Here is a 55408-nt window from a genome sequence, read left to right on the forward strand (position 1 = left end):
ACTTATCGGTAGTTAACCCTTCCTCCTACACTCTCCACAATCATGTCCGAGCGTTGCACTTATTATCTGAATTCGCGAACAAGCATCTCACTCCATCACTACGTTCAGAGGCTTATGCAAAAATCAATTTTAATTACCGGTTGTTCAAGCGGTATTGGTCTGGTTGCCGCCACTGATTTGCAGCGGCGTGGCTATCAGGTGTTCGCCGCCTGCCGTAAAGCTGACGATGTGGCGCGGATGAATCAGCTGGGCTTTACGGGTATTACTCTTGATCTCGACGATTCTCACAGTGTGGAACAGGCGGCACAGCAGGTGCTGGCACTGAGTGGAAATCAATTGTATGCCCTGTTTAATAATGCCGGTTATGGCGTTTATGGCGCATTACATACCTTGTCTCGCCAGCAGCTGGAACAACAATTCGCCAGTAATTTTTTCGGTACTCACCAGCTGACCATGCTGCTGCTTCCTGCTCTGCAGGCGGGAGGTGCAGGGCGTATAATTAATACCAGCTCAGTGATGGGACTGATTTCCACCCCACGTCGCGGCGCTTATGCCGCCAGCAAATATGCGCTGGAAGCCTGGTCAGATGCGCTGCGTATGGAACTGCATGGTTCAGGCGTGCAGGTCAGTCTGATTGAACCCGGCCCAATTGCGACCCACTTCACGGCTAACGTGAACCAAACCCAGCAGGATAAACCCGTAAAGAACCCGGGCATCGCCGCACGTTTTACCCTGCCCACAGAAGCCATACTGCCAAAGCTGCACCATGCGCTGGAAAGTCGCCATCCAAAATTACGTTATCCTGTGACACTGGTGGCGCATGCCATGAGCCTGCTGCGTCGTCTGTTGCCGGGGCGGATACTGGATCGCATTTTGCGCAGCAACTAAGCGCGTGAGCATAATTTTGCTTGAAGCCGGACGTTACGTCCCAATATTGTTACAAAGTCACCCGTAAAAGAGACGAATTCATGTCACCACAAGCTTCGATTATTGATATCAACGCATCTAACCTGCATCAGACGCTGGAACACTCCATGCAGCTGCCGGTGCTGTTCTATTTCTGGTCGGAACGCAGCCAGCACTGCCTGCAGCTGACACCGGTTCTGGAGCGTCTGGCGCAGGAGTATGCTGGTCAGTTTATTCTGGCGAAACTGGATTGTGATGCAGAACCCGCCGTAGCGGCACAGTTTGGCCTGCGTTCTATCCCAACGGTGTATCTGTTCCAGAATGGCCAGCCCGTCGATGGTTTCCAGGGGCCGCAACCAGAAGAGGCTATCCGCGCCCTGCTGGAAAAAGTCCTTCCGCGCGAAGAAGAGCTGAAAGCACAGCAAGCGCTGGCGCTGATGGATGAAGGGAAGCCGCTCGATGCACTACCACTGCTGAAAGATGCCTGGCAGTTAAGCAACCAAGCCAGCGAAATCGGTTTTCTGCTGGCGGAAGTGTTAATCACCCTGAATCGCAGTGAAGAAGCGGAAACCGTGCTGGCTGCAGTACCATTGCAGGATCAGGATACCCGCTATCAGGGGCTGAAAGCGCAAATTGATCTGCTGAAACAGGCCGCAGACACGCCGGAGATTCAGCAGTTGCAACAGCAAATCGCAGCCGATCCCGACAACGCTGAGCTGGCAACACAACTGGCGTTACAGCTGCACCAGGTTGGCCGCAACGAAGAAGCGCTGGAATTGCTGTTCAGTCATCTGAAACAGGATTTGGCCGCAGCAGATGGTCAGGCACGCAAAATGCTGCAGGAGATCCTTGCCGCACTTGGCACTGGCGACGCGCTGGCGGCAAAATACCGTCGCCAACTCTATTCTCTGCTCTACTAAGGGATCATCAAACGGGCCGAAACGACTCGGCTCGTCAGCTTAACAGTCAGGAGGTTGGTTATGTTAGCCGTTATTCCAGTGCTGATCATTTTGGCGCTTATCGTGGTCTGGTCCGGGGTAAAAATCGTGCCGCAAGGGTATCAGTGGACGGTTGAACGCTTTGGCCGCTATACCAAAACCCTTACGCCAGGTCTTAGCCTGATCGTCCCCTTTATGGATCGTATTGGTCGCAAGATCAATATGATGGAACAGGTGGTCGATGTCCCTTCACAAGAGATCATTTCCAAAGATAACGCCAATGTCACCATCGATGCCGTCTGTTTTATTCAGGTGGTGGATGCTTCTCGCGCAGCTTATGAAGTCAGCAATCTTGAGTTATCGATCCTCAATCTGACGATGACCAATATCCGTACTGTGCTGGGCTCTATGGAACTGGATGAGATGCTGTCGCAGCGCGATAACATTAACACCCGCCTGCTGCATATTGTTGATGAGGCCACTAACCCGTGGGGCGTTAAAGTCACCCGTATCGAAATCCGCGATGTCCGTCCACCTGCCGAGCTGATCGCTTCGATGAACGCGCAGATGAAAGCAGAACGAACCAAACGCGCCGACATCCTCGAAGCGGAAGGGATTCGCCAGGCGGCGATTCTGCGTGCTGAGGGGGACAAGCAGTCGCAAATATTAAAAGCTGAAGGTGAGCGCCAGTCCGCCTTCTTACAGGCGGAAGCGCGTGAACGTGCTGCCGAGGCGGAAGCGCGGGCAACTCAGATGGTGTCAGAGGCCATTGCCGCAGGTAATCTGCAGGCCGTGAACTATTTTGTGGCGCAAAAATACACTGATGCGCTGCAAAAAATTGGCACGGCAAACAACAGCAAAGTGGTCCTGATGCCACTGGAAGCCAGCAGCCTGATGGGTTCCATCGCCGGGATCAGCGAACTGTTTAAAGAAACCCAACAGGATCGGAGTAAAAACTGATGCTGGCGGCAATCCTGGTTCATCCGCACTGGTTCTGGCTAACACTGGGCGGCCTGCTGCTGGCAGCGGAAATGCTGGGAACCAGCGGCTATCTGCTGTGGAGTGGCATCTCAGCCGTCCTAGTGGGTTTGCTGGTCTGGCTGCTGCCACTCTCATGGGAATGGCAGGGCGTGATTTTTGCGCTGCTAACCATGGCATCAGCGTTTTGCTGGTTCCGCTGGCTGCAACGGCGCGAACGGCAACAGACACCGAATACCCTGAATCAGCGCGGCAACCAGCTGATTGGCCGCCATTTCACGCTACAGAGTGGTCTGGTAGATGGCGTAGGCCATGTGAAAATCGGTGACAGTAGCTGGCGCGTTCAGGCTGACAGCGATCTGCCTGCCGGCAGTGAAGTCACTGTCGTCGCTATCGAAGGCATAACCTTACGGATTACGCCTCGTCTTTAGCCGCTGCCGTGGAATGACAGCAGCCTGCCAGATGATTAATAATCGGACAGTCGGCGCTGTCATCACCCGGACAGGCATTCGCCAGCGCCAGAAGGCGTTCGCGCATCTGGTTTAATTCAGCGATATGGGCTTCAATTTCCGCCACCTTACCAAGCGTGCGCGCTTTTACATCCGCACTGTGCCGCTCCGGATTGTTGAACAGCGCCACCATTTCCCGGCACTCGTCCAGGTTAAACCCAACCTGACGCGCCTGGCGCAGTAACACCAGCTCTTCAATATGCTTTCTGCTGTAGCTGCGGTAACCATTTTCACTACGCAATGGTGGCGTGACCAGCCCCTTCTCTTCATAAAAACGGATCGCCTTGCTGGTCAGGCCGGTTTTTTTAGCCACATCGCTAATATTCATATTTTCTCCCTGCGCTAATGCTGAAAGCGCGCTGCCGCCACTAAACAGTACGCTCCGTCAACGCCAAATCAAAGCGGCGACCCAGGATAAACAGGGTGTTTCAGAGCGGGCAATTGATTTCAATAATCATTATTAGTGATTGAAGCACAAAGCTTGCGGCGTTTAAAATACACGTTTCCCCAAAAACATCATTATTAAAAGAGTCCCGAATGGAAGACTGGCAGCATATAAAACTGACTTACATTACCCATTTTTACTGCAATCAGGATAATATCAATTCCGTCCTTGAGCTTTTAGAGAAGTATGCTGCTTATCCGCAGGAAATTCTCGACCAGGTGCAATTTAGTATTGTTGACGATGGTAGCCCGGTCAGCTACGAAATCCCTGAGTTCAACCTGAATCTGCACTGGCTGAGAATTGACGATGATATTGCGTGGAATCAGGGGGGCTCCCGCAACCTCGGCGTAACCTATGCGAAGTCGGATAAGATCCTGATAACCGATCTCGATCACTCACTGCCGCCAGAAACCTTCGCTTACCTGATTAACCATAAAAATCCAGGCCGGGATTTCTACAAGATTTACCGCACCAATGTTGAAACGGGTGAAGTCTATAAAGGACACAGTAATCTGTTCTTTATGTCACGCGCGCGTTTCCTTCGCCACTTTGGCTATGACGAAGAGTTCTCAGGCGGCTATGGCGCAGAAGATTACCGCTTTGTGAAATACCACAAATACCATGGCTCACGGCAGCGCTACCTGCCGAAAAAATATACCTGCCACCAGCGTGAAGTTAACCGGGAAAAGGCCTATCACAGCCTGGACAGAGACTATTCGCGCAATACGCCAATCGACCTGAAGAAAAAACAACAGGTGAGTGAATTTGGCGCTGAGCATGGTCACAGCCGGATGTTTTTAAATTTCCGCTGGCACACCGCAGCCCGCTTCACCCGCCCGGCACCTGCACAGCAGCGACATACATTGTGGCGTCACCTGTGGTGGTTCAGATGGCTATTCTCTTCACTGGCGAAATGACCGTTTGATCCTTATCTTCCCTCAAATCATGAGGGAAGATAATCTGCCTCACAGCGCCGTAACCGCAGCAGCCAGTCCTGCAACCATTATCACACTAATGATGACAGCAGTTGTGACCGCACCTCCGCCCACCACTGCAGCCGTTTTCCCCTTAGCAAAATTTTTCCTTTCCAGCGAGGCGATATCTGACAACGCGATCGTCTGCCCTTTTTCACCCTGCAAAGAATCAGGCCCCACTTTAGCAACGGTCATTTCTCCTTCGCCGCCACTCTTCAGGCGGTACTTAATTTTATCGCCCGTATACAAAGGAGGGGCCAGCTGATAGGCGATATAACCACTGTTGATGTTCTGTTTTCTGAGCTGTACTGAATTCCAGGTTGAGCATCCGCTTACGCTCATCACTACCAGTAATATCACTAATGAAAGGCCTCGTATCCGTTTCATTCGCCCTCCTGTTCTCTGTTACAGACGCCACGTCGCATAGTCTGCGCAGAGCACAGCATCCCACGGCGCGGGATATCCGGCTGGCCTGAATTCAGGCAATAGAAGAGCAGAGAAAATCCAGGATGGAGATACGGGTCAGAGATAACCTCTGCCGCAGTGAACAACGCTGACTGACCGGTTCAGCCGGGGCTTGACCTTCCCCTTAATGGAAGGTTTAACCTTATAGTTGACCCGGAGCGGTATCCGGTCAAAAAAGAAAATCAGGAGCGATAACCATGTCACAGATTACGTTACTGGCGCTGGATGGCTTGTCCTGCGGCCATTGTGTCAAAAGGGTCAAAGAGGCGCTGGAGCAACGCGACGACGTTGAGCAGGCGGAAGTCTCCACCACAGAAGCTCGTGTGACGGGAGCCGCGTCCGGCGACGCGCTGATCGCCACCGTGGAACAGGCGGGTTACCACGCGAAAGTACAACAGGGCGACAGCCACCCAAAGCCTGACCCGCTGACAGATGCAGAACCTCAGCCGGAAGCGCTGACAGCGGTCACTCAACAGCTTCCGGCGCCCTCTTCTTCTGCGGACAGTCATCATCTGCTGATTGATGGCATGAGCTGCGCCAGCTGCGTCAGTCGGGTGCAGGATGCGCTGCAACAGGTGGCGGGCGTCGAACAGGCGCGCGTGAACCTGGCCGACCGTAGCGCGCTGGTGATGGGTTCCGCTGCGCCGCAGGCACTGGTGGCCGCCGTAAAAAATGCGGGCTATGCCGCAGAAGTGATTGAAGATGACCAGCTGCGGCGCGAAAAACAGCAGCATAATGCCCGTCAGGCGATGCGGCGCTTTAGCTGGCAGTCGGCACTGGCGCTGGCGCTGGGCATTCCGCTGATGGTGTGGGGCATGTTCGGCGACAATATGATGCTGACAGAGACCAACCGCAGCGGCTGGCTGGTAGCTGGCGTACTGACGTTACTGGTGATGATCGTCGCAGGTGGTCACTTCTACCGCAGCGCCTGGCGCAGCCTGCTGAAAGGCACGGCGACCATGGACACGCTGGTGGCGCTCGGCACCGCGGCGGCCTGGCTTTACTCCTTCAGCGTTAATCTCTGGCCTGACTTTTTCCCAATGGCGGCACGTCATCTTTATTATGAAGCCAGCGCGATGATCATTGGCCTGATCAACCTCGGCCATGCTCTGGAACAACGCGCTCGTCAGCGCTCGTCACAGGCACTGGAGCGATTGCTGGATCTGACACCGCCTGCCGCCAGGGTCGTGACCCCTTCTGGAGAAAAGATGTTGCCGCTCAGTGAAGTTACGGCGGGTATGACGCTGCGGCTGACCACAGGGGATCGTGTCCCTGTCGATGGTCAAATCAGTGAAGGCGAAGCCTGGCTGGACGAAGCAATGCTCACCGGCGAACCGCTGCCACAGCAGAAATCCGCTGGCGATAAACTGCATGCCGGCACCCTGCTGCAGGACGGCAGCGTGCTGTTCACCGCCCAGGCGATCGGTAAAAACACCACGCTGGCGCGCATTATTCAGATGGTGCGCCAGGCACAAAGCAGTAAGCCGGAAATCGGCAAGCTGGCCGATCGTATCTCAGCGATATTTGTGCCAGCAGTCGTGCTGATTGCGTTGTTCAGTGCCGCAGTCTGGTATTTCGCGGGCCCACAACCACAAATTGTCTATACTCTGGTAATCGCCACCACGGTGCTGATTATCGCCTGCCCGTGCGCCCTTGGCCTGGCGACGCCGATGTCGATTATTTCCGGCGTCGGCCGCGCCGCAGAATTTGGCGTGCTGGTGCGTGATGCTGATGCACTGCAACGCGCCAGCACTCTTGATACGCTGGTGTTTGATAAAACCGGCACCCTTACCGAAGGTGCGCCGCGCGTTACTGATATCGTCACGTTCCATCACCGCGATGATGCGCAGGTATTGCGCTGGGCCGCTGCGCTGGAGCAGGGTTCCAGCCATCCGCTGGCGCGGGCGATCCTCGATCGTGCGTCCGGGCAGCCCCTGCCGTCAGCAGAGCAATTTCGTACAATACGCGGCCAGGGCGTTAGCGGCATGATTGATGGCGTCGCGTTACTGCTGGGGAATCACACGCTGATGCAGCAACAGCAGATCGACACCACGGTGGCAGACAGCACTGTCAGCACGCTGGCGGAAAGCGGCGCAACGCCGGTTATGCTGGCGGCCGATGGCCGGATTGTCGCGGTGTTCGGTATTCGCGATCCACTGCGGGCAAGCAGTGCGGCGGCGCTGCAGCGGCTCCACCGGCAGGGTTATCGGCTGGTGATGCTGACCGGCGATAACCCCATCACCGCCCACGCGATTGCCCGCGAAGCCGGTCTGGATCAGGTGATTGCCGGCGTACTGCCCGAGGGCAAAGCGCAGGCGATTATCGATCTGCAACAGCAAGGGCACCAGGTGGCGATGATTGGCGATGGCATTAACGATGCGCCAGCACTGGCGCAGTCTGATGTCGGTATTGCCATGGGCAGTGGCAGTGATGTGGCGATTGAAACGGCTGCGATGACGCTGATGCGCCACGATCTCAACAGCGTCGTCGATGCACTGGCGATCGCAAAAGCAACGCTGCGCAATATGAAGCAAAATCTGCTGGGCGCATTTATCTACAACACGCTGGGCATCCCGATTGCCGCCGGTGTGTTGTGGCCGCTGACCGGCACTCTGCTCAATCCGGTAGTGGCTGGCGCGGCGATGGCACTGTCCTCGATTACCGTGGTCAGTAATGCCAACCGCCTGCTGCGTTACCAGCCGCCAAAGGGGTGATGTGCAGCGTCCCGCTTTCCGCTGTTCATTAGCCAGTGAAACCGCTAGCATAAATCATTTCACTGGATAGGGCGGAAAAATGGCGAAATGGCTGTGCAAAGTGACCTCACTGATCCGATCGTTTTCAGCAGTGAGCTACACCTATCCGGCACTGGATGTGGCGCTGCCCGCCGGGCGCCAGTTACATCTGGTCGGCAGCATTCATATGGGTACACGCGATATGATGCCGCTACCAGGGCAGTTACTGCGCTCGCTGGATAAAGCCGATGCCCTGATTGTCGAAGCCGATATCACGCGCGGCGCGTCGCCGTTTAGCGATGTCGGCAGCTGGCCTGCTCTGGCGCAACGTCTGTCACCAGACAATCTGGCGATTCTGCAGCGGTTGTGTGATGAATTGTCGATCAGCACTGCAAGGGTCGATACCCTGCCTGGCTGGCAGGTAGCATTGATGCTACAGGCGCAGCAGGCGCAACGGCTGGGACTGCGACCGGACTACGGCATTGACTATCAACTGTTGCAGGCTGCCAGGGCGCGTGGAATTGCGATTATCGAGCTGGAAGGCCCTGACGAGCAGCTGGCGCTACTGAACGCGCTGCCGGATAACGGTATGGCACTGCTGGAAGATACCCTGCAGCACTGGCACACCAATGCCCGTCTGCTGCAGACCATGGTGATCTGGTGGCTGGAAACGCCGCCGCGTCAGCATCAGATCGTATTGCCGACCACCTTCAGCAGTGAACTGAATGACGTGCTGATGAATCAGCGCAACCAGCGCTGGACAGAAACGCTGAGCCAGCTCACCGCCGGGCGCTATGTGGTGGCAGTCGGTGCATTGCATCTGTATGGCGAAGGCAATCTGCCGGATTTATTGCAGGGACGCTAAAAAAAAGAAGGCCGATATTGCTATCGACCTGTCAAAGAAGAATTTGTTTATGATTTTGGTTCGCCTGCAGCAACTGACTTGCTGAAGGGATGGCGATTGTCGCGCAAAGTCTGAATTTTCGCCAGCACTTTTCTTCACCAAGCCAATAAGATTATTCTCACGAAGGACAGAAAAATGACCCCGGCGGTAAAACTACTGGAAAAACATCACGTCGCCTTTACCCTGCATCCTTACCAGCATGACAGTGACGAAACCAACTTTGGTGATGAGGCGGTCCGCAAACTGAATCTGAATGCGGAACAGGTGTATAAAACCCTACTGGTGGCGCTCAATGGCGACGGCAAAAATCTGGCGGTGGCGGTAACACCGGTCTCCAGTCAGCTGGATTTAAAGAAGGTGGCGAAAGCACTAGGCGCCAAAAAAGCGGATATGGCCGATCCGCAGCTGGCGCAGCGGGTTACCGGTTATCTGGTCGGCGGCATCAGTCCGCTGGGGCAGAAAAAACGTCTGCCAACCGTGATTGATCATCTCGCCACTGACTGGCCCGCCATCTATATTTCCGGCGGCAAACGCGGCCTCGATATTGAACTGGCGGCGGGCGACCTGGCAAAACTGCTGGATGCCACCCTGGCGGACATCGCACGCCGCGACTGACTCCGCAACGCAGCCACGCTGTCAGTCGGGTCGCTGCGCGCAGAGCTGATCGATCATCCAGCGCCCCGCTGGCCCCGGCGGGGAACGTTTTGACCATACCACGTCTACCGCGATATTTTGCGGCCAGCCCTCCACCGGCAGCGCTTTCAGCAGCTGGTGGCCAAACTGCTCCACCAGCCAACGCGGCAAAATACTCCAGCCAAAACCCTGCTCCGCCATCTCCAGTAGCAGCAGATAAGAGGGCGCTGACCATACCTTCCCCACCGCACGTTCATCATCCTGCTGCACCCAGGTATTGAGCCGCAGCTGGCGTTCGCGGGTCAGCTGGTGCCACTGCAATGTCTCCTGCTGTGCCCGCGGATGCTGGTGATGAATATAGATCGCCATCTGTGCCTGCACCTGCAGGCGCGATGAGGCAATATCCAGCGGTAAACGCGGCTGCGCCCGTACCACCGCGATATGTGCCCGCCCGCTCTGCAACAGATCGATAGCATCGGCGTCTTCCGCAATCATGCAGTCAAATTCAATATCCGGATAGCGCTCAGCAAAGCGATACAACAGCGACTCGTGGTGGTCCGCCTGCCAGAAATCGGAAACCGCCATGCTCAGACGCGGTTCCACCTCCCCCGCCAGCCGCACCGCCAGCTGATCCAGCCGGGCACTGGCGGCGAGAATGTCCTGCACCTGCGCCAGCGCGCGTCGCCCGGCCTCCGTCAGCACTGGCTGCCGCGCTTCGCGGTTAAACAGGGTGAAACCGAGATCGGCTTCCAGGTTCGCCACCGCGCTGCTGATGGTGGACTGGCTTTTCCCCAGTGCTCGCGCGGCGGCCGAGAAAGAGCCGCTTTCCACGGTCTGTACAAAGGCTTCAAGGGATTCCGGAGAATAACGCATCGTCTTCTATCGCTTTTATCGATGGATACTCATTTCATCTTAGCAAAAAAAGCGATGAAAATAGCGACCGCGATAAGCTAAGGAGTCATTATGCGAACCAGAACACTGAAAGAACGTTTTTTACATGCTGCAGGCTTTGAGGTGCTGGCGATTGCAATCGTCTCGCCGCTGGCGACCTGGATTATGGATAAACCGCTGTTTCAGATGGGAGCACTGGCGATCATGCTGTCAACGGTCGCCATGCTGTGGAATATGATCTATAACACCGGGTTTGATCGGCTGTACCCGCCGGGCCAGATAGCACGTGGCGCCGGGCTGCGTATTCTGCATGCGCTGGGATTTGAAGGTGGCTTTATTCTGATTGGTCTGCCGCTGGCGGCCTGGATGCTGGATATCAGTTTGCTGCAGGCATTTATGATTGAAGTGGCCTTCTTCCTGTTCTTCCTACCCTACACCGTAGCCTATAACTGGCTGTGGGATACGCTGCGTCAGAAGCTGATAGCACGCCGCGCCTGCGCAAGCTGTTAACGGCAGGAAATAACAGCCTTCCCCTGGCGGGGAAGGCTGAACAGATTACTTCTTATAGACAATTTCACCCTGCGGGGCGAATTTCGCCGCATCAAGTGGCGAGTTCTGCTCGATAAACTGCTTCAGCACTTCAGCATCGACAAAACCGGTATTGACGTAGCCCGGCAAAGTGCTGATCACCGGATAGCCATCACCGCCAGTGGCATTAAAGCTGAGTGTCGCCATACGGTAGGTTTTATCCTGCTGCAGCGGTTCACCTTTAATTTTCACCTCGCTGACGCCGGTGCCATCCGCCACCAGGCTGACATTAGCGAATTGCGCATAAGCGCCGGAATCCACCTGCTTATTCGCCACCACCGCGAGATATTTTTCCACCTCGCTGCCTTTCATATCGACATACACCAGCGTGTTGCCAAACGGCTGCACCTTGAGGACATCTTTATAAGTAATGTCGCCCTGTTCAATGGAATCACGCACACCACCGCCACTCATCACGGCAAAGTCGGCGTTGGTGCGATCCATCTGCCCGGTCAGAATCAGACGCGCCAGGTTAGTCTGGACAAAACGCACTTTGCTGCGGTCGCCTTCCAGATGATCGTTCACGCTGCCAATTTTGATGCCTAACTGCGCTTCACCTTTTTTCTGGAACGGTGTCAGTAATTTCACCATACCCGGATTTTTAGCGATCTCCTGGGTGTAGTACACCCGGCTTTCCGTGCCATCGCTGTTTTTCACTTTGTGCTTCAGGTTCACCGGGATCAACTCATAGTGATCCAGCGTCAGTGTGCCATTGCGGAAGGTAAAATCTGCGCGGCCCACATATTTACCCCACTCGTGAGCCTGCACAATCCAGGTGCCATTCTGGCGGTCCGGCGCACAAGGTGTTCCCGGTACATAGTTAGCCTGCTTGACGTTCTCGCTGGCCATACACACCGGGTCCTGTGAGTGACCACCCACAATCATATCGAGATAACCGGCCGGCAGGGCTCGCGCCATCTCCACATCCCCTGGCGCATTGGAACCATGCCGACCATTATCGTAGTGGCCCATATGGGTCGCGGCGATAATCACATCCGGTTTTTCCTTCGCACGCAGTTCTTCCACCACCTCTTTCGCTTCGGTGGCCGGTTTGCGGAACTCCATATCAGTAAAGTATTCCGGATTACCGATTTTCGCCGTGTCATCGGTGGTGAGACCAATCACGGCAATTTTCAGCCCTTTGCGGTTAAACAGCGCATACGGCTGGAACAGGCGCTTACCGGTGCTTTTCTGGTAGATATTGGCAGAAAGCAGCGGGAATTTGGCCCATTTTTGCTGCTGACGCAGCACCGACAATGGATTATCAAATTCGTGGTTACCAATCGCCATCGCATCATAGCCAATCAGATTCATACCGCGGAAATCGGGTTCCGCGTCCTGCAAGTCGGACTCTGGCACACCAGTGTTGATATCGCCGCCAGACAGTAACAGTACCGATCCACCGTGTGACTGAATCTCTTCACGCAGATTGTCGACCAGCGTTTTCTGCGCCGCCAGACCATATTCATCATGCTCGTTGTTCCAGAAACGGCCATGATGATCATTGGTATGTAACACAGTGAATTTATAGGTGTGATCTTTTTCCCAGGCCTGTGCCAGTAAAGGCGTGGTCAGCAGGGATAACAACAGCATCCCGGGCACTGTTTTTTTAATAAAATGCAAAATAGATCTCCTTGTCCGTAATACCTGCAAATAGTTAGCGTGCCAGATGATTATGCCGCAGCTTTGTGACCGTACCCAGTCAGTATTGTTATGATCCGGCGGCTTCATCACGCTTTTCTGACGAAAGCGGATCTGGCGCGGAAAATCGCTGCTTATCCATGGCGAATTGTGCTTTCCCGTGCTTTCCCGTGCTTTCCTGGCGGTTCATCGTCACAAATAGCCCGTTTATGCTGCAGATATTTGATAATTGCCCGCGGGTTCTCTGCTATAAAATCGGGGGCAACCTGTGATGAGTGAGGGAAATCACCGTCACCAGCAGAATTTGTCTCATTTTTCATATTTTTTATAGTTATCACCATTATTGACAAGCGCGCGCCAGAAATTTGCCATAAACTAAATACTTACAATCGGACACATTTTCAATGACCCAGCGTCATTGTCGTTGCAGTAAGGCAGCAAGGGAAACAGCGCCGTTGCAGTGACTGACGAGGACGCCGGAAAATTAGGGAGGAGACAGGCATGCACCACACCACGCCGTTAATTACGACCATTGTCGGAGGCCTTGTACTTGCCTTCCTTCTTGGCATGCTGGCTAACCGCCTGCGCATCTCCCCGCTGGTGGGCTATTTATTAGCAGGCGTGCTGGCTGGCCCCTTCACTCCCGGCTTTGTTGCCGATACCAATCTGGCACCGGAACTGGCCGAACTTGGCGTCATCCTGCTGATGTTCGGTGTCGGTCTGCACTTCTCCCTGAAAGATTTGATGTCGGTAAAATCCATCGCCATTCCTGGCGCCATTGCCCAGATTGCGGTTGCCACCCTGCTGGGGATGGGGCTGTCCTGGAGCATGGGCTGGTCGATGATTACCGGTTTAGTGTTTGGTCTCTGTCTCTCCACGGCCAGTACCGTGGTGCTGCTGCGCGCGCTGGAGGAACGGCAACTGATTGACAGCCAGCGCGGGCAAATCGCCATCGGCTGGCTGATTGTCGAAGATCTGGTGATGGTGCTGACACTGGTGCTGCTGCCCGCCATCGCGGGCATGCTGGAACAGGGCAACGCCAGCTTTACCATGCTGTCGTGGGATCTGCTGCTGACGATTGGTAAAGTCGTCGCCTTTATGGTGCTGATGATGGTGGTTGGCCGCCGCGTGGTGCCATGGATTCTGGCGCGCAGCGCCGCCACCGGTTCGCGGGAACTGTTTACTCTGGCGGTATTAGCGCTGGCACTGGGCATTGCTTTCGGTGCAGTGGAATTCTTTGATGTCTCCTTTGCGCTGGGCGCGTTCTTTGCCGGTATGGTGCTGAATGAGTCCGAACTCAGCCACCGTGCCGCACACGATACCCTGCCGCTGCGCGACGCTTTCGCCGTGCTGTTTTTCGTTTCCGTCGGCATGCTGTTCGACCCGATGATTCTGGTGGAAGAACCGCTGGCGGTGCTGGGTGCGCTGGCGATTATCGTGCTGGGTAAATCGATCGCCGCTTATTTACTGGTCACCCTGTTTGGTCACTCGCGCCGTACCGCGCTGACCATTTCCGTCAGTCTGGCGCAAATCGGTGAATTCGCCTTTATTCTCGCCGGACTTGGCATCTCCCTCGGTCTGCTCTCCGATGAAGGCCGTAACCTGGTGCTGGCGGCAGCCATCCTGTCGATTATGCTCAACCCGATTCTGTTTACCCTGCTGGAGCGCTACCTGGAGAAAACGGAAACCATCGAAGAACAGACGATGGAAGAGGCTATCGAAGAAGAAAAGCAGATCCCGGTGGATATGTGCAATCACGCCCTGCTGGTCGGTTATGGTCGCGTCGGCAGCCTGCTCGGTTCGCGTCTGATTGAAGCCGGTATCCCGATTGTGGTGGTGGAAAACTCACGGCCACGCGTCGAAGCCCTGCGTGAACAGGGTATTAAAGCGGTGCTCGGCAACGCGGCGCGTGCCGATATTATGGAACTGGCACGACTCGACTGTGCGCGCTGGCTGCTGCTGACCATTCCGAACGGCTATGAGGCGGGCGAAATTGTCACCGCAGCACGGGAAAACCGGCCGAATATCGAAATTATTGCCCGTGCCCATTATGACGATGAAGTGGAATACATTATGGAGCGTGGCGCGGATCGCGTGGTGATGGGTGAGCGTGAAATCGCCAACAGTATGCTGAATATGCTGCAGCTGGAAGCGGATGAGGCGTCACGGCCACAGGAGTGCCCGATTTAAGCGCGACGGGAAATGCTGAACCCGTTATCACTCGCAGATTAACAATATCCACCCGGATTGCACTTTCTCTTGCATCTGTGGGGGATGGGGGAACTGACAATGCGGTGTCGTTTGTTCCCCCACCCTAACCCTCCCCCATTTTATGGGGGAGGGGATCAGTCTGGCTCTTCCATTTTATGAGGGAGAGTAACCGGGAGAGGAATGATTTATCTCTCCCAGTACGCCTCTTCCAGACTGTCTTCACGTTCCGGCAGACCACGACTTAAACGCGGTGCATGCTGATTCAGCACCTGATAGCTGACGCGGTTCGCGTATTTACACACCTGCGCCAGTGACGAATAGGTCAGATACGTGCGCCCATGCTTACTGGAATTAGGCACATTCGCGCGATGATAGTTATTGGCAGTAATATCGTGCAGCAGCGCCGCCAGTGCACCATCGCCCGCGCCATTGGTATTCATGATCTTTTCCGGCCCGCCCATGTACGGCGCGATATGGGAGAAAATACGCAGCGGCTGCAGACAATCCTGATGGCGCATCGCGCGGCTGAATTCATACTGGTTAAACTCCGGGATAACGCCCGGTAACAGCGGATGATTGGTTTTGCGTTTACCGTCTTCTTCAGTAAAGCCCGCCATATACAGACCGCTTGGCCCGGCAGTACACAGCACCAGATCAACCCAGTCGAGCGCTTTATCCGCCGCCTGCAGCGGATCGCTAAAACCGGTCAGTTCCAGCGCTTCGTCCTCATTCATCGCCACAATAGACACATGGTCGCGCAGGAAATCACGCCAGAATTGCGGATTATCGGCAATGACATACTTAGTGCCCAGCGTCAGCACCACCGGCACATTGTGTTTTTTCGCCAGAGTGATGGCACGCATGGTCGCCTGCGGCATCGGCTCGCCGGGTTTACAGCGTACCAGATAAGAGGTCAGCACCAGCGCCGACGCACCGGCAATCACCTCTTCCGGGATGCTCTCGGCACGCAGCTGGTTCATCATGCCCGGACTGATGGCAAAGGTTCGCTCGCCATTATCGCCAATCAGCGTAAAGCAGCGGCCAATCGGCCCATCGACGCCCTGCAGATAGTTAAGATCGGTACGGCTGGAGGTATTACACAGGTAACGATAGGCATAACCGCCAATCTGCACATTGTTGCACATCACCCCCAGCAGAACAGAGCGGTCGTCGGCCAGCACTGAGTAGTTATGCAGGGTATTGCCTATGGTGCCACCGGCAAACTGATGACTGATCAGCTGGTCATGCATCAGCTCCTGATACAGAGCCTCCGCTACATCATCCTCGATCACCAGTGAATGACCGGCGCTCAGGCCATAGCGGGCGATAAAGTCATCATCCACTTTGGCTTCAATATCCACCAGAATCTGATCGATACCGACGATCCAGCTGCTGCCACTTTCGCTTTCCGGCTGCTGCGGTTGTAACAGCGGATCGCGGGCGCTGACAGGGAAGTAGTGTTTGGATTTGCGTTTGCCGGGAAATTTCATGATTGATAGCTTAGAAACAATTCAGGCCGTAAAGAGTAACACACTCACGGCCCAAACCGTCAGCCGCGATGCTGATTCACCAGCTGTACCATCATCTCGATATGCAGCGCGTCATCGTTCAGCGCCGGAATATAAGAAAATTTCTCGCCGCCGGCATGCAGGAAGAACTCGCGGTTCTGTTCGCTGATCTCTTCCAGCGTTTCCAGGCAGTCCGCAGCAAAGCCCGGGCTCATCACCTGAATATGCTTCACCCCTTTGGCAGGCAGGCCCTGCAGGGTTTCATCGGTATAAGGCTGCAACCAGGGTTCACGGCCAAAGCGTGACTGGAACGTCATCATCGCTTCATCCGGCTGCAGGCCCAGCGCTGCCGTCAGTGCGGCAAAGGTATCCTGACAGCGCTGCGGATAGTCGTCGCCTTCATTAGCGAAGCGCTGCGGAATTCCGTGGAACGACATCACCAGCAGGTCCGGTTTGCCATGGGTGGCGAACGATTGCTCTACCGAGGCTTTCAGCGCTGCAATATAAGCCGGGTGTTCGGCGTAATCACGAATAAAGGCCACATCCGGCAGCGAACGGTAACCGGCAAACACCTGGCTCAGTCCATCCCATACCGAGGCCACTGTCGAACAGGAGAATTGCGGATACAGCGGCAGCACGATCAACCGGGTCACGCCCTGCTGCATCAGGCTATCCACCGCACTTTTCAGGCTCGGATTTCCGTAGCTCATCCCCAGCGCAACCGGCATATCCAGTCGCGCAGCCAGCGCATCACGCTGACGCTGGCTGTACACCAGCAGCGGTGAGCCTTGCTCCATCCATACTGACGCATACAGCTTTGCCACACGCGGTGAACGGAACGGCAGCACGATGCCATTGAGGATCGGCCACCACAGCCAGCACGGCGTATCCACCACGCGACGATCGCTGAGAAATTGTTTCAGATAGCGCTTCACTGCTGATGAGGTTGGCGCATCAGGCGTACCCAGATTCACCAGGAGTACACCGGGCTTATCTTGCCTCATTGTTATTCCTTGTATTGGCGTTCAGACATGACAGATGAAAACGAGAATGATTCTAACGGAAAAATGCGGGGGATAAACCGATTACTGCAAAAGGGCCGGATGAATCCGGCCCACAACGCGATTAGCCGAGGATTTTTGCCAGTTCGGCGCTGACTTCAGCCACTTTACGCGTGCCGTCAATTTTGTGGTACGCGGTGTTGCCCGCGGCCGCTTCTTTGCTGTAGTAAGCAATCAGCGGCGCTGTCATCTGATGATATTCCACCAGACGCTTACGCACGGTCTCTTCCTGGTCATCTTTACGCGTGGTCAGCTCTTCGCCAGTCACGTCATCTTTACCTTCCACTTTTGGTGGATTGAATTTGATGTGATACACACGGCCAGATGGCGCATGCACGCGACGACCAACGATACGGTCAATAATCAGCTCATCCGGTACATCGAATTCCAGCACGTTATCGACTTTGATACCGGCTTCTTTCATCGCGTCAGCCTGAGGAATGGTACGCGGGAAGCCATCCAGCAGGAAGCCGTTACGGCAGTCTTCCTGTGCAATTCGCTCTTTTACCAGCGCAATCACCAGTTCATCGGTAACCAGTTTGCCAGCATCCATGATCTCTTTGGCCTGCTTACCCAGCTCACTGCCCGCTTTTACCGCGGCGCGCAACATATCGCCCGTGGAGATCTGCGGAATACCGTATTTCTCCATAATGAACTGAGCCTGAGTACCTTTTCCTGCGCCCGGAGCGCCGAGCAGAATAATACGCATTGCGTAAATCCCCTTGCGAATTGCATTGTTGTATCGAATAAGGCGAAGACCATACCACTAAGCCCTGATCTCCACAAGAAAACGGGCGGTTAATCACCGGTGGCGGTCAGCGGCGGTCAGGGGGCTGGCGGCAGGATAACCTGAAGTCAGTCAGCAGGTTAAGCGTTGCTGATGCCGGTGAGAAATCTGCGCCAGAAATCCACACCGGCCACGTTTTTCAGAATGGCGGCATCAGGGGAAGCGACCTGACCACAGCTGTGCCAGCCGTGCGGTGACACGCGCCGTGGTATCAATCGCGCTTTTGCCATCCCCCCGTTCGCGGCAGTTGATCCGCAGTGTCTGCGTCGCGGGGAAGTAACGCACATCGCTGGATTTTATCCGTTGCTGCTCGGCTTCACTCAGTTTCAGCTGCGGAAAGCAGCAAAAATGCAGGCCCGGCTGGCTGGCGGAGATAAAATCCCGGCCGTCCATATCCATCAGCTGAATCGCCCCCACCCGCGCCATATTATAAGGCTGCCAGTGACCGTTACGGATAATCGCCAGCGACTCTTCCAGCGGTTTTGGCAATGCCGTTGAGGCTTCAAACAGGCGTAGTTCACTGCGCATCAGCGTACTGAAATCCGCCGTACGCAGTACGATCACCGCCAGTCCGCCAGCCAGCGCAGCATGATGATTCAGCGGCGCGACAAAAATTTCACTGTCGCGCACCAGCTCCTCATGCAGCAACGTGGCGAAGCTGTCAGAGGCGTCCACCACCCCTTTACCCTGACTGTGACGCAGACTGCGCACTTCGCCGGTGCCGGGATCAACGTGCTGCAGCAGCGGCACATTGCCGGGTTCACCAATCTGCACCGCCGGATGATTAAGCAGCTCACTGACGGGCTGCCGGCTGACGCAGCGCGCCACTTCCTGTTTGTGGAACAGATGAGACAGGATCACCAGCCCGACACGCACCGACGGCACGAAAAAGATATCGTGGTTTTCCAGTTTGTACTGCCGGAAAAGGTGCTGGCGAAGTTCAGTTCGCATCGCGGCGATGCGCTGAGCAAACTGCGGTTTATCCTCTGGTCGCTGCGCCGCTAGCTGAGAAGAGATGTTCATGGATACGTTAACTCTTGCAGATGAAGAAAACCTGGCTGTTATTTTTATTAGCGCTCTGATTAAATGGCATGCCGTTGCACAGTTCCCTGGCGCTGGCAAAAATGCGTTCCCGCACAGCGTATTACCGTTGTCAGCCGTGCATGACCGTCTTCAAGAGTATGAAAATGCAGCTGGACTTTGAAATGATATAAACAGACAATCCCTGTTAGTTTTTCTAACAAGGATAAGTGTGGTGGCGAAGCTTCCTTCATTGCGTGCGCTGCGCTATTTTCAGCAGGCGGCATTACAAACCAGTTTTAGCCTGGCGGCACAATCACTGAACGTGACCCACAGCGCCATCAGTCATCAGATTAAACAGCTGGAAGAGTGGCTGGGTAAGCCGTTGTTTCTGCGCGCGAATGGCCGGGTACAGCTCACTGCCGATGGCGAGCGTCTGCGTGAATGCTGCTCGCGCGCATTTAGCGATATTGAAAACACCTGCGAAAAAATTCGTCAGCAGAGCACCAGCCTGGTGGTCTCCTGCGCCCCCAGCTTTCTTGCGCAGTGGCTGATCCCGCGTATCAGCAACTTCAGCCAGCTGCATCCGGATATTACCCTGAATTTCCAGACGCATATGGATGTCGATAAAGTGCGTCAGGATCAAACCGATGTGCTGATCCTCAGCCACCCGGACAGCGCCTGTGAAGATATCTCTGCCACACTGATTACGGTCGATTATATTGGCCCGGTGTGCTCAGCGGATTTTGCCTTGCCTGTCAGTGATGACACCGATTTCACCACTCTGCCGCTGTTGCATGCGCATACCAAACGCCACGCGTGGTCAGAATGGGCGAACAAAAGCGGCGCACAGGGCGACTTCTGGGCGGGGCGCTATTTCGATAATCTGACGCTCGGCATTCAGGCCGCACGCAACGGGCTGGGGCTGATGATTACGCCGCAAATTCTGGTGCAGAAAGAGATTGATGAAGGCACGCTAAAAGCACCGCTGGGCTTTACCGCGATGGATCGCGCGACATGGATGATGGTGAAACAGGGACGTCAGGATGAACGGGAAATTGCTGTATTTCGCCACTGGTTGCTGGAAGAGGCGGCGAACGAGGAGTAATGCACGCCCTGTCCACCGGCCTGCGATGACACGCGATCTGCCCCTTCCCCCACATCGTGGGGGAAGGAGCCAAAGGCAATCAGGCAATCAGGCAATCAGCAGCTGATTCATACGGCGGATAAACTGGTTTGGATCTTCCAGCGTGCCGCGTTCCGCGAACAGCGCCTGATCCAGTAACAGTTCAATCCACTCCGCAAAGCGCGCCTCATCTGCCGTATCCGCTGCGCGTTTCACCAGCGCGTGATCCGGGTTGATCTCAAACAGATACTTCACTTCCGGCACCTGCTGCCCTGCGGCTGCGAACAGTTTCGCCATCTGGGTGCTCATCTCGTTGGCATCCGTGGTGACGATGGCAGGAGTATCGGTTAAGCGATGCGTCAGACGTACCTCTTTCACGCGGTCACCCAGCAGAGTTTTCACACGCTCAATAAACGGCTCCAGCGCTTTTTCCGCTTCCTTTTGCTCTTCGCTCTCTTCGTCCGCCAGTTTGCTCAGCTCATCATCCGCTTTGCTCACCGACTGGAAGGCCTTACCGTCGAACTCGGTCAGGTAGCTCATCATCCACTCATCAATACGGTCTGAGAGCAGCAGCACTTCGATACCTTTCTTACGGAACACTTCCAGATGCGGGCTGCTTTTCGCCGCGGCATAGCTGTCGGCGGTGATGTAGTAGATCTTCTCCTGACCTTCCACCATGCGGCTGACGTACTCTTCCAGCGACACGGTCTGCGCCGCGCCATCGCTGCTGGTAGAAGCAAAGCGCAGCAGTTTAGCAATCGCTTCACTGTTAGCTGAGTCTTCCGCCGGGCCTTCTTTCAGCACCAGACCGAACTGCTGCCAGAAGGTCTGATATTTTTCCGCATCATCCTTCGCCATTTTTTCCAGCATCTGCAGCGCACGCTTGCTCAGCGCACTGCGCAGAGTCTGGGTAATACGGCTGTCCTGCAGAATCTCGCGCGAGACGTTCAGCGGCAGATCATTGGAATCGATCAGCCCGCGCACAAAGCGCAGGTAGTTCGGCATAAACTGTTCCGCGTCATCCATGATAAACACGCGCTGTACATACAGTTTCAGGCCGTGTTTATGATCGCGGTTCCACATATCCCACGGCGCCTGCGCCGGAATATACAGCAGGCTGGTGTATTCCTGTTTACCCTCAACACGGTTGTGGCTCCAGGCCGCCGGGTCGGTAAAGTCATGGGCGATATGTTTGTAGAACTCTTTATATTCGTCTTCGCTGATATCGGACTTGTTACGCGTCCACAGCGCCTGAGCTTTGTTAATTTTTTCCCAGTGAGTGGTGTCGTCTTCTTCGTTCCGCTGCTCAATCTCTACCGGCAACGCGATATGATCGGAGTATTTGCTGATGATGCTGCGGACACGCCACGCATCCAGGAACTCATCTTCACCTTCACGCAGGTGCAGGGTAATTTCTGTGCCGCGTTCATCTTTGCTGATATCGGCGATGGTGTATTCGCCCTCACCTGCGGATTCCCAGAACACCGCTTCATCCGCGCTGGCGCCAGCCGCACGGGTACGCACAGAGACTTTATCAGCGACGATAAACGCGGAGTAGAAGCCGACACCGAACTGACCAATCAGCTGGCTGTCTTTTGCCTGGTCGGAACCCAGCGATTCAAGGAAGGATTTGGTGCCTGATTTCGCAATGGTGCCAAGGTTTTCAATCACTTCATCACGACGCATACCAATACCGTTATCGCTTAAGGTAAGGGTACGTTGTTCCTTGTCGACAGAAACCCGTACGCGCAGTTCGCCATCACCATCATAGAGTTCGGGCGCAGACAGCGCACGAAAACGCAGCTTATCAGCAGCATCAGAGGCGTTGGAGATCAGCTCACGCAGGAAGATTTCTTTGTTTGAATAGAGGGAATGGATCATCAGGTGCAGAAGTTGTTTTACTTCTGACTGGAAGCCACGAGTCTCTTGTTCTTTCATGGTCATTGATTCCTCAACAAATCAGGTTTATTGAATGTTGCAGAGGAGATGGGGATGAAAAATCGCTTTTCAAGCAGGTACGGCAACACCGTACCTGTGAATGCTTAAAACTTAATCTTCTGTCGCCCTGCCAGCGAGTGCGACAGGGTGGTGCCGTCCACCATTTCCAGTTCGCCACCCATCGGTACACCGTGGGCGATACGACTGGCGTCCACACCGTATTGCCCGCATAACTCGGCAATATAGTTAGCGGTCGCCTCCCCTTCCACCGTCGGGTTGGTGGCGAGGATCACTTCATGAATGGTTTCACGTTCCAGACGCTGTTCCAGCCGGTCGAGGCCAATATCATTCGGGCCGATACCATCCAGCGGTGAAAGATGCCCCATCAGCACAAAGTAGCGACCGGCAAACTGCCCGGTCTGCTCAATGGCGTGGATATCTGCCGGGCTCTCCACCACGCAGATCTGACCATTTTGCTGACGCCGTGGATTGGCACAGATGGTACAGATATCCTGCTCAGTGAAGGTACGGCAGTCGGCGCAGTGGCCGATTTCCGACATCGCGCGGGTCAGCGCCTGCGCCAGACGCATACCGCCGCTGCGATCGCGCTGTAACAGCTGAAACGCCATGCGCTGCGCGGATTTCGGCCCGACGCCGGGTAAGCAACGCAGCGCCTCCATCAGTGCTTCGAGGAGCGGGCTGGTCTGCATCAGAATGGCATCTTAAAGCCCGGCGGCAGTTGCATACCGCTGGATACTGATGCCATTTTCTCTTTCTGTGCTTCACCGATGCGGCGTGCAGCGTCGTTAAACGCAGCAGCAACCAGATCTTCCAGCATATCTTTGTCGTCTTCCAGCAGGCTCGGATCGACTTCCACACGACGGCAGTTATGTGCGCCATTGATGGTCACTTTAACCAGGCCCGCGCCGGATTCGCCGGTGACTTCCATCGCCGCGATCTCTTCCTGCACCTGTGCCATTTTGTCCTGCATCTGCTGGGCCTGCTTCATCAGGTTGCCCAAACCGCCTTTACCAAACATAGTCTTCTCTCTCAACTCAGGCCGCGGAGATACGCTTCATAATTCAGGCTGCTGGTACGTTGGCTGCGCCCGCTCACCCCGGTCACATAGTTGACTATGCTCCCGGGGATTCGCGGGCTTGCCGCCTTCCTGCAACCCGAATTATTTTGCGTATTCGCTGATGCGGCGGTTCAAACGGGGCGAATACTCTCTTCATCCAAATCGGCGTCAAAGAAACGCCGCAATGTCTGAATATGCGTATCCGCGATTATTGACTGACGCGCCTGCGTCAGCTTCTCTTCATAAATCGCCTGTCGCCACTCCAGTGGCGTTAACACTGACGGATTATCATCTTCAATAATCGTCAGTTCAATATGCTGTCCGGCATGTTCGCTCATCGCTTCCGCCAGCGTTTTTTGCGCCGATGCCGAATTAAGGTGGCGCTGCCCCGAACGTAAATGCAGGCACACGCCCTGCTCCGTCGGCTCTTTCCAGGCATTCAGCGCCAGCTGCTGCACCAGTTTCGGGATTTTCAGTGCAGCGATCTCCGCTGCCCACGCATCCCGCACCAGCGACTCTTCCGCCAGTTTGGCGGACAACTCCGGTGTTTTTTCATGCTCCAGCGCCGAACGCAACGCTTTTGGCGTGGCGACCACTGTCACCTTTTCTTCCGTTGGCGTCTGCGCTTTCCAGCGATACGCTTCCGGTTTTGCCGCTACCTGCTCAGCTGCGGCCTGCTGGCGCTGCTGACTGCGTTCGGTAACGGAAGCGAGGCGTTCCAGTGCCGAGCCAGCCGGCCGCGCTGTCTGCGCCGCCGGCTCACTCTTTTTTGTTTTGGCCGCTCCCTGCTGACGCATCAGCTGGGTACGTGCCTGCAGTAGCTGGCTGGTTGCATCCGGCAAATGGCTGGGCGGCGCATCCGGTGGCGCAGCAGGCGGTGCATTGCCCGCCGATGGCGGCGACCAGGATTGTTGCGGTGCAGCAGGCGGTTGCGCGGGTGCGGACGGCATCGGGGATGGCGGCTGAGCAGCTTGCGCATGAGGTGCCTGTGCCTGCGGCATCAGCGCCGGACGCGCGACGGGTTCAGCAATCACCTGACGCGGGTGAAAGGCGAGTGCTCGCAGCAGCGTCATCTCAACGCCCATGCGGCGATCCGGCGCCAGCGCCAGCTCTTTGCGTCCCACCAGCAGCGTCTGGTAATAAAGTTGTACATCAGCAGGCGGCAGTACGCGCGCCAGTTCACGCAAACGCTGCTCCAGTGCTGCGGGTTCATCACCCATCGCTGATGGCAACAGCTGCACCATGGCGATACGGTGCAGCAGGCGCAGCATTTCGACCAGCAGCGCTTCCCACTCCACGCCGCGTGACGCCGCCTGGTTGAGCAGTGTCATCACCTGCTGACCATTAGCGTCCACTAATGCTTCAATCAGCGCCAGCGGCTGTTCATCATCCAGCGTGCCGAGCATCGCGGCGACAGTGTCTGTGGCGATCTGCCCCTGCCCCATGGCTATTGCCTGGTCGGTCAGGCTCAGCGCGTCACGCATACTGCCATCGGCCGCACGCGCCAGCAGTTGCAGCGCACGGCTTTCCGCGCTGATCTGCTCCTGCTGTAAAATATGTTCCAGCTGGCCGCGGATCTGCTCAACATCCAGCGCTTTGAGATGGAATTGCAGACAACGCGACAGAATGGTGACCGGCAGTTTTTGCGGGTCAGTGGTTGCCAGCAGGAATTTGACGTGTGATGGCGGCTCTTCCAGCGTTTTCAACAAGGCGTTGAAGCTGTGGCGCGACAGCATATGCACTTCGTCAATCAGGTAAACTTTGAAGCGACCCCGCGCAGGCGCGTACTGAACGTTATCCAGCAGGTCACGGGTATCTTCAACTTTGGTGCGCGAAGCGGCGTCGATCTCAATCAGATCGACAAAACGGCCCTGCTCGATTTCACGGCAGTTATCACACTGCCCGCAGGGCGTGGCGGTAATACCGCTTTCACAGTTCAGCCCTTTGGCTAACAGACGCGCAATGGTGGTCTTTCCCACACCGCGGGTGCCGGAAAACAGATAAGCGTGATGGATGCGTCCCAGCGACAGGCCATTCGCCAGCGCCGTCAGGACATGCTCCTGACCGACAACATCAGTAAACGCTTGTGGACGCCATTTGCGGGCAAGTACCTGATAGCTCATCAATTCGTGGGATGGTTAGTGACACAGAAGGTAATGCTAACACAGCCCCACCTTTACGGCGAGGCTGAATGCTGCGGCGGTCTGAAGCGTATCAGTGGCCGGGGAAGTTGACGAGGCTGTAACTGTTCACACCCAGTGCTTTCAGACGCGACTCACCTGGCAGATCAAACAGATTGATAATAAAGGCGGCATCTTTCACTTCACCACCGGCACGGCGGATCAGTTTCACCGTCGCATCGATGGTGCCGCCCGTTGCCAGCAGGTCATCGACCACCAGCACCACATCACCTGCCTGAATCGCGTCGGCGTGCAGTTGCAGGGTATCGGTGCCATATTCCAGCTCATAGTCTTCGCTGAGCACCGCACGCGGCAGTTTGCCCGGCTTACGCACCGGCACAAAACCGACACCCAGGCCCAGCGCCACTGGCGCGCCAAACAGGAAACCACGCGCTTCGGTGCCAACGACTTTGGTAATGCCCGCATTGCGATAGCGATCAACCAACAGTTCAATGGCGGTGGCAAACGCTTTCGGGTCTTCCAGCAGGCTGGTTACGTCACGAAAGAGGATGCCCGGCTTAGGATAATCCGGGATGCTTTTGATACTGTCTTTAAGATATTCAAGCTGCTGCGCAGTTGCGGTCATAATGTTATGCCTGGTAAAAACGAATCTGACTCGCGCAGCTTTGCCCCACTCTGACAGCGTAAAACTGCAGCAGGAAACAATAAATCCGGGGAAGCCGCGCACGAAAACGACCAAATCTAAGCAAACTGTCTGACAATTGCAACCATCAAGAGGGAAATCAGCGGTTTTGTTGTTCTGCCTCAACGACCGGCATACGCAATAAAAAAATGACCAGCACGCAGAGCATGCACAACAGCAAAATACGCACCCAAAGTATTTTCACCAGCCATAATGACACGGCGAAAGTGACAACCGTTAGCGCAATCGCCCGCCCTTTGGTTTTTGGCGGTAACGCGCGATGCTGCTGCCAGTGGCGAATATAGCTGCCAAACCAGGAACGGTAAAGTAACCAGGCGTGGAAGCGCGGCGACGAGCGCGCGAAGCACCAGGCGGCCAGTAACATAAAGGGCGTGGTCGGCAGCAGGGGTAAAAAAACGCCAAGCGTGCGAGAGCTATCGCCAGCCAGCCGATAATTATTAATAATATGCGCTGCATAGTGCGACCTGAATCCGTATGGAGAAACGAGATGAAAAGCAGCATCTTACTGCAACAACTGGATGCACGTCTCGAACAACTGGCGCACAGCGTTGCACCGCTGGCGGAGAGACGCACCCGGCGTGCACGTTTCGATCAGCAACTGTTTCACTGTCAGGGCCAGCGGCTCGGGGATTATCTGCAGGAAATCCGCGACACGCTGGCGCAGTTAAAACAGTGTGTCGCGGCGCAACATGCGGAGCAGCTGGCCTGGCTGGCGGAGCGTGTGGTGTTGCAGATGGGTGCACTGCAGCGGGAAGTGGCTAACCAGCCCGTCAGCCGTGCAACGGCGAATTCGCCGCAGCAAAAGCTGGCGCAGCACCGGGAGTTTGAGCGCCGCCTGCTGGCGATGATCGCCGAGCGCGAGCAACAGCTCGGCCAGCAGGAGACGCTGCTGCAACAGCAAGCGATCCAGCGCGAAATCGTGGCGCTGGAAGGCCGCTTGCAACGTTGCCGTGCAGCGTTAAAACTGATTGAGATGGCATGCCTCTCGTGATGGCATGACACCACCTCCCCTACAGGCGGGGAAGGCGGGGAAGGCGGGGATGGGGGGAAGACAAGCTCTGTGCTGGTCTTTCCCCCTCCCCAACCCTCCCCCACCACGTGAGGGAGGGAGTGTTCGCATCCCACGCCGTGTGTATAAAAAGGAGACAACGCAATGGGATTACTGTGCTGGATTATTATCGGTGTTATCGCCGCGCTGTTAATGCGTAAGTTTTTCCCTGGCCGCCAGGGCGGATCGGTGCCGACGCTGGTGCTTGCGGTGGCTGGCGCGCTGGTCGGTGGCTACGTCAGCAGCTATATCGGCTGGGGCGGGCTGGCGCTGCCGGATGCGCGAGCGCTGGTCATCGCGCTGCTCGGCGCACTGTTAATGCTACTGGTGGCAAAATTGTTACGCCTGTAGCGCCCCTTTGCCCTGCCAGAAATCAGCCACGGAGAGAGAAATGTCATTAGAAAATGCGCCGGATGAAGTAAAACTGGCGGTCGATTTGATTATGTTGCTGGAACAAAATGAGGTGGCGCCGCACACCGTGCTTGCCGCGCTGGAGATCATTAAGCGCGATTATCAAAGCAAACAGCAGAAGAAGCCTCAGGTGGCGGGGGGTAATGGCTGACGCAGCGCCGGACTGTTATTCAGCATATCCATTAATGTCTCGACCAGGGCGGGTGCGTCTTCCGCCAAATCGAAGCTGTCCGGCATAAACAGCCAGTTTTCCATAATTCCGCTGACGTAACCCCGCATGATCACGGCGGCACGGCGGGTATCCAGTTCCTTTGGTAACTGACCGTGATCAATGCAATCGCGCAGAACTTCTTCTATTTTTTCGTAACATTCCAGGTATAAATTTTGCTGAACCATTTGCAGAGTTGTCATTTCACCGACAAACTCACATTTATGGAAAATGATTTCCATTAGTGATCTTCTGCGCGGGTCACGTGCCGTCGCTTCAAATACATAGCACAGCATTGCGCGCAAAACAGAAAGTGGATCACCTGGGTATTTTATTTGATACTCAAGTTCGAGTTCATCCATGCCGGACTCAGACTGTTTCCAGATCTCATTCAGCACGTCGGCTTTATTTTTGAAATGCCAGTAAATCGCACCGCGCGTCACCCCAGCGGCCTGGGCAATGTTCGCCAGTGATGTCGCTGAGACACCATGCTCAGAAAAGCGCGCAATCGCCGCATCAATAATTTGGTTCCGCGTTTCAAGAGCTTGCTGTTTGGTTTTTCGTGCCATAGGGGTGATTATTTACAAAGGGGCAGATTTACATACATTTGCGAATGTATGTAACATAACACGACGATAATTTAAACGCAGCAATGGGTTATCGGGTTTGTGATCCATTGAACAATCGATATCGGACACTCGAGGTTTATTTATGAAAAAAAGCAGAGGGTTAACGCCTCTGGCCGCCGTCCTGATGATTTCAGGCAGCTTAGCGCTTACAGGATGTGATGAAAATAAATCCCAGGCAGCCGGCCAGCAACAAGCCCCTGAAGTTGGTGTCGTGACTCTGAAGACGGAAGCACTGAAAGTCACCACCGAATTACCAGGAAGGACCTCTTCCTTCCGCGTTGCAGAAGTCCGCCCACAAGTTTCGGGCATTATTTTGAAACGGAACTTCACCGAAGGTAGTGACATTAAAGCGGGAGAATCGCTGTATCAGATCGATCCAGCGACCTATCAGGCAGCGTATGACAGTGCTAAAGGTGACTTAGCGCAGGCACAAGCCAACGCGCAAATCGCGGCACTGACCGTCAAACGTTACAAACCGCTGTTGGGGACTAAATACATTAGCCAGCAGGACTACGACCAAGCGATCGCCACCCAAAGCCAGACGGCTGCGGCGGTGCAGGCAGCACAAGCCAATGTAGAAACGGCACGTATTAATCTCGCGTACACCAAAGTGACTTCGCCGATCAGCGGACGTATTGGCAAATCGTCAGTCACTGAAGGGGCGTTAGTCCAGAGCGCGCAAACCACGGCGTTAGCCACGGTACAGCAGCTTGATCCGATCTACGTCGATGTGACCCAGTCCAGCGATGAGTTCCTGCGTCTGCGTCAGGAGCTGGAATCCGGCAAGCTGAAACAGACCGATGGCAAAGCCAGTGTCACCCTGTTAACGCAGGATGGCGGCGCTTATGCCCAGACCGGCACCCTTGAGTTCTCTGATGTCACCGTGGATGAAACCACCGGTTCCATTACCCTGCGCGCCGTGTTCCCTAACCCGGATCAGCGTCTGCTGCCAGGCATGTTTGTGCGTGCGCGCCTTGATGAAGGCACCAACCCGAATGCACTGCTGGTGCCACAGCAGGGTGTAACGCGTTCACCAACCGGTGAAGCCACGGCGATGGTCGTCGGTGCAGACAATAAAGTGGAACTGCGTACGCTGAAAGCCGACCAGGCGATTGGGGATAAGTGGCTGGTTTCCGACGGGCTGAAGGCTGGCGATAAAGTGATCGTCACCGGTATTCAGCGTGCGAAACCGGGTGCTCAGGTGACTCCGCAGGAAGTGAGTGCAGACAACGCAAAACAGCAACAGGCGCCGTCTGAACCAACCAAGTCTTAAACAGGAGCCGCTGATACATGGCTAAGTTCTTTATCGATCGCCCCATTTTCGCGTGGGTAATCGCCATCATTATTATGCTGGCGGGTGCGCTATCGATTCTTAAACTGCCGATCGAGCAATATCCGAATGTTGCGCCGACGGCGATTGAGATCACCGCCAGCTACCCGGGTGCGGATGCGAAAACTCTGCAGGACTCAGTGACGCAGGTTATTGAGCAGAATATGAATGGCCTCGATGGCCAGATGTATATGAGTTCAAGCAGCGACTCATCCGGTACGGTGACGCTGACGGTCACCTTTGAGTCGGGCACTAACCCGGATATCGCCCAGGTGCAGGTGCAGAACAAACTGCAGCTGGCGATGCCGTTACTGCCGCAGGAAGTTCAGCAACAAGGGATCCAGGTACAAAAATCTTCCAGCAGCTTCCTGATGGTGGCTGGCTTTATCAGTGAAGATGGCACCATGACCCAGAACGATATCTCGGACTATGTCGGTTCTAATATTAAGGACCCGATTAGCCGTGTGTCAGGTGTGGGTGATACCCAGCTGTTCGGCGCTCAGTACGCGATGCGTATCTGGATGGATCCGCACAAACTGAACAACTACCAGTTGACGCCGGTAGACATCATCAGTGCAATTAACAGCCAGAACGCCCAGGTGGCGGCAGGTCAGCTCGGTGGTACGCCACCTGTACCTGGTCAGCAGCTGAACGCCTCGATTATTGCTCAGACGCGTCTGACCTCAACCGATGAATTCGGCAAAATCCTGCTGAAAGTGAATACCGATGGCTCACAGGTCCGCCTGCGGGATGTGGCGAAAATCGAGCTCGGTGGCGAAAGCTACGAAGTGATCGCACACTATAACGGTAAACCTGCATCCGGTCTGGGTATCAAGCTGGCGACTGGCGCTAACGCACTGGATACCGCAAATGCAGTAAAAGCAGAGCTGGCGAAACTGGAGCCGTTCTTCCCGTCAGGTCTGAAAGTGGTTTATCCGTATGACACCACGCCGTTCGTTAAGATTTCGATCTTCGAAGTGGTGAAAACGCTGGCGGAAGCTATCGTGCTGGTGTTTATCGTGATGTACCTGTTCCTGCAGAACTTCCGTGCGACGCTGATCCCAACCATCGCCGTACCGGTGGTGTTGCTGGGTACCTTCGCGATAATCGGTGCCTTTGGCTACTCGATAAACACGCTGACAATGTTCGGGCTGGTGCTCGCCATCGGTCTGCTGGTGGATGACGCCATCGTGGTGGTGGAGAACGTTGAGCGTGTGATGGTGGAAGAAGGATTGCCACCTAAAGAAGCCACGCGGAAATCGATGGGCCAGATCCAGGGCGCACTGGTCGGTATTGCTCTGGTGCTGTCCGCGGTATTTATTCCGATGGCGTTCTTCGGTGGTTCCACCGGGGTCATCTATCGTCAGTTCTCGATCACTATCGTGTCTGCGATGGTGCTGTCGGTGATTGTCGCGATGATTCTGACGCCAGCGCTGTGTGCCACCATGCTGAAGCCGGTTGCAAAAGGTGACCATGGAAAAACCACCGGGTTCTTCGGCTGGTTTAACCGCATGTTTGATAAGAGTACCCATCACTACACCGACAGTGTGGGTCATATCATTCGCAGCACCGGCCGTTATCTGGTGATCTACCTGGCGATTGTCGTGGGTATGGCGGTAATGTTTGTGCGCCTGCCAAGTGCGTTCCTTCCTGAAGAGGATCAGGGCGTACTGCTTACCATGGCCCAGTTGCCTGCAGGCGCGACACAGGAGCGTACGCAGAAAGTTCTGGATCAGGTGACCGATTACTACCTGAAAAACGAAAAAGAGAACGTTAACTCTGTCTTTACCGTTAACGGCTTCGGCTTCGCTGGTCGCGGACAGAATACCGGTATCGCCTTCGTCAGCCTGAAACCATGGGATGAACGTTCAGGTTCAGAGAACAAAGTCCCGGCGATTGCTGGCCGTGCGATGGGTGCACTTTCCGCTATCAAAGATGGCATGGTAATTCCGTTTAACCTGCCGGCGATTGTTGAACTGGGTCAGGCGACCGGTTTTGACTTCCAGCTGCTGGATCAGGCTAACCTTGGTCACGAAAAACTGACTCAGGCACGTAATCAGCTGTTTGGTATGATTGCCCAGCATCCGGACACGCTGGTGGGCGTGCGTCCAAATGGTCTGGAAGATACGCCGCAGTACAAACTGGATATCGACCAGGAGAAAGCACAGGCGCTGGGTGTCTCACTGTCTGATATCAACACCACTCTGACGGCCGCCTGGGGTGGTACTTACGTTAACGACTTTATCGACCGTGGTCGCGTGAAGAAAGTGTATCTGATGTCCGAAGCCCCTTACCGTATGCTGCCGAGCGATATTGGCAACTGGTATGTGCGTAACAGCAGTGGCTCAATGGTGCCGTTTACCGCCTTTGCCTCAGCGAAGTGGGAATACGGTTCGCCGCGTCTGGAACGTTATAACGGTCTGCCATCGATGGAACTGCTCGGTCAGGCGGCTCCGGGTAAAAGCTCCGGTGAGGCGATGGACTTGATGGAAAACCTGGCGTCACAGTTGCCAGCCGGTATCGGCTTCGACTGGACCGGTATGTCCTATCAGGAACGTCTGTCCGGCAACCAGGCCCCAGCCCTGTATGCCATCTCGCTAATCGTGGTGTTCCTGTGTCTCGCCGCACTGTATGAGAGCTGGTCCATTCCGTTCTCCGTCATGCTGGTAGTACCACTGGGGGTTATCGGTGCGCTGATCTTTACCACAGTACGTGGTCTGAGTAATGACGTTTACTTCGTGGTAGGCCTGCTGACAACCATTGGCCTGTCGGCGAAGAACGCGATATTGATCGTGGAATTCGCCAAAGACCTGATGGAGAAAGAAGGTAAAGGACTGGTGGAAGCGACACTGGAAGCGGTACGTATGCGTTTACGTCCAATTCTGATGACCTCGCTGGCGTTTATCCTTGGCGTACTGCCGCTGACTATCAGCACCGGCGCAGGTTCCGGTGCACAGAACGCGGTAGGTACGGGTGTGATGGGTGGTATGGTCACCGCAACAGTTCTGGCCATCTTCTTTGTGCCGGTATTCTTTGTGGTGGTGCGTCGCCGCTTCAGTAAGCACCGGGAAGAGATTGAACAGGGACATCCTGAACAACCGCAATCCCACTGATAATCAGTGATGCAAAAGAGGCCGCAATAGCGGCCTCTTTTTTTTGTCCTTTTCCCTGCAAGCTACCGGGTTGCTTTTGCCGCGATTACGGCGCATACTAATTGTTATGTTATAACATTAAGATTCGGAGTCGTAATGAAAGAAGGTATCCACCCCCACTATCGTCCGGTGATTTTTCATGACACCAGCGCCGACCACTATTTTAAAGTCGGCTCGACGATCAAAACCGATCGCACCGTTGAGTTTGAAGGTGAAACGTATCCGTATGTCACCCTGGATGTCTCTTCACAGTCGCATCCTTACTACACCGGCAAACAGAAGGATTTCAACAAAGAAGGCAGCGCCTCACGCTTCAACCAGCGTTTTGGTCGTTTCTTCGGAACCAGCGCAAAATAAGGGGCTATCATGCAGGTACTGAGTTCACTTCGTTCCGCCAAAACTCGCCATAAAGATTGCAAAGTCGTGCGTCGCAAAGGTCGTATCTATGTGATTTGCAAAACCAACCCGCGCTTTAAAGCGGTCCAGGGACGGAAAAAGAAAAAACGTTAGTGCTAGCCCCTGAGTCACTCAGTCTGCAGGAAAGCCAACGCACCTGTAGCCAGAATGACGATGGGGAATCCCCTAAGTCATTTAGGTTACAGGAAGGCGGCGACGCAGCGAATCCCCGGGAGCTTACATCAGTAAGTGACCGGGGTGAGTGAAGAAAGCCAACACACTTGTAGCCTGAATGAAGACGGGGAAATGTCGTGTTGTCGTTTGGGCCGGAGATATCCGGCCCTTTTTTTATCCCGGTATAAATATCCCCACCCTCGCGGGCAGGGAAAACATCACTTCATACTGGCCGCAATACTCTCAACATTATGTTTAAACGCTGTCACATAACTGGCTGCCGGACCGTCTTTTTCCGACAGCGCTTCCGGATACAGTTCTCCGCCCGGTTGCGCGCCGGTGGCTGAAGCAATCTGTTCCACCAGACGTGGGTCAGTCTGATTCTCAATAAAGTACGTATGGATCTTCCCGGCCTTCAGCTGCTTAATCAACGCCGCTACATCGCTGGCGCTGGCTTCTGACTCCGTCGAAAAGCCCACTGGTGCCAGGAACTGCACGCCATAACGCTGGCCGAAATAGCCAAACGCATCATGACTGGTGAGGATCTTTCTTTTCGCTGCTGGAATGGCACTAAAGGTTTTCTGCGCCCAGCTGTCCAGCTGATTGAGCTGACTGATATACGCCGTGCCACGCTGACGGAAATATTCAGCATCCTGCGGGTCGGCGGCAATCAGTGCATTCATCACATTACTGGCGTAAATCGCGCCATTGTGGATGCTGTTCCAGGCGTGCGGATCGGTGATGGTTTTGCCATCCTCTTCCATTTTACGCGTGTCGACACCCTCAGAGGTGATCACCACGTTGCCTTTATAACCCGAAGCCTGTACCAGACGATCCATCCAGCCTTCCATGCCCAGACCACTGACAAACACCACATCCGCTTTCGACAGCGCCTGGCTATCCTGCGGCGTCGGTTCAAAGCTGTGTGGATCACCATTCGGCCCGACCAGGCTTTTCACCTCCACATGCTCCCCACCCACCTGCTTAACGATATCTGCCAGCACGGTAAAACTGGCGACGGTTTCCACCGTCTTCGCCAGCGCTAACGGGCTGGCCATCAGCGCAGTCAGCGCCAGCGCGATTGGTAACTTCTTCATACTTTCTCCTTACCTGTCAAAAAACCACGGCGACGGTTCAGCAAACCGCCGTGTGGCCCGATTAAAATGGATATAAAAAACAGAATCGCGGCACTCAGCACCACAGCCGGACCGGCGGGCAGCGAGAGGTAAAATGAGGCGTACAGCCCGCTAAAACTGGCGATAACCGCCAGCAGCATCGCGGCGGCCAGCATGCCAGGCAGGCGCAGGCTCCAGAAGCGTGCACTGGTGGCAGGCAGCATCATCAGACCAACCGACATCAGTGTGCCCAGCACCTGAAAACCGGCGACCAGATTGATCACCACTAAAATAAGAAAAGCGCCATGCACCAGCGCCGGGCTCCAGCGGCTCTGAGCACGCAGGAAGCTGGCGTCAAAAGCATCGATCACCAGCGGGCGGTAGATCACCGCCAGCACCAGCAGCGTGAAGGCGGCAATCGCCCCCACCAGCAGAATGGACTGGTTGTCCACCGCCAGCAGCGAGCCGAACAGCACATGCAGCAGATCGACACTGGAGCCACGCAGCGATACCAGCGTGACACCCAGCGCCAGTGAACCGAGATAGAACCCGGCAAAACTGGCGTCTTCACGCAGCGGGGTAAAGCGGCTGACCGCACCGGACAGCAATGCAACGGACAAACCGGCGATAAAACCGCCAATTCCCATCGCCACCAGTGACAGGCCGGAAATCAGATAACCTATCGCCGCCCCCGGCAGCACAGCATGGGACAACGCATCACCCACCAGGCTCATACGGCGTAATTGCAGGAATACTCCCAGCGGCGTGGCGCAGATGGATAACGCCACACAAGCCACAAGAGCACGGCGCATAAAACCAAATTCAAGAAAAGGATGCAGCAGGTCCGTCATGATTGTCTGCCTCCAACCTGGCGTAAGGGCTGCGCACGCACCGCGCGGTTATGCCATTCCACGTCATCGGCATGCAGTTGCAACTGCTGCGGGAACCAGCTGTCCACCATTGCCAGGTCGTGCAGGACCACAACCAGCGTGCAACCTGCCCGATGGCGCTCCACCAGCACATCCAGCAGCAGTTCTACGGTCTGGCTGTCGATGCCGGTAAAAGGCTCATCAAGCAACAGCAATGGCGCCTGCTGCATCAGCAAACGGGCAAACAGCACCCGCTGCAGCTGCCCGCCAGACAGTGCGCCCGGCTGAGCATCAGCGAAATCCGCCATCCTGACGCGCTGCAGTGTCTGCATGATTTCACCACGCAGTTCGCGGTTTATCGCGCCAAACCAGCCGCAACGCGGCCAGCAGCCCATAGCCACCAGATCAAAGACGGTCAGCGGAAACTGACGTTCGATTTCTGACTGTTGCGGCAACCAGCCCATTGCTTTCGCCGGTACGCTGCGCTGATAGCGCCCGGTAACCGGCGGCAGCAGTCCGGCAAGGGTTTTCAGCAAAGTGGACTTGCCACTGCCATTCGCACCTGTCAGCGCCGTCATCGAACCGGCAGCGAAATGGCCATTAATGACCGGCGTAACCGGCTGGTGGCGATATCCCGCCTGTAAGTTTTGCAGGGTAATCATAGGGTGATAGCCCACCAGACAGCGGCGGCAAGCAACGCAACGGGCAGTAAGGTCAGCAACAGGCGACTGACGACCGAAAGCGTCAGCAACGTGGGTTGCGGAACAGAAGAGGAAGGCATGGAGAAGCTCCGGCACAATAAATATGTTATAACATAACGCTAAATGGTGTAACGGTTATGCCGCCAAAGCAAAGGAAAATGTATCAAGGTGTAACGTTATTTATCCCACAGCTGGGATCGTAATTTGATAAATAAAACTCAACAGCAAGGTGTGAACTATCGCAAAAAAAAGACAACATAGATAAAAATAAAAGTGATTAAAATCAAGTTGATAGTTTTTGCGCTTTTTTTGCCACTTGCTTTATTTGGTACTTAACACAATGATCAATATAAGTGGCTGTGAACTCTGTGACGGAAAAATGCGCAAATTAATTCCCTGCGACAATTTGCAGGATGTAGTCGACCCGCTAATATTGAAAGAAATAATCCAACAGAATATTCCCAAAATAGAACAGGATCTGGTGGGCGATTTAGCCTGGTATTCTGCCAGTGCCCGTTTTGTTCCCGGCAGTGTGAAAATTATTTCCGTAGATCCGCAGGGAAGTTTACGTTATAAGATGAGATATCAGTTCGCGTGGAACATATTCAATGCCTGTCTGGATATAGACGCCAGCGAGACGGTGTCGGAGAGCGTCAACTTCCAGATTATTCCCGGTTTTCTTGCTTTCGACCTGACAGACAATCAATACCCTTCAACCGATGGTGAATTGTAATTTTTGGTAATTAGCTCAGGCAACATTAATTAATTTGCGTTATATTCATAGTGTCCGTTTAATAAAGTATTTTTTATCATCGCTTCCAGGCCACAAACTTTGTGCCACAGTTCATGCACCAGCATGTATCACTTGCTATGGAGGGGAAAGAGATGGACGAATACTCGCCAAAAAGGCATGATATTGCCCAGTTGAAATTCTTGTGTGAAAATCTGTACGCTGAAAGTATGGCGACCCTCGGTGATAGTCATCACGGCTGGGTAAACGATCCGACTTCAGCGGTGAATCTGCAGCTCAACGAATTGATTGAACATATCGCTTCTTTCACCATGAATTACAAAATCAAGCATGTTGAGGATGAGGATCTGATTGCTCAGATCGATGAATATCTTGATGATACATTTATGCTGTTCAGTAACTACGGTATTAATGCTCAGGATCTTCAGCGCTGGCAAAAATCAGCCAAACGGCTTTTTAACATTTTCGCGGAAGAGTGCGCAATCCGGCCAACACCAGCCAGCCACTCATTTTAGCAACCCCTTATTTTTACTATGGTTTAACAATGACTGACAAAATTCTGACAAAAACAGATTATCTGATGCGTTTAAGACGCTGCCGTTCTATCGACACGCTTGAACGTGTAATTGAAAAAAATAAATACGAATTATCTGATGATGAATTAGAAGTGTTCAATTCCGCGGCAGATCACCGTTTAGCTGAATTGACCATGAATAAACTTTACGACAAAGTACCGGTTTCCGTCTGGAAATATGTACGTTAAAAGCAACTTTAAATAGCGTGGCGGGAATAGCAAAACGAGGGGCAGAAATGGTGGAGGCCCTGCCAGCGACATCCCGGCACACGCGTTACCTGCTGCGGCTGCTTCCTTCCGGACCTGACCGAGTTCACAAGTTAGCATTGCGGGAGAACCAACAGAGCCTCCATTGACGGCTCTCAACTTCAGAGCGCTGGCATTATCAATGATGCCCCCTCCAATTGCAAGCATACCCCCGGCGACCGTTGCTTTCTTGAACAGAAAGCGGCCTTTCGCCTGAAATAACGCCACGAAGGATAACCGATATTATTCTGATTCTCCTGGCGCCAGCCCGATGCGCCAGGTAAATACCCCCAGCGTTGCAGGGGCAAAAAAACGGCATTCGATAAAATTTGCTGTAGTATCGTGAAATCATCGATTAAGGTTTTGTCAATATTTTCACCGGGTCATTTTTATGTCTGATGATAATGACAGCTTCCCGCAACGCGTCTGGCAGATTGTCGCCGCCATTCCTTATGGTTGTGTCACTACCTATGGCGATATCGCCCGCCTTGCCGGTTCACCGCGCGCTGCGCGTCAGGTGGGTGGCGTGCTGCGTCGCCTGCCGCAAGGCAGCCAGCTTCCCTGGCATCGGGTGATTAACCGTAAAGGCGAAATCTCGTTAGTGGGTGACAGCTTAATGCGCCAGCGTGATGCGCTGGAAGCTGAAGGGATTGAAGTCAGTGATGACGGCAGAGTCTCACTGCCACAGTACCGCTGGCAGTATTAAGAATAGCGGGGCAAAACTGCCCCGCCCGCGTTGACGATCAGTAAGTGGTCGGTGCTGGCACCGCCGAAGATGGCGTGACCTGAGTTGGCGACGTGAGCGGTACGGTTGTCGCCGCCTCACTCTGCGTCTGCAGTGCCACTTCCGGCACCGGCACCAGCAGCAGTTCCGCTTTCGTACCACCGCCGTTAATCACCGGTTTCACGGTATCGGTGATAAAGGAGATTTTGCCGTTAATGGCAATCGCCGAACTCAACAGGATACGCGCGTTAGGCTGAATATCTGCCGGGTTATACGGCAGTTTAAAGTGGTATGGAGGTTGTTTGCCCTCGGTACGCACGACGCGTTGTGACAATACCCGCGATGGCGCATCCGCCACGCTGGCATCCGACAGGGTTACAGTGACAACCGCATCCGGCGGTAAGGCAACACGCTGACGAATATAAACAGTGGCATCAACATTTGGCTGCTCAATCGCGGCCTGTTGCCCGGCTGTCGGCGAGCTCATCGTTGGCGTGGCAATATCTTTGCTTTTTGGCGCACATCCCGCCAGCACCACAGCCAGCGCCGCGCCACTCATCAGATACCAGAATTTCATTGATCGATTCTCCTTCTTATCAATGTGTCCCATCCTGCAACGAACAGGACCGCGCTGTCAGCCAGCGACACACGTTAAAGCCTGGCACAAGTTGCTGATTTTTTCCTGCTGACAACTTTTCATCATTTATGATGGCGAAAAGAAGCAGATTCCGCTTTATCGCAGTTGACGGAAACTGGTCGGATCTCGCAAACTGAATCACTGAACCATTTTTGAGGGCGTTGCGATGAGCCAGGCACTGCAAAATCTGCTGAATCTACTCAATTTAGAAAAACTAGAAGAGGGGCTGTTTCGCGGCCAGAGTGAAGACTTGGGATTACGCCAGGTGTTTGGCGGCCAGGTGGTCGGCCAGGCGCTGTATGCAGCGAAACAGACTGTACCTGTCGAACGGGTGATCCACTCGTTTCACAGCTACTTCCTGCGTCCGGGAGACAGCCAGAAAGCGATTATCTATGACGTCGAAAACCTGCGCGACGGCCACAGTTTTAGCGCACGCCGTGTCAGCGCTATCCAGAATGGCCAGCCCATCTTCTATATGACCGCGTCGTTCCAGGCGCCGGAAAGCGGCTATGAGCATCAGAAAACGATGCCGCAGGTTCCCGGCCCGGATTTGCTGCCCTCAGAAACGGATATCGCCCGCCAGCTAGCAGAGTTTATCCCTGAGAAAGCGCGTGAGAAGTTTATCGCCGAGAAACCACTGGAAATGCGTCCGGTGAAATTCCATAACCCGCTGCAGGGACATGTGGATGAACCAGCACGTCAGGTGTGGTTCCGTGCCAATGGCCCCATGCCTGCGGATCTGCGTATCCATCAATATCTGCTCGGTTACGCGTCCGATTTCAATTTCCTGCCTGTGGCGTTACAGCCGCACGGTAAAGGCTTCCTCGAGCCAGGCATGCAGGTGGCGACGATTGACCACTCAATGTGGTTCCATCGCCTGTTTGACCTGAATCAGTGGCTGCTGTACAGCGTGGAGAGCACATCAGCCTCCAGTGCACGCGGTTTTGTACGTGGCGAGTTCTATAACCAGCAAGGTGAGCTGGTGGCGTCAACAGTACAGGAAGGTGTAATGCGCCTGCGCAGCTAACAGCGGGGAGTGAGTCGCCCGCCAGTAGAACAGCTGCAGGCGACCGGTTCCAGGAAAGAGTAAGGGGGCAATGCCGCAGCATTGCCCCCTTTGTTTTTTTATTATTTTAGCGCACTGCTCTTCTGAGCATATTTCCCGTCTTACTGGTTGTAAGCGTTTTCGCCGTGGCTGTTGACGTCCAGACCTTCACGTTCCTGGTCTTCCGGTACACGCAGGCCAACAATCATATCTGCCAGTTTGAAGCCGATGAAGGCCACCACACCGGTCCAGACGATAGTCAGTGCCACGCTCTCCAGCTGTACCATAACCTGATGGCCCATGGTCACACCTTCTGCGTAACCCACGCCACCCAGTGAAGAGGACGCGAACACACCCGTCAGGATACAGCCTACGATACCACAGACACCGTGCACACCAAATACATCACATGGGTCATCAACGCGCAGCCATTTTTTCAGTACTGTCACGCCCCACAGACCAGCGATACCACCCGCGATACCGATAATCAGCGCGCCGCCGACACCGACATAACCACAGGCTGGAGTAATCGCAACCAGACCGGCGATGAAACCAGAGCTGGCACCCAGCAGAGATGGCTTGCCACGGAACATCCACTCACCGAAGGTCCAGGCCAGCACCGCACCCGCCGTCGCCACCACGGTGTTGAGGAAGGCCAGGGCAGCAATTTCGTTCGCTGCGCTTGCTGAGCCAGCGTTGAAGCCGAACCAGCCGACATACAGGATAGCCGTACCGGTGAATACCATTGGCAGGTTGTGTGGTTTGAACGCTTCTTTACCGAAGCCCGCACGTTTACCCAGCAGGTAAGCACCAACCAGCCCCGCAACAGCGGCGTTGATGTGTACAACAGTACCGCCCGCGAAGTCCAGCGCGCCATCCTGAGCCAGGAAGCCGCCCGCCCATACCATGTGTGCAATCGGCAGGTAAGCCAGAGTCAGCCATACTGCAACGAAAATCAGCACCGCAGAGAAGCGGATACGTTCCGCAATCGCGCCAACAATCAGACCCACGGTGATACAGGCGAAGGAAGCCTGGAACGCCACATGGATATACTGATAGAAGGAGCCGGTTAAGGCAGTCAGTTCAATATTTTTCAGCATCGCCCAGCCGAAGCCGCCGAAGAAGGCGTTACCTTCGCTGAAGGCCAGTGAGTAGCCGTACAGCACCCACAGCACACATACCAGTGAGAAAGTGACCGCAACCTGCGTCAGCATCGACAGAACGTTTTTGCTGCGGATCAGGCCGCCGTAGAACAGGGCAATGCCAGGTATAGACATAAACAGCACCAGCGCGGTGCAAATCATCATAAAGGCGTTATCGGCTTTATCGACAACCGCAGGCGCCGCCATCGCCAGCGAGGGTAACAGTGCCAGGCTGGTGAGACCTAACGAAGTCAGTACTTTTTTCATTTTATTCCATCCCATCACAATTCAGAACGCGAAATTACAGTGCGGCTTCGTCTGTTTCGCCGGTACGAATACGGACGACACGCTGCAGTTCTGCAACGAAGATCTTACCGTCGCCAATTTTGCCGGTGTAGGCAGCTTTGCTAATGACATCAATCACTTCATCCACCTGATCGTCGGCAACCGCAATATCAATTTTCACTTTAGGCAGGAAATTTACGCTGTATTCGGCGCCGCGATACAGTTCTGCATGACCTTTCTGACGGCCGAAACCTTTCACCTCGGTGACGGTCAGCCCCTGAATACCGATATTCGATAATGCTTCACGCACATCTTCTAGTTTGAACGGTTTGATTACCACGGTAACCAGCTTCATAGGATCCCCTCCAGGTAGATAAATTGTTTGTCACACCGGACACGAGATGAGTAAAGCAAAGGCTGTGCCATAAATTAAAAAGGGGAAAAATTCAGGGGATTAGTCAGTCTGCGACTGCGGTCACGCTGTGAAGGGGATCACCCTTCACAAACAAGTAAGGTGTTGCGGTAACAAAAAACGCACCATTTCGGTGCGTTACGCGTTAAGGAAGTGCATCAATGCAGAACATTCCGAAAAAACTGTGCAAAAAAGGTGCAATTTGACTTTATGCTTCTGCCACCATGCCCGCGCTCAGTTCATCGCCAGCCAGCTGCAGCTGGTACATCTGCCAGTAGCGACCTTGCTGTGCCAGCAGGGCACGATGGTTACCCTGCTCGACCACCTGACCGCGATGCAGCACCAGAATATTGTCCGCTTCGGTAAGCGTCGACAGGCGATGGGCGATCACCACTAGCGTGGTGTGCTGGCGAATGGCGCGCAGCGCACGCTGCACCGCCTGTTCAGTACCGGAATCGATACTGGCGGTTGCTTCATCAAGGATCAGAATCTGTGGCGAGGCCACCAGCACACGCGCCAGCGCCAGCAACTGCTTCTGGCCGACCGACAGATTGTTGCCCTGCTCACCCAGCCGGGTATGAATGCCCTCCACCATGCCGCGTGCCAGTTCCGCCAGCTGTACTGTCTCCAGCGCCTGCCATACCTGCTGCTCACTGATGTCACGCCCCAGCGTAACATTGGCGAAGAAGGTATCAGCCAGCACCACCGGGTCCTGCTGCACCATCGCCACGCCCTGGCGCAAACTCTGGTGGCTGAGGCGGCTTAATGGCCGCCCGTCGAGGCGTATTTCGCCCTGTTTTAACGGGTAATACCCCATCAGCAGGTTGGCAAGCGTACTTTTCCCGCTGCCGGTATGACCCACCAGCGCAATAAAATCGCGCGATGCTACCTGCAGATTAATATCGCTCAGCACGTTGCGATCGTCACGATAGGCAAAAGTCAGGTTGTCGACCTCAATACGGCCACTGGTTAACGGCTGATTGTCGTCACCGTACTGCTGACGCGGCGCATCCATCAGCTCGAACATCCGCTCACCCGCCACCACCGCCTGCTGCAGCATCGACTGCTGGGTGGTCAGCTCAATCAACGGCTCATTGAGACGACCAAGGTAGTTAATAAAGGCATACAACACGCCAACCTCGATGCTGCCGACCTCCGAAAAGCCAAACAACAGCATCAGGCCGCACAGGATCATGGCCGAGAACAGGCTTAACAGCGGGCGCAGTAAAAAGCCATCCAGCCGCAGGGTCTGCATACGCGCCAGATAGTGCGAACGGCTGGCTTCGCCCATACGTTCACCAAAGCGCGCCTGCTGGCGGAACTGCTGGATCACGCTCATGCCGTTAATCACTTCATTAAAGCCGTTATTGATATCCGCCAGATAGCTGCGCACCCGACGCACAATCGGCGTGCTGTAACGCTGATAGATCAGCATCACAATCAGCACGGCCGGGAAAATGGTCACCGCCACCAGCGCCATACGCCAGTCGAGGCTGAACATCGCCACCAGCATGGCGCTAATCAGCGCCGCGCTACGCAACACCGTCGCCACCACCGTGACATAGAGATCGCGCACCACTTCACTGTCGTTGGTGACACGCGAGATAATCTGCCCGACCGGCTGGGTATCAAATGCGCTCAGCGGCTGGCGTAATGCCGCATCCATCACATCGCTGCGCAGACGTTGCACCACGCCAACCGCCGCCTGGTTAAACAACAGTGACTGACTGTAATGCAGTGCCGCGGCCAGCAGCTGCAGCAGGATATACGCCGAGACCAGCCCCAGCACGATGCCCAGCGGCATCTGGTGTTTTGCCACCAGATTATCAATAAAGTAGCTGATCAGAATGGGACCCAGCACTTCCGCCGCCGCCGCGATCCACAACAGCAGCACCGCGATGCCCAGCGATTTTCGCCACGGCTTACCGTAGGCCAGTAAACGTTTTAACGTCGGCCACAGCGTCGTCAGATTAGCCATGGGGCACTCCCTTTTCATTCTCATCGTCGTCCAGTGCCGCTTCCAGCTGCTGATAGCGGTTCATATCACTGTACCAGCCGTTCTGCGCAGCCAGCTGATCATGGCTGCCACGTTGTGCCACCACGCCATGCTGCATCACCAGAATCTCATTCGCTTCGGTCAGTGCCGACAGACGATGGGCGCTGATAATCACCGTGCGCCCTTCTCCCCAGCTGCGTAAATTGTGCAGGACCTGATGTTCAGTGCGCCCATCGACGGCCGACAGCGCATCATCCAGCAGCAAAATTTCGGCATCCAGCAGCAACGCGCGGGCGATGGCAATACGCTGTTTTTGCCCGCCGGACAACATCACACCACGTTCACCGACTTCAGTTTCATAACCCTGCGGCAGACGCAGAATATCGTCATGCACGCTGGCCAGACGCGCCACCCGCTCAATGTCACTGCGCGTGGCATTCGGCCGCCCAAGGGCAATATTGTTCGCCACGCTGTCAGAGAACAGGAATGGTGTCTGACTCACCACCGCCAGCCGGCTGCGCCAGTTGTCGATGCGCAGCTGCGTCAGCGGCATACCGTGATAACGAATATCACCCTGCGCACTGTCGAAATGGCGCTGAATCAGGCTCAGTAACGTGGTTTTGCCTGCCCCGGTGGGCCCGCACAATCCCAGCATCTGGCCGGGTTTCAGATTGACATTAATATTGCGCAGCGAAGGCTGCTGGCTGCCCGGATAAGTAAATTCACGGACTGCCACCTGCAGCAGACCACGCCCTTCTGTCAGGGTTTTATCACCATCGGCAACAGCGGGCGCTTCGTTCAGCAGCGAGCGGATACGGCTCCACGCCGCACTGCCGCGCTCGACGATATTAAACATCCATGCCAGCGCCAGCATCGGCCAGATCATCAGGCCGAGATACATCACAAAGCTGGTCAGCTGGCCAAGCGTCATCTGCCCGTGCCACACCATCCAGCTACCGCCGCCAATTGCCAGCAGATTGGACAGACCAATCGCGATATAGATGGTCGGATCGAAACGCGCATCGACGCGCGCCACACGCATATTTTTTTCACCGGCATCACGGGCAATCGCCGCGAAACGCGCGGACTGATGATCTTCCAGACCAAAGGCTTTGATCATGCGGATACTGGTCAGGCTCTCCTGCGTCTGATCGTTTAAAGAGGAGAACGCCGCCTGCGCCAGTTTGAAGCGGTTATGCAGTTGCTCGCCGTAGCGCTTAATCACCAGCGCCATCAGCGGCATTGGCAGCAGCGCCAGCAGAGTTAGCTGCCAGCTGATTTGCGTGCTCATTACCAGCAGCACCATCAGCCCCATCACCAGCGAATCCACCAGCGTCAGCACGCCTTCGCCGGCCGCAAACACCACGCGATCGACATCGTTGGTCGCACGAGCGATCAGATCACCGGTACGGTGACGCAGGTAAAATTCGGGATGTTGCCGGCTCAGCTGGCGATAGAAATCCTCGCGCAGTTCCACCGCCAGTTGATAAGAGGCGCCAAACAGCAGCACGCGCCAGACATAGCGCAGCAGGTAGACCACCACCGCAGTAAGCAGCATGGCACCAATCCACAGCAGAATTTGTCCGGTGTTCATCTGTTGTTGTGTCACGCCGTCGACCACTTCACCGACCACTTTTGGCGGCAGCAGCTGCAAAATCGCTATCACAATCAACAACGACACCGCGCCCAGATAACGACGCCATTCCCGGGCAAAAAACCAACGTAATTGGCTAAACAATCGCACGCAATATGTCCTGAATAAAATCGGCTGAGGTAATAGACCTCAATAATTAACAATTCACTGGCAGTGCCGTGGTGTATTTTATCTCTTCCATGGCAAAGCTTGAAGTGACATCAAGCAGTCCCGGAACGCCGTTCACTAATCGTTTGTAGAACGCATCATAGGATTTCATATCCTCCACCTGGATACGCAGCAGATAGTCGTACTCACCCGCCATACGGTAAAACGCCATCACTTCCGGCAGGCTGTGCACCACCTCAACAAACTGCTGATACCAGACACTGCTGTGCTGCTGGGTTTTAATCAGCATAAAGGCGGTCAGTGACAATCCGATTTTTTCACTGTCCAGCAGCGCCACTTTACCGCGAATGATGCCGTCATCCTCCAGCTTCTTCAGCCGTTTCCAGCAGGGCGTGGTGGTGAGATTTACCGCATCGGCCAGCGCCTGCAGTGACAGGGTGCAATCCTGTTGCAGCAGCGCCAGCAGTTTGCGGTCAGTTTTATCTAGCATGACGACACTCCGGAGAAAAATTTTCTCTTAGCAGGCGATTATACAGGAAAGAAGATAAACCTTTTTTCCCACAAATGCCTTACTCTGTAGCGACTATTTCCAGGAGCAGCATCATGAGCAGTCAGTGGGTCAAATACGCCATTAATGAAATTAACGCGGACTTTCAGCGTTCCGCCGATACGCATCTGATCCGCCTTGCGCTGCCGGACTTCCCCGGTATCTGGCTCTATTTAAAAGATGAAAGCACCCACCCGACCGGCAGCCTGAAACACCGCCTGGCACGCTCACTGTTCCTGTATGGCTTAAGCAATGGCTGGATCAAACAGGGCCAGCCAATTATCGAGGCCTCTTCCGGCAGTACCGCGGTATCGGAAGCCTATTTTGCCCGCCTGCTGGGTCTGCCGTTTATTGCCGTGGTGCCTGCCAGCACCGCGCGACGCAAGATTGAACAGATTGCCTTTTATGGCGGGCAGTGCCATTTCGTGAGCGATCCCTGCCAGCTGTATGCCGAGTCAGAGCGTCTGGCGCGCGATCTGCACGGCCATTTTATGGATCAGTTTACCTATGCCGAACGCGCCACCGACTGGCGCGGCAATAACAATATTGCCGAAAGTATTTTTCGGCAGATGGCCAGCGAACCTTACCCGGTGCCGGATACCATTGTGATGAGCGCAGGCACCGGCGGCACCTCAGCCACTCTTGGTCGCTACCTGCGGTATCAGGGACATGATACGCAACTGCTGGTGGTGGACCCGGAGAATTCGGTGTTTTATGACTACTGGCAGCGGCGCGATGCGCAGTTAACCAGTGCAGTCGGCAGCCGGATTGAGGGCATTGGCCGCCCGCGCGTGGAGCCGTCATTTATCCCCGATGTGATTGACCGCATGCTGAAAGTGCCGGATGGCGCCAGTATTGCCGCCATGCTGTGGCTGGAGAAAACCCTCGGACGTAAGGCTGGCGCCTCAACCGGCACCAATATCTGGGGTGCGTTGCAGGTGGCGCGCGAAATGCGCGAACAGGGTCGCCAGGGCGCGATTGTCACCCTGCTGTGCGACAGCGGTGAACGTTATCTCGACAGCTATTACAACCCTGACTGGGTGCAGGAATATATTGGCGATATCACGCCATGGCAGCAGGCATTGCAATAAAAAAGCCGGACTATCCGGTCCGGCGTGCTGGAATGACCTCAGAATTCGGGGGAATAATTAAGGTGTGGTGTCGTCAGCCAGTGATTTAAATAATGCGACACGCCCTGTGTCGCGCAATGTCCAATAACCGGTAAATGCGGCAGCGCCGTTTTGAGCTGATGCATGGCGTTGCCCATAATAAATCCGTGGCCGACATCCGACAGCATCTCGCGGTCGTTCATTGCGTCGCCAAAGGCCATGCAATCCGCCATGGTGAACCCGAGGTGATGGCTGAGAAAGTTCAGCGCCGCGCCTTTATTACAGTTCAGCGGCAGCACTTCAAGGCAATCCCAGGCGGAGAAGCAGATATGCGCGCGTTCGCCCAGCGCTTCACGCAGTTGCATCTCCAGACCTAATAACTCTTCATGTGGCGCGACAAAACAGATTTTGGTTACCTTGTCCGCCGGGAAGTCACGTAATTCTGCCAGCTGATAAGTGAAGCTGCTCATCTGGTGCGCCGTTAAAATCTCCGGCACATGCTGACCGGTAAACCAGCCATCATCATTAAACACGTGCAGTGTGGCGCGGGTATCCCAGGCCGTATGGATCACCTGCCAGGCGATATCCGCCGGGAGGTCACTGGTATGCAGCGCTTCGCCATGCATGTTGTGCACTCTGGTGCCATTACCGGTAATCAGCCAGGCATCGAGCGCCAGTTCAGTGGCAAGGAGCTTCATCTCGAGAAAATGCCGGCCAGTGGCAAACGCCAGAATCACCTCGCGCGCCTTCAGTGCACGCAGACTGGCAATGGTTTCGTCACCCAGACGATGGTTGGGTAACAGCAGGGTGCCATCCATATCAAAAGCAGCTAAACGCGACATCTCACCTCCGGTTTTTGTGCAGCGTTGAGTACACAGTATCACCTGGCAATTACGGAACTAATAGTGAATACTTTATGAAAACCCTTCCGGATTTATGCTGTGCGCCAGCTCAATCATCTCAATCAGTTCGCGCGTCTGTGGCAACACAGCAATGGCGCGCCACAACATACCAGCGTGGCGGAGATGGCCGCGCTGTGCTTCTGCAGTGAACGCCATCTGCGTACTCTGCTGCGCCAGTGGCAGCAGGCGCAATGGCTGACATGGCAGGCGCAGGCTGGACGTGGCAGACGCGGCGAGCTGCGTTTTCTGCAAACACCACAACACCTGCGCAGCGCTCTGCTGCAGCAACAGCTCGATCGCGGACAATCACAACATGCATTGCAACTGGCACAGCTGGCGCCGGAGCAGCTTGGCCAGCTGTTGCAGCCGTTTATGGGTGGACAGTGGCAGCATGATACGCCGACGCTGCGTATTCCCTACTACCGCCCGCTGGAGTCCCTTACCCCACTGTATGCCAGCGGCCGTGCGGAGCAGCATCTGTGCTGCCATTTGTATGCCGGGCTGACACGGTTTGAGGGAAATCAGGTGGTGGGCGATCTGGCGCACCATTGGGTGTGCCATCACAACCAGCGCGAGTGGTTATTCTATCTGCGCCCGCAGTTGCGCTGGCATAACGGCGAAGTGATCAGTGCCGCCCAGCTTCAGCAGCAACTGCAGCAGATCCTCGCCAGTGAAGTGGGAGCAAAACTGCTTGCCAGCGTCAGGCAGGTGACACTGGCTCACGCGCTCTGCCTGCGCTTCGAACTGCACAGTCCTGATTACTGGCTGGCGCACCGTCTGGCCACAGTATTATGCCTGCTGCCACACCCCGGCGATGCCACACTGGGCGCAGGTCCCTACCGGCTAAGCCACTTCACGCCGACGCTGGTACGCATCGAGAGCCACAGCGGCTATCACCTGCGTCTGCCACTGATGCAAACCATCGAATACTGGATCACGCCGCAGCTGTTCGACAGCCAGCTGGGCACCAGTTGCCGCCACCCGGTGCAGATTGCCATTGGCGCACGGGATGAACTGGATTTACTGCGGCCGGTGAGCAACGGTATCAGCCTCGGTTTCTGCTATCTGGCGATTAACCAGCAGCGCCACCTGAACCGGCAGCAGGCAACCAAAGTGATGCGCCTGTTACACGAGGCACAACTCATTGCACAACTGCCGGTGGAAGAAGGGCTGATTACGCCCAGTCAGGAGATGTTACCTGGCTGGCCGCTGCCGGACTGGTCGGCCGATGATGTCGCGCTGCCTGCCACCCTCAGCCTGCACTACCATTTACCCGTCGAACTGGATGCGATGGCGCTTGCCCTGCAGAAACTGCTGGCTAAGCATCACTGCCAGCTGGAACTGCACTTTCATCCGGCCAAGAACTGGGCGGATTATGCCGCGCTGGAAGACGCCGATTTATTAATGGGTGACCGGCGCATTGGCGACGCCCCTGAGTTTACGCTGGAAAGCTGGCTGCGCCTCGATCCCCTGTGGTCCGCCATTCTCAGCCACGCACGCTATCAGGAGTTGCTTACCACTCTGCAGCAAATCCAGGCGCAGCCAGAGGAAGCCGTGCGGCTGAGTGCGTTGCAGCACAGTTTCCGCCAGCTGATGAACGATGCACTGGTCACGCCACTGTTTAATTATCGCTACCAGATCAGCGCACCACCTGGCGTACAGGGCATCCATCTGAATGCCTGGGGCTGGTTTGATTTTACCCGTGCGTGGGTGCCACCGCCGGTGGCGATTGAGTGAAGCGGGCGCAGGCAGTACCATACGCGGCTAATGTAGCGAACTAAGATGACGAAGGCCTGATATGAAACGTGCAGTAGTAGTGTTTAGCGGTGGACAGGACTCAACCACCTGCCTGATTCAGGCGCTGGCGCAGTATGATGAAGTGCATTGTGTCACTTTTGATTATGGTCAGCGTCATCGTGAAGAGATCGACGTCGCCCAGGCGCTATCGCTGCAGCTGGGTGCACGGGCACATAAAGTGCTGGATGTTCGTCTGCTGAATGAACTGGCCGTCAGCAGCCTGACGCGCGACAACATTCCGGTTCCTGCTTACGACCCCGCCGCCAGTGGTCTGCCGAGCACTTTTGTGCCGGGACGCAATATTCTGTTTCTGACGCTGGCCTCCATTTATGCTTACCAGGTGGAAGCCGACGCGGTGATTACCGGCGTCTGCGAAACCGATTTTTCCGGTTATCCCGATTGCCGCGATGAGTTTGTTAAAGCACTGAATCACGCGATTGAGCTGGGTATGGCGCGCAACGTCCGTTTTGAAACTCCGCTGATGTGGCTGAATAAAGCCGAGACCTGGGCACTGGCCGATTACTGGCAGCAGCTGCCGCTGGTGCGTCAGCAGACGCTGACCTGCTACAACGGCATTAAAGGGGATGGTTGTGGCGAATGTGCCGCCTGTCACCTGCGCGCCAAAGGGCTGGCGGATTATCAGGCTAACAGCACGGCAGTCATGGCGGCGATGAAAGCAAAAACAGGCCTCAACTGATCGTGCCGGCGGCCTTCACGCACGCATGGGGAAGGCCGTTTGTTTCTGTTCGCATACCAAAGCTGCCGGGAAAAACCCGGCAATGTTATGAAAATAACGACATCGCTATTCCCGCAGCATTGATTTCATATGCACGCGTAATTCGCCATCTAATGGCAATGCGGCTTTCGTTTTCGGGTCAATACAGACAAACGTCAGCATCGCATCCGCCACCAGCGTGCCGTCATCGAGTAACACTTTCTGACTAAGCACACCGCTGGTATCACTGATTTTCACCAGATGGCTGTCAATAATCAGAACATCCCCCGCCACTGCTGGCCGGCGATAGTTAATATTGATATTCACCACCACGAAGATAATGTTGTGCGCCATCATCCAGCGCAGCGCGTCACTGTTTTCCAGCCACTCCCAGCGCGCCTCTTCAAGGAATTCGAGATAACGGGCATTATTCACATGCAGAAAGCCATCCAGATGATAGCCGCGTACTTTAATTTTTGTTTGCATAGCCTCGTTGCCTCATCGGTTCGCCCAAAGAAAAAGAGGTCACACCACTGGTATGACCTCCAAATGTTAGCAGTTTGTTATCCTGCGCCTCGTCAGCGAAGCGCCAGTCTGGGAATCAGATCACAATTTTAGCCGGGCGGCATTACGCTCAACCAGCGCACTGCCAATACCGGGCACCTCCTTTAGCTGTTCTACGGCGCTGAACGGACCATAGGTCTCGCGATAGCTGACGATCGCTTCGGCTTTTTTAATGCCAACACCATTCATTGCCGCCGCCAGTTCCTCGGCGCTGGCGCTGTTGATACTGACAAGCCCCTCTTCCGCCTTGCTTTCGCTCAGCGTTTTCGTTTCCACCGGAGCGTGGTGAGTCTCTGCCGCCCATGCTGATGACAGCGTTTCCGTGGTCAGCGCCAGAACGATAGCTAAGGCATTCAGCCGGTTTTTTATCATGCTGTGGTTCCTTCATGTGTGTAACAGCAGCGCTACGCTACCGCCGCCTGACTTACGCGACAAATGGCAAAACCCAAAAATGGAAAAGGCCGCGTAAGCGGCCTTTTGAGTTGCAGTTTGTTGCAGAGAAATTGCGTAGCGGATTACTGTTGTGCCGCTGCGCCGTATTTCACTTTGGCTTCTTTACGCAGATTGCTCAGCAGTGCTTCGAAAGCGATTTGCGCATTGTTTTGTGTCACACCACGCACCATCGCCTGCTTCTGCTGCTCAGGCAGCGTGCCTGCTTCCACCTTATCCAGCGCCAGCAGTACCACATTGCCCTGCATATCTTCGCTGATACCGTAAGAGGCTTTATCTTTCGCCGGTTGTGGTAACGCAAAGGCCGCCTGGGTCAGCGGGTCCTGGCCAGTACGGGTCAGGGTTTTCGCATCCGCAAAGCTCAGGCCTGCCGCTTTCAGCGCATCATCTTTGCCCGCTTTCAGCTCAGCAAGGATTTTATCCGCGTCAGTACGCGCCTGTTTTTCCGCTTTGTTGCGTTTAATGGTGCCAGTAATTTGCGCCTGCACCTCAGCAAACGGTTTCACCGCTTCAGCTTTATGCTCGCTGATGCGCAGCACAAAAGCACGATCGCCATCAACGGTAATGATATCGGAGTTGCTGCCCGGCGCACCGTTTTCACCCACTAAACCACCGTTGAAAATCGCCTGTTTCACCGCATCGAAATTCAGCTCTGCCGGCAGGCTGTCACGGTCAAACCAGCTGGTTTCCACCGCTTTCACACCCGCCGCCTGCTCAGCACCAGCCAGCGATTCGGTGTTGTTGCTTGCCGCATCACTCACTTTTGACTGCAGTTTGTAGTAGGCGTCGACCGCTTTTTCCTGCTTCACTTTATCGATGATGCTGTCACGCACCTCGGCCAGCGGTTTGATCTGCTCCGGCTGAATATCATCCAGACGCACCACCAGGAAACCGACGGAAGACTTGACCACACCAGAGAGCTGGCCTTTGCTGGTCAGATTAGCCTCTTTCAGCTCATCAGGCGTGGTGGATGGCTCCAGCCAGCCCATATCGCCGCCGTTACGGCGAGAGATAGGATCGACAGATTTCTCTTTCGCCAGCGCGGCAAAATCAGCGCCATTTTTCAGCTGGTCAACAATCGCCTGCGCATCCGCTTCCGTTTTGGTCTGAATAATGCTGTAACGGTTGCGTTGTGGCTGGCCGAACTCAGCTTTGTGTTCGTCGTACCAGCTCTGAATGTCGCTGTCGCTGGCGGTTTCCTGCATGTTTGCCGCATCCAGTTTGATGTAGCTCACACGGAACTGCTCCGGCGCCATAAAGTCATTTTTATGCTGCTCGTAGTAGTTCTTAATCTCTTCGTCACTCGCCTGCTGCTGCGCCGTCAGTTTGGTCACATCGATGGTGGCCGTGCGCACGCTGCGTTGCTGTGAAACCAGTGCAGCCAGCGAATCAGCTTCACCTGAGAGCATAAAGTCGGTGCCCGCGACCGCAGTCACCAGCTGCTGAGTGGTCAGCTGCTTGCGCAGTGCTTCTGCATACTGGTCAGCCGTGAAGCCCATATTGCCGATTAGCGCGAGATATTTGGCATTATCAAATTTGCCATCGGTCTGGAAAGCAGGCTGAGTGAAAATTGCCTGTTTAATCTGATCGTCGCTGATTGCCAGTTTCAGATCTTTGGCATACTGGTCGAGCAGCACTTCATCAACCAGCTGAGAGAGCGCCTGCTGACGCATCTGCTGCATGTAACCTTCGTTACCGGCCAGCTGGGAGAACTGCTCGCCCAGCATCTGCTGCTGGCGGCTACGCTCAGAGGAAAACGCACGTTCCAGCTGTGCCCGGCTGATCTCCTGCCCGTTCACTTTTGCGGCGTAATCACCATTTCCGCCAACCAAAAATTCGCCCACTCCGGTCAGCACAAATGACAGGATAATCAAACCTAAAATAATCTTGAGCACGACATGGTTCGACGCCGCGCGTAAATTGTCCATCATGGTATGCCAACACTCCACTGTAGTGTGAATAAACCTACGCTTAGCTCCCGCGTCCGCGCGGCAAGCGCAGCTGCATTTCAGGCCTGCAGCTATCGGCCAGTCTTATGACATCCGCACAGCGCATTTGTCACAGACCAGGATAAAAAAAGGCACATCATTTGTCTGATGTGCCCGGTATGTTACATGAGAACGCTTTGGTCGTCCTCAATCCAGCGAAGAAATTACTTCAGTGGACAATTAACTACGCTTAGTTAACGGCGTCTTTCAGCGCTTTGCCCGCGCGGAAACCGGGAACTTTGCCTGCTGGAATGGTAATTTCTTTACCAGTCTGTGGGTTGCGGCCAGTACGTGCAGAACGTTCACGCACGGAGAAAGTGCCAAAACCAACCAGCGCCACTTCGTCGCCTGCTTTCAGAGAATCGGAAACTGAAGCAATAAATGCATCTAATACACGTCCAGCTGCAGCTTTAGAAATGTCAGCATTCGCAGCAATTTTGTCGATCAATTGTGACTTATTCACTCTATTCATCCCCTCTTTATTATTCACCTCGCATCCGAGCTTCCGGGCTCGTTGCGAACGCGCTGCAAGTTATATCAAGCCTGATGAGTCGAGACAACGTTATTCGTTCACGTTACCAATTCGATCAGCTACCTAAGTTAGCGAGACAAAAAAAGGCTGGCAAGCATCATTTCACCTGCCAGCCCCACTTTTTGGTTATATTTGCCTTAAATCACTATTTAGCGGTGGCAACCTGCATGCCATAAGGCGCATTCTGCAACGCCAGCGTCAGCACTTCCTCGATGCGTTTTACCGGATGGATTTCCAAATCGGCAATCACGTTATCCGGAATCTCTTCCAGATCGCGTTTATTTTCATCCGGAATTAACACCGTTTTGATGCCGCCACGGTGTGCAGCCAGCAGTTTTTCTTTCAGGCCGCCAATCGGCAGTACCTGACCACGCAGGGTGATTTCACCGGTCATCGCCACATCGGAACGCACCGGGTTGCCGGTCAGACAGGACACCAGTGCGGTGCACATCGCAATACCGGCGCTCGGACCATCTTTCGGCGTGGCACCTTCAGGTACGTGAACGTGAATATCACGTTTCTCGTAGAAGTCGCCATTGATACCCAGTTTCTCAGCACGAGCGCGCACAACAGTCAGCGCGGCCTGGATAGATTCCTGCATCACTTCACCGAGAGAACCGGTGTAAGTCAGTTTACCTTTGCCTGGTACGCAGGCGGTTTCAATGGTCAGCAGATCGCCGCCCACTTCCGTCCACGCCAGACCGGTTACCTGACCTACGCGGTTTTCGCTGTCGGCACGGCCATAGTCGAAACGCTGCACGCCGAGATAATCTTTCAGATTATCGCCATCAATGCGGATATGTTTCACTGACTTATCCAGCAACAGCGCTTTCACCGCCTTACGGCACAGTTTCGACAGTTCGCGTTCCAGGCTACGCACACCCGCTTCACGCGTGTAGTAACGAATGATGCCAATAATGGCGCTGTCATCAACGCTGATTTCGCTCTCTTTCAGCGCATTGCGTTCAATCTGTTTCGGCAACAGATGCTGTTTGGCAATATTCAGTTTTTCATCTTCGG

Annotated in this window: 57 protein-coding genes, 1 other RNA gene, 1 pseudogene and 1 other annotated feature (1 of these 60 cut by a window edge); of the genes and pseudogenes, 27 read left to right on the plus strand and 32 right to left on the minus strand. The window is 54.9% G+C overall.

Going from position 1 to position 55408, the window contains the following annotated elements:
• The first annotated feature begins 114 nt into the window (after positions 1-114).
• From ACSZO1_RS00995 to ACSZO1_RS01010, 4 genes are all read left to right on the plus strand, one after another.
• Positions 115-888, plus strand: coding sequence for an SDR family oxidoreductase (locus tag ACSZO1_RS00995; protein ID WP_437608629.1), 774 nt, complete (start codon positions 115-117; stop codon positions 886-888).
• 80 nt (positions 889-968) lie between these two features.
• Positions 969-1826 carry a co-chaperone YbbN gene (locus ACSZO1_RS01000; protein WP_437608631.1) on the plus strand — a complete coding sequence of 286 codons (858 nt, stop codon included), beginning with the start codon at positions 969-971 and terminating at the stop codon, positions 1824-1826.
• A gap of 60 nt (positions 1827-1886) precedes the next feature.
• Complete coding sequence (locus tag ACSZO1_RS01005) at positions 1887-2804, plus strand: SPFH domain-containing protein (RefSeq protein WP_437608633.1); 918 nt, start codon at positions 1887-1889, stop codon at positions 2802-2804.
• Positions 2804-3253 (plus strand): NfeD family protein, encoded by a 450-nt coding sequence (locus tag ACSZO1_RS01010; RefSeq protein ID WP_437608635.1) that lies wholly within the window; start codon positions 2804-2806, stop codon positions 3251-3253. Before ACSZO1_RS01005 ends, ACSZO1_RS01010 begins: the two co-directional genes overlap by 1 nt.
• On the opposite strand, the gene cueR is transcribed toward ACSZO1_RS01010, so the two are convergent.
• Entirely contained in the window at positions 3237-3659 is a 423-nt protein-coding gene (gene cueR / locus ACSZO1_RS01015; protein ID WP_437608637.1) for a Cu(I)-responsive transcriptional regulator, read from the minus strand. The two genes, ACSZO1_RS01010 and cueR, sit on opposite strands and share 17 nt — an antisense overlap.
• 209 nt (positions 3660-3868) lie before the next feature.
• Here cueR and ACSZO1_RS01020 point away from each other — a divergent pair, with 209 nt between their 5' ends.
• Positions 3869-4693 (plus strand): glycosyltransferase, encoded by an 825-nt coding sequence (locus ACSZO1_RS01020; protein WP_437608639.1) that lies wholly within the window; start codon positions 3869-3871, stop codon positions 4691-4693.
• 48 nt (positions 4694-4741) lie between these two features.
• On the opposite strand, the gene ACSZO1_RS01025 is transcribed toward ACSZO1_RS01020, so the two are convergent.
• Positions 4742-5137, minus strand: a complete 396-nt coding sequence (locus ACSZO1_RS01025) for a hypothetical protein (RefSeq protein ID WP_437608641.1) — start codon at positions 5135-5137, stop codon at positions 4742-4744.
• A gap of 275 nt (positions 5138-5412) precedes the next feature.
• Here ACSZO1_RS01025 and copA point away from each other — a divergent pair, with 275 nt between their 5' ends.
• The 3 genes from copA (at position 5413) to ybaK (ending at position 9466) form a co-directional block, all read left to right on the plus strand.
• A complete protein-coding gene (copA, locus tag ACSZO1_RS01030) occupies positions 5413-7929 on the plus strand; it encodes a copper-exporting P-type ATPase CopA (protein ID WP_437608643.1) in 2517 nt (838 codons plus the stop codon).
• Between the two features lie 79 nt (positions 7930-8008).
• Positions 8009-8812: a TraB/GumN family protein gene (locus ACSZO1_RS01035; RefSeq protein WP_437608645.1), complete on the plus strand. Its 804-nt coding sequence runs from the start codon at positions 8009-8011 to the stop codon at positions 8810-8812.
• Positions 8813-8986: 174 nt separating this feature from the next.
• Complete coding sequence (ybaK, locus tag ACSZO1_RS01040; RefSeq protein WP_437608647.1) at positions 8987-9466, plus strand: Cys-tRNA(Pro)/Cys-tRNA(Cys) deacylase YbaK; 480 nt, start codon at positions 8987-8989, stop codon at positions 9464-9466.
• A 21-nt stretch (positions 9467-9487) separates the two neighbouring features.
• On the opposite strand, the gene ACSZO1_RS01045 is transcribed toward ybaK, so the two are convergent.
• Complete coding sequence (locus tag ACSZO1_RS01045; RefSeq protein ID WP_437608649.1) at positions 9488-10357, minus strand: LysR family transcriptional regulator; 870 nt, start codon at positions 10355-10357, stop codon at positions 9488-9490.
• A 90-nt stretch (positions 10358-10447) separates the two neighbouring features.
• On the opposite strand from ACSZO1_RS01045, the gene ACSZO1_RS01050 reads away from it, so the two are divergent.
• A complete protein-coding gene (locus ACSZO1_RS01050) occupies positions 10448-10885 on the plus strand; it encodes a multidrug/biocide efflux PACE transporter (protein WP_437608651.1) in 438 nt (145 codons plus the stop codon).
• A gap of 45 nt (positions 10886-10930) precedes the next feature.
• Here the strand turns inward: ACSZO1_RS01050 and ushA are convergent, their stop codons facing one another.
• On the minus strand, positions 10931-12556 hold the full coding sequence (ushA, locus tag ACSZO1_RS01055) for a bifunctional UDP-sugar hydrolase/5'-nucleotidase UshA (protein WP_437608804.1): 1626 nt from the start codon (positions 12554-12556) through the stop codon (positions 10931-10933).
• 549 nt (positions 12557-13105) lie between these two features.
• Between ushA and ybaL the strand changes: the two genes are divergently transcribed.
• Complete coding sequence (ybaL, locus tag ACSZO1_RS01060) at positions 13106-14794, plus strand: YbaL family putative K(+) efflux transporter (RefSeq protein ID WP_437608653.1); 1689 nt, start codon at positions 13106-13108, stop codon at positions 14792-14794.
• 206 nt (positions 14795-15000) lie between these two features.
• Here ybaL and ACSZO1_RS01065 read toward each other — a convergent pair whose 3' ends face one another.
• The 4 genes from ACSZO1_RS01065 to ACSZO1_RS01080 form a co-directional block, all read right to left on the minus strand.
• On the minus strand, positions 15001-16305 hold the full coding sequence (locus ACSZO1_RS01065) for an inosine/guanosine kinase (protein ID WP_437608655.1): 1305 nt from the start codon (positions 16303-16305) through the stop codon (positions 15001-15003).
• 59 nt (positions 16306-16364) lie between these two features.
• Positions 16365-17327 carry a ferrochelatase gene (gene hemH / locus ACSZO1_RS01070; RefSeq protein WP_437608657.1) on the minus strand — a complete coding sequence of 321 codons (963 nt, stop codon included), beginning with the start codon at positions 17325-17327 and terminating at the stop codon, positions 16365-16367.
• A 121-nt stretch (positions 17328-17448) separates the two neighbouring features.
• Positions 17449-18093 (minus strand): adenylate kinase, encoded by a 645-nt coding sequence (adk, locus tag ACSZO1_RS01075; RefSeq protein WP_437608659.1) that lies wholly within the window; start codon positions 18091-18093, stop codon positions 17449-17451.
• Positions 18094-18324: 231 nt separating this feature from the next.
• Positions 18325-19194, minus strand: coding sequence for a DUF6024 family protein (locus ACSZO1_RS01080; RefSeq protein WP_437608660.1), 870 nt, complete (start codon positions 19192-19194; stop codon positions 18325-18327).
• Between ACSZO1_RS01080 and ACSZO1_RS01085 the strand changes: the two genes are divergently transcribed.
• Both ACSZO1_RS01085 and ACSZO1_RS01090 read left to right on the plus strand, forming a co-directional pair.
• On the plus strand, positions 19193-19375 hold the full coding sequence (locus ACSZO1_RS01085) for a hypothetical protein (protein WP_437608662.1): 183 nt from the start codon (positions 19193-19195) through the stop codon (positions 19373-19375). The genes ACSZO1_RS01080 and ACSZO1_RS01085 overlap by 2 nt on opposite strands.
• A 51-nt stretch (positions 19376-19426) precedes the next feature.
• Positions 19427-20299: a LysR substrate-binding domain-containing protein gene (locus ACSZO1_RS01090; protein WP_437608664.1), complete on the plus strand. Its 873-nt coding sequence runs from the start codon at positions 19427-19429 to the stop codon at positions 20297-20299.
• Positions 20300-20386: 87 nt separating this feature from the next.
• Here ACSZO1_RS01090 and htpG read toward each other — a convergent pair whose 3' ends face one another.
• The 6 genes and pseudogenes from htpG to ACSZO1_RS01120 form a co-directional block, all read right to left on the minus strand.
• Entirely contained in the window at positions 20387-22261 is a 1875-nt protein-coding gene (htpG, locus tag ACSZO1_RS01095; RefSeq protein ID WP_437608666.1) for a molecular chaperone HtpG, read from the minus strand.
• A gap of 98 nt (positions 22262-22359) precedes the next feature.
• Positions 22360-22965, minus strand: coding sequence for a recombination mediator RecR (recR, locus tag ACSZO1_RS01100; protein WP_437608668.1), 606 nt, complete (start codon positions 22963-22965; stop codon positions 22360-22362).
• Complete coding sequence (locus ACSZO1_RS01105) at positions 22965-23294, minus strand: YbaB/EbfC family nucleoid-associated protein (protein ID WP_437608670.1); 330 nt, start codon at positions 23292-23294, stop codon at positions 22965-22967. Before ACSZO1_RS01105 ends, recR begins: the two co-directional genes overlap by 1 nt.
• 170 nt (positions 23295-23464) lie before the next feature.
• On the minus strand, positions 23465-25456 hold the full coding sequence (dnaX, locus tag ACSZO1_RS01110; RefSeq protein ID WP_437608672.1) for a DNA polymerase III subunit gamma/tau: 1992 nt from the start codon (positions 25454-25456) through the stop codon (positions 23465-23467).
• Positions 24062-24123 (minus strand) — a sequence feature (DnaX frameshifting element). It overlaps the preceding gene by 62 nt.
• Positions 25457-25547: 91 nt before the next feature.
• Positions 25548-26099 (minus strand): adenine phosphoribosyltransferase, encoded by a 552-nt coding sequence (gene apt / locus ACSZO1_RS01115; protein WP_437608674.1) that lies wholly within the window; start codon positions 26097-26099, stop codon positions 25548-25550.
• Between the two features lie 157 nt (positions 26100-26256).
• Positions 26257-26633: pseudogene (locus ACSZO1_RS01120) on the minus strand (DUF454 family protein).
• A gap of 31 nt (positions 26634-26664) precedes the next feature.
• Between ACSZO1_RS01120 and priC the strand changes: the two are divergent.
• The 3 genes from priC to rsmS all read left to right on the plus strand — a co-directional run bounded on the left by priC (position 26665) and on the right by rsmS (position 27787).
• Positions 26665-27168 (plus strand): primosomal replication protein PriC, encoded by a 504-nt coding sequence (priC, locus tag ACSZO1_RS01125; protein WP_437608676.1) that lies wholly within the window; start codon positions 26665-26667, stop codon positions 27166-27168.
• A gap of 162 nt (positions 27169-27330) precedes the next feature.
• Positions 27331-27576, plus strand: coding sequence for a GlsB/YeaQ/YmgE family stress response membrane protein (locus ACSZO1_RS01130; RefSeq protein ID WP_437608678.1), 246 nt, complete (start codon positions 27331-27333; stop codon positions 27574-27576).
• Between the two features lie 40 nt (positions 27577-27616).
• The gene (gene rsmS / locus ACSZO1_RS01135; RefSeq protein ID WP_437608680.1) at positions 27617-27787 is read left to right on the plus strand and encodes a pleiotropic regulatory protein RsmS; all 171 of its coding nucleotides are present in this window, start codon (positions 27617-27619) and stop codon (positions 27785-27787) included.
• On the opposite strand, the gene acrR is transcribed toward rsmS, so the two are convergent.
• A complete protein-coding gene (gene acrR, locus ACSZO1_RS01140) occupies positions 27763-28413 on the minus strand; it encodes a multidrug efflux transporter transcriptional repressor AcrR (protein ID WP_437608682.1) in 651 nt (216 codons plus the stop codon). The two genes, rsmS and acrR, sit on opposite strands and share 25 nt — an antisense overlap.
• A gap of 142 nt (positions 28414-28555) precedes the next feature.
• Between acrR and ACSZO1_RS01145 the strand changes: the two genes are divergently transcribed.
• The 4 genes from ACSZO1_RS01145 to ykgO all read left to right on the plus strand — a co-directional run bounded on the left by ACSZO1_RS01145 (position 28556) and on the right by ykgO (position 33465).
• Complete coding sequence (locus tag ACSZO1_RS01145) at positions 28556-29746, plus strand: efflux RND transporter periplasmic adaptor subunit (protein ID WP_437608684.1); 1191 nt, start codon at positions 28556-28558, stop codon at positions 29744-29746.
• 17 nt (positions 29747-29763) lie between these two features.
• Positions 29764-32916, plus strand: coding sequence for a multidrug efflux RND transporter permease subunit AcrB (gene acrB, locus ACSZO1_RS01150; RefSeq protein ID WP_437608686.1), 3153 nt, complete (start codon positions 29764-29766; stop codon positions 32914-32916).
• Between the two features lie 135 nt (positions 32917-33051).
• Complete coding sequence (locus tag ACSZO1_RS01155; RefSeq protein ID WP_437608688.1) at positions 33052-33312, plus strand: type B 50S ribosomal protein L31; 261 nt, start codon at positions 33052-33054, stop codon at positions 33310-33312.
• Positions 33313-33321: 9 nt separating this feature from the next.
• Positions 33322-33465, plus strand: coding sequence for a type B 50S ribosomal protein L36 (gene ykgO / locus ACSZO1_RS01160; RefSeq protein ID WP_013508157.1), 144 nt, complete (start codon positions 33322-33324; stop codon positions 33463-33465).
• 278 nt (positions 33466-33743) lie between these two features.
• Here ykgO and ACSZO1_RS01165 read toward each other — a convergent pair whose 3' ends face one another.
• The 4 genes from ACSZO1_RS01165 to ACSZO1_RS01180 are packed head-to-tail and all read right to left on the minus strand — an operon-like array spanning position 33744 to position 36290.
• Positions 33744-34622: a metal ABC transporter substrate-binding protein gene (locus tag ACSZO1_RS01165; RefSeq protein WP_437608690.1), complete on the minus strand. Its 879-nt coding sequence runs from the start codon at positions 34620-34622 to the stop codon at positions 33744-33746.
• Entirely contained in the window at positions 34619-35491 is an 873-nt protein-coding gene (locus tag ACSZO1_RS01170; protein WP_437608692.1) for a metal ABC transporter permease, read from the minus strand. Before ACSZO1_RS01170 ends, ACSZO1_RS01165 begins: the two co-directional genes overlap by 4 nt.
• A complete protein-coding gene (locus tag ACSZO1_RS01175) occupies positions 35488-36171 on the minus strand; it encodes a metal ABC transporter ATP-binding protein (RefSeq protein WP_437608694.1) in 684 nt (227 codons plus the stop codon). Before ACSZO1_RS01175 ends, ACSZO1_RS01170 begins: the two co-directional genes overlap by 4 nt.
• Positions 36168-36290, minus strand: coding sequence for a hypothetical protein (locus ACSZO1_RS01180; protein ID WP_437608696.1), 123 nt, complete (start codon positions 36288-36290; stop codon positions 36168-36170). Before ACSZO1_RS01180 ends, ACSZO1_RS01175 begins: the two co-directional genes overlap by 4 nt.
• Before the next feature lie 299 nt (positions 36291-36589).
• Between ACSZO1_RS01180 and ACSZO1_RS01185 the strand changes: the two genes are divergently transcribed.
• The 3 genes from ACSZO1_RS01185 to ACSZO1_RS01195 all read left to right on the plus strand — a co-directional run bounded on the left by ACSZO1_RS01185 (position 36590) and on the right by ACSZO1_RS01195 (position 37724).
• Positions 36590-36943 carry a hypothetical protein gene (locus ACSZO1_RS01185; RefSeq protein ID WP_437608698.1) on the plus strand — a complete coding sequence of 118 codons (354 nt, stop codon included), beginning with the start codon at positions 36590-36592 and terminating at the stop codon, positions 36941-36943.
• Between the two features lie 152 nt (positions 36944-37095).
• The gene (tomB, locus tag ACSZO1_RS01190; protein ID WP_437608806.1) at positions 37096-37476 is read left to right on the plus strand and encodes an Hha toxicity modulator TomB; all 381 of its coding nucleotides are present in this window, start codon (positions 37096-37098) and stop codon (positions 37474-37476) included.
• A 29-nt stretch (positions 37477-37505) separates the two neighbouring features.
• Positions 37506-37724 carry an HHA domain-containing protein gene (locus tag ACSZO1_RS01195; RefSeq protein ID WP_017800956.1) on the plus strand — a complete coding sequence of 73 codons (219 nt, stop codon included), beginning with the start codon at positions 37506-37508 and terminating at the stop codon, positions 37722-37724.
• A 57-nt stretch (positions 37725-37781) separates the two neighbouring features.
• Here the strand turns inward: ACSZO1_RS01195 and ffs are convergent.
• Positions 37782-37878, minus strand: an RNA gene (ffs, locus tag ACSZO1_RS01200) — signal recognition particle sRNA small type.
• A 294-nt stretch (positions 37879-38172) separates the two neighbouring features.
• Here ffs and ACSZO1_RS01205 point away from each other — a divergent pair.
• On the plus strand, positions 38173-38487 hold the full coding sequence (locus tag ACSZO1_RS01205; protein ID WP_437608701.1) for an MGMT family protein: 315 nt from the start codon (positions 38173-38175) through the stop codon (positions 38485-38487).
• Between the two features lie 37 nt (positions 38488-38524).
• Here the strand turns inward: ACSZO1_RS01205 and ACSZO1_RS01210 are convergent, their stop codons facing one another.
• Positions 38525-39082 (minus strand): YbaY family lipoprotein, encoded by a 558-nt coding sequence (locus tag ACSZO1_RS01210; protein WP_437608702.1) that lies wholly within the window; start codon positions 39080-39082, stop codon positions 38525-38527.
• A gap of 226 nt (positions 39083-39308) precedes the next feature.
• Between ACSZO1_RS01210 and tesB the strand changes: the two genes are divergently transcribed.
• The gene (gene tesB, locus ACSZO1_RS01215) at positions 39309-40169 is read left to right on the plus strand and encodes an acyl-CoA thioesterase II (RefSeq protein ID WP_437608704.1); all 861 of its coding nucleotides are present in this window, start codon (positions 39309-39311) and stop codon (positions 40167-40169) included.
• Positions 40170-40309: 140 nt separating this feature from the next.
• Here tesB and amtB read toward each other — a convergent pair whose 3' ends face one another.
• The 5 genes from amtB to ACSZO1_RS01240 all read right to left on the minus strand — a co-directional run bounded on the left by amtB (position 40310) and on the right by ACSZO1_RS01240 (position 46274).
• Positions 40310-41596, minus strand: a complete 1287-nt coding sequence (amtB, locus tag ACSZO1_RS01220; protein ID WP_437608706.1) for an ammonium transporter AmtB — start codon at positions 41594-41596, stop codon at positions 40310-40312.
• Positions 41597-41630: 34 nt separating this feature from the next.
• Positions 41631-41969, minus strand: a complete 339-nt coding sequence (glnK, locus tag ACSZO1_RS01225) for a P-II family nitrogen regulator (RefSeq protein ID WP_437608708.1) — start codon at positions 41967-41969, stop codon at positions 41631-41633.
• 265 nt (positions 41970-42234) lie between these two features.
• On the minus strand, positions 42235-44004 hold the full coding sequence (locus ACSZO1_RS01230) for a SmdB family multidrug efflux ABC transporter permease/ATP-binding protein (protein ID WP_437608710.1): 1770 nt from the start codon (positions 44002-44004) through the stop codon (positions 42235-42237).
• On the minus strand, positions 43997-45766 hold the full coding sequence (locus ACSZO1_RS01235) for a SmdA family multidrug ABC transporter permease/ATP-binding protein (RefSeq protein WP_437608712.1): 1770 nt from the start codon (positions 45764-45766) through the stop codon (positions 43997-43999). The genes ACSZO1_RS01230 and ACSZO1_RS01235 overlap by 8 nt, the downstream gene beginning before the upstream one ends.
• Before the next feature lie 46 nt (positions 45767-45812).
• Entirely contained in the window at positions 45813-46274 is a 462-nt protein-coding gene (locus tag ACSZO1_RS01240) for an Lrp/AsnC family transcriptional regulator (RefSeq protein WP_437608714.1), read from the minus strand.
• Between the two features lie 113 nt (positions 46275-46387).
• Between ACSZO1_RS01240 and ACSZO1_RS01245 the strand changes: the two genes are divergently transcribed.
• A complete protein-coding gene (locus tag ACSZO1_RS01245; protein WP_437608716.1) occupies positions 46388-47422 on the plus strand; it encodes a PLP-dependent cysteine synthase family protein in 1035 nt (344 codons plus the stop codon).
• 38 nt (positions 47423-47460) lie between these two features.
• On the opposite strand, the gene cof is transcribed toward ACSZO1_RS01245, so the two are convergent.
• A complete protein-coding gene (gene cof / locus ACSZO1_RS01250) occupies positions 47461-48282 on the minus strand; it encodes an HMP-PP phosphatase (RefSeq protein ID WP_437608718.1) in 822 nt (273 codons plus the stop codon).
• Between the two features lie 99 nt (positions 48283-48381).
• On the opposite strand from cof, the gene ACSZO1_RS01255 reads away from it, so the two are divergent.
• Together ACSZO1_RS01255 and queC are read left to right on the plus strand one after the other, a co-directional pair.
• Positions 48382-50079, plus strand: coding sequence for an SgrR family transcriptional regulator (locus tag ACSZO1_RS01255; protein ID WP_437608719.1), 1698 nt, complete (start codon positions 48382-48384; stop codon positions 50077-50079).
• Positions 50080-50140: 61 nt separating this feature from the next.
• Positions 50141-50836, plus strand: coding sequence for a 7-cyano-7-deazaguanine synthase QueC (gene queC / locus ACSZO1_RS01260; protein WP_437608721.1), 696 nt, complete (start codon positions 50141-50143; stop codon positions 50834-50836).
• 105 nt (positions 50837-50941) lie between these two features.
• Here the strand turns inward: queC and ACSZO1_RS01265 are convergent, their stop codons facing one another.
• The 5 genes from ACSZO1_RS01265 to lon all read right to left on the minus strand — a co-directional run.
• Positions 50942-51340 carry an acyl-CoA thioesterase gene (locus ACSZO1_RS01265; protein WP_437608723.1) on the minus strand — a complete coding sequence of 133 codons (399 nt, stop codon included), beginning with the start codon at positions 51338-51340 and terminating at the stop codon, positions 50942-50944.
• Positions 51341-51460: 120 nt separating this feature from the next.
• Positions 51461-51790, minus strand: a complete 330-nt coding sequence (locus tag ACSZO1_RS01270; RefSeq protein WP_437608725.1) for a helix-hairpin-helix domain-containing protein — start codon at positions 51788-51790, stop codon at positions 51461-51463.
• 143 nt (positions 51791-51933) lie between these two features.
• Positions 51934-53799: a peptidylprolyl isomerase gene (gene ppiD / locus ACSZO1_RS01275; protein WP_437608727.1), complete on the minus strand. Its 1866-nt coding sequence runs from the start codon at positions 53797-53799 to the stop codon at positions 51934-51936.
• A 247-nt stretch (positions 53800-54046) separates the two neighbouring features.
• The gene (gene hupB, locus ACSZO1_RS01280; RefSeq protein WP_437608808.1) at positions 54047-54319 is read right to left on the minus strand and encodes a nucleoid-associated protein HU-beta; all 273 of its coding nucleotides are present in this window, start codon (positions 54317-54319) and stop codon (positions 54047-54049) included.
• 214 nt (positions 54320-54533) lie between these two features.
• On the minus strand, positions 54534-55408 hold the 3' portion of the coding sequence (gene lon / locus ACSZO1_RS01285; protein WP_437608729.1) for an endopeptidase La. It continues 1480 nt past the right edge of the window; 875 of the gene's 2355 nt are visible here — the last part of the coding sequence; the start codon falls outside the window, past its right edge — the gene reads right to left on this strand; it ends in the stop codon at positions 54534-54536.

The sequence above is a fragment of the Erwinia sp. V71 genome (assembly GCF_965644245.1).
GTDB lineage: Bacteria > Pseudomonadota > Gammaproteobacteria > Enterobacterales > Enterobacteriaceae > Erwinia.

Excerpts from the sequence above, each read along its gene's own strand:
- ACSZO1_RS01080 (WP_437608660.1), bottom strand. The coding sequence starts at position 19,194 with ATGAACATCTCTTCTCAGCTAGCGGCGCAGCGACCAGAGGATAAACCG.
- cof (WP_437608718.1), bottom strand. The coding sequence starts at position 48,282 with ATGTCGCGTTTAGCTGCTTTTGATATGGATGGCACCCTGCTGTTACCC.
- ACSZO1_RS01245 (WP_437608716.1), top strand. The coding sequence starts at position 46,388 with ATGAGCAGTCAGTGGGTCAAATACGCCATTAATGAAATTAACGCGGAC.
- ACSZO1_RS01065 (WP_437608655.1), bottom strand. The coding sequence starts at position 16,305 with ATGAAATTTCCCGGCAAACGCAAATCCAAACACTACTTCCCTGTCAGC.
- ACSZO1_RS01195 (WP_017800956.1), top strand. The coding sequence starts at position 37,506 with ATGACTGACAAAATTCTGACAAAAACAGATTATCTGATGCGTTTAAGA.
- ACSZO1_RS01205 (WP_437608701.1), top strand. The coding sequence starts at position 38,173 with ATGTCTGATGATAATGACAGCTTCCCGCAACGCGTCTGGCAGATTGTC.
- amtB (WP_437608706.1), bottom strand. The coding sequence starts at position 41,596 with ATGAAAAAAGTACTGACTTCGTTAGGTCTCACCAGCCTGGCACTGTTA.
- ACSZO1_RS01085 (WP_437608662.1), top strand. The coding sequence starts at position 19,193 with ATGGATACGTTAACTCTTGCAGATGAAGAAAACCTGGCTGTTATTTTT.
- hemH (WP_437608657.1), bottom strand. The coding sequence starts at position 17,327 with ATGAGGCAAGATAAGCCCGGTGTACTCCTGGTGAATCTGGGTACGCCT.
- tomB (WP_437608806.1), top strand. The coding sequence starts at position 37,096 with ATGGACGAATACTCGCCAAAAAGGCATGATATTGCCCAGTTGAAATTC.
- recR (WP_437608668.1), bottom strand. The coding sequence starts at position 22,965 with ATGCAGACCAGCCCGCTCCTCGAAGCACTGATGGAGGCGCTGCGTTGC.
- rsmS (WP_437608680.1), top strand. The coding sequence starts at position 27,617 with ATGTCATTAGAAAATGCGCCGGATGAAGTAAAACTGGCGGTCGATTTG.
- ACSZO1_RS01240 (WP_437608714.1), bottom strand. The coding sequence starts at position 46,274 with ATGCTAGATAAAACTGACCGCAAACTGCTGGCGCTGCTGCAACAGGAT.
- copA (WP_437608643.1), top strand. The coding sequence starts at position 5,413 with ATGTCACAGATTACGTTACTGGCGCTGGATGGCTTGTCCTGCGGCCAT.
- apt (WP_437608674.1), bottom strand. The coding sequence starts at position 26,099 with ATGACCGCAACTGCGCAGCAGCTTGAATATCTTAAAGACAGTATCAAA.
- ACSZO1_RS01045 (WP_437608649.1), bottom strand. The coding sequence starts at position 10,357 with ATGCGTTATTCTCCGGAATCCCTTGAAGCCTTTGTACAGACCGTGGAA.
- ACSZO1_RS01165 (WP_437608690.1), bottom strand. The coding sequence starts at position 34,622 with ATGAAGAAGTTACCAATCGCGCTGGCGCTGACTGCGCTGATGGCCAGC.
- glnK (WP_437608708.1), bottom strand. The coding sequence starts at position 41,969 with ATGAAGCTGGTTACCGTGGTAATCAAACCGTTCAAACTAGAAGATGTG.
- ACSZO1_RS01230 (WP_437608710.1), bottom strand. The coding sequence starts at position 44,004 with ATGGCTAATCTGACGACGCTGTGGCCGACGTTAAAACGTTTACTGGCC.
- ushA (WP_437608804.1), bottom strand. The coding sequence starts at position 12,556 with ATGCTGTTGTTATCCCTGCTGACCACGCCTTTACTGGCACAGGCCTGG.
- ACSZO1_RS01170 (WP_437608692.1), bottom strand. The coding sequence starts at position 35,491 with ATGACGGACCTGCTGCATCCTTTTCTTGAATTTGGTTTTATGCGCCGT.
- ACSZO1_RS01010 (WP_437608635.1), top strand. The coding sequence starts at position 2,804 with ATGCTGGCGGCAATCCTGGTTCATCCGCACTGGTTCTGGCTAACACTG.
- queC (WP_437608721.1), top strand. The coding sequence starts at position 50,141 with ATGAAACGTGCAGTAGTAGTGTTTAGCGGTGGACAGGACTCAACCACC.
- ACSZO1_RS01185 (WP_437608698.1), top strand. The coding sequence starts at position 36,590 with ATGCGCAAATTAATTCCCTGCGACAATTTGCAGGATGTAGTCGACCCG.
- ACSZO1_RS01145 (WP_437608684.1), top strand. The coding sequence starts at position 28,556 with ATGAAAAAAAGCAGAGGGTTAACGCCTCTGGCCGCCGTCCTGATGATT.
- ACSZO1_RS00995 (WP_437608629.1), top strand. The coding sequence starts at position 115 with ATGCAAAAATCAATTTTAATTACCGGTTGTTCAAGCGGTATTGGTCTG.
- ACSZO1_RS01005 (WP_437608633.1), top strand. The coding sequence starts at position 1,887 with ATGTTAGCCGTTATTCCAGTGCTGATCATTTTGGCGCTTATCGTGGTC.
- ppiD (WP_437608727.1), bottom strand. The coding sequence starts at position 53,799 with ATGATGGACAATTTACGCGCGGCGTCGAACCATGTCGTGCTCAAGATT.
- acrB (WP_437608686.1), top strand. The coding sequence starts at position 29,764 with ATGGCTAAGTTCTTTATCGATCGCCCCATTTTCGCGTGGGTAATCGCC.
- ACSZO1_RS01105 (WP_437608670.1), bottom strand. The coding sequence starts at position 23,294 with ATGTTTGGTAAAGGCGGTTTGGGCAACCTGATGAAGCAGGCCCAGCAG.
- htpG (WP_437608666.1), bottom strand. The coding sequence starts at position 22,261 with ATGACCATGAAAGAACAAGAGACTCGTGGCTTCCAGTCAGAAGTAAAA.
- adk (WP_437608659.1), bottom strand. The coding sequence starts at position 18,093 with ATGCGTATTATTCTGCTCGGCGCTCCGGGCGCAGGAAAAGGTACTCAG.
- cueR (WP_437608637.1), bottom strand. The coding sequence starts at position 3,659 with ATGAATATTAGCGATGTGGCTAAAAAAACCGGCCTGACCAGCAAGGCG.
- ACSZO1_RS01000 (WP_437608631.1), top strand. The coding sequence starts at position 969 with ATGTCACCACAAGCTTCGATTATTGATATCAACGCATCTAACCTGCAT.
- ACSZO1_RS01155 (WP_437608688.1), top strand. The coding sequence starts at position 33,052 with ATGAAAGAAGGTATCCACCCCCACTATCGTCCGGTGATTTTTCATGAC.
- dnaX (WP_437608672.1), bottom strand. The coding sequence starts at position 25,456 with ATGAGCTATCAGGTACTTGCCCGCAAATGGCGTCCACAAGCGTTTACT.
- ybaL (WP_437608653.1), top strand. The coding sequence starts at position 13,106 with ATGCACCACACCACGCCGTTAATTACGACCATTGTCGGAGGCCTTGTA.
- priC (WP_437608676.1), top strand. The coding sequence starts at position 26,665 with ATGAAAAGCAGCATCTTACTGCAACAACTGGATGCACGTCTCGAACAA.
- ACSZO1_RS01130 (WP_437608678.1), top strand. The coding sequence starts at position 27,331 with ATGGGATTACTGTGCTGGATTATTATCGGTGTTATCGCCGCGCTGTTA.
- ACSZO1_RS01270 (WP_437608725.1), bottom strand. The coding sequence starts at position 51,790 with ATGATAAAAAACCGGCTGAATGCCTTAGCTATCGTTCTGGCGCTGACC.
- ACSZO1_RS01050 (WP_437608651.1), top strand. The coding sequence starts at position 10,448 with ATGCGAACCAGAACACTGAAAGAACGTTTTTTACATGCTGCAGGCTTT.
- acrR (WP_437608682.1), bottom strand. The coding sequence starts at position 28,413 with ATGGCACGAAAAACCAAACAGCAAGCTCTTGAAACGCGGAACCAAATT.
- ACSZO1_RS01175 (WP_437608694.1), bottom strand. The coding sequence starts at position 36,171 with ATGATTACCCTGCAAAACTTACAGGCGGGATATCGCCACCAGCCGGTT.
- ACSZO1_RS01265 (WP_437608723.1), bottom strand. The coding sequence starts at position 51,340 with ATGCAAACAAAAATTAAAGTACGCGGCTATCATCTGGATGGCTTTCTG.
- ACSZO1_RS01180 (WP_437608696.1), bottom strand. The coding sequence starts at position 36,290 with ATGCCTTCCTCTTCTGTTCCGCAACCCACGTTGCTGACGCTTTCGGTC.
- ACSZO1_RS01035 (WP_437608645.1), top strand. The coding sequence starts at position 8,009 with ATGGCGAAATGGCTGTGCAAAGTGACCTCACTGATCCGATCGTTTTCA.
- ACSZO1_RS01210 (WP_437608702.1), bottom strand. The coding sequence starts at position 39,082 with ATGAAATTCTGGTATCTGATGAGTGGCGCGGCGCTGGCTGTGGTGCTG.
- ACSZO1_RS01020 (WP_437608639.1), top strand. The coding sequence starts at position 3,869 with ATGGAAGACTGGCAGCATATAAAACTGACTTACATTACCCATTTTTAC.
- ybaK (WP_437608647.1), top strand. The coding sequence starts at position 8,987 with ATGACCCCGGCGGTAAAACTACTGGAAAAACATCACGTCGCCTTTACC.
- tesB (WP_437608704.1), top strand. The coding sequence starts at position 39,309 with ATGAGCCAGGCACTGCAAAATCTGCTGAATCTACTCAATTTAGAAAAA.
- ACSZO1_RS01025 (WP_437608641.1), bottom strand. The coding sequence starts at position 5,137 with ATGAAACGGATACGAGGCCTTTCATTAGTGATATTACTGGTAGTGATG.
- ykgO (WP_013508157.1), top strand. The coding sequence starts at position 33,322 with ATGCAGGTACTGAGTTCACTTCGTTCCGCCAAAACTCGCCATAAAGAT.